Origin of the sequence: Micromonospora sp. NPDC047670 (genome assembly GCF_043204915.1) — a bacterium.
GTDB lineage: Bacteria > Actinomycetota > Actinomycetes > Mycobacteriales > Micromonosporaceae > Micromonospora.
This window is the reverse complement of sequence record NZ_JBIDDA010000001.1, coordinates 819,807-875,812: the sequence shown is the minus strand read 5'-3', so window position 1 is coordinate 875,812 and position 56,006 is coordinate 819,807. Positions and strand designations below refer to the sequence as shown.

The window sequence follows — 56,006 nt, the reverse complement described above, 5'->3', positions numbered from 1 at the left end:
CATGATCAATGCCTGCTCGGGCGGGCGCTTCTCGATCATGTCAGTCCGATTCGCTTGGGTCGATCCGAGTCCGCGCCTGCGCATGTTCGGCGAGCAGGTGGAGCAGGTTGGATCCGTCGACCAACTCCAACGGCTTGCCGGAGGCGGACTCGTATGAGGCAGGTCCGTAGCCGCTGGTGGTGACAAGGATGCCCACGTCAGTCCTATGTGTCGTGAGGAATGGCAGAGCGGACACGATAGCCAGCGCGCGATGACCCCGGCACCCTTCGTAGTCTTGGCCATGCGTCACTTGGTGCTGGTGCGACCCATTTGTGCCACCACGTCGACGCCAATTGTCGGATCCCGGACGAGAGGGCGATCGAGCGCCGCAGTACCTTTCGGCCGCCACGCTCCGCAGCGGGTCCAGCTCCGACGTCCCGCCGCCGAGGGCTGGCCTTTCTGGGCGACCTAACCAGGGGTAATGTCCCGTAGACCTCCGGGGAGGTGGAATCGATGCGTGCTGGGCTGGAGATGCCGCCGGCGGTCGAGGCGGAACGGGTCATCACGGCCGTGCTGGCCGACCTGCGCTCCGGTGTCCACCGCGGCGTGGTGGTCGACTCCCCGCCGGGGGCGGGCAAGTCGACGTTGGTGGTGCGCGCCGCTGTCGAGTTGGCCGCCGCCGGCGAGCCGCTGATCATCATCGCGCAGACCAACGAGCAGGTCGACGACCTCATCGACCGCCTGGCCCGCAAGGCGCCCGAGCTGCGCGTCGGCCGCCTCTCGGCCGCCGACTACAGGCCGTCCGAGCGGGTCAGGGGTCACGAGACGGTCCGGGTCGCCGCGAAGGTCGCCGACCTCGGCGGCCCGGCCGTCATCATCGGTACGGCCGCCAAGTGGGCCACGGTCGCGGACGGCTCCTGGCCGTGGGCGATCGTCGACGAGGCGTACCAGATGCGGTCGGACGCCCTGCTGCGCGTGGCCGGCAGGTTCGAGCGGGCGCTGTTCGTCGGTGATCCCGGCCAGCTCGACCCGTTCTCCACCGTCGAGACGTCGCGCTGGACGGGCCTGACCTGGGACCCGATGCAGTCGGCGGTGGCGGTGCTGCTGCGGCACAACCCGGAGCTGCCGGTGCACCGGCTTCCCGTGTCGTGGCGGCTGCCCGCGTCGGCGGCGCCGGTGGTCGCGGCGGCGTTCTATCCGTTCACCGGGTTCCGCGCCGGCACGTCCGCCTCGGACCGGGCGCTGTCCCTCACCGAGCCCGGGCCGGGGGACGCGCTGGACCGGGTGGTGGACCTGGCGGCGGCCACCGGCTGGGCGCTGCACGAGCTGCCGGCCCGGCACACCCCGCGTACCGATGCGGAGGCCGCCTCGGCGTGCGCGGCGCTGGCGCTGCGCGTGTTGCGGCGCGGCGCGGTCGCCGTCTCCGAGCACGCGCCGGCGGGCGCGCCCGTCACCGCCGACCGGATCGCCGTCGGGGCCGCGCACCGCGACCAGGTCGCGGCGATCCGCGCGCACCTTGGCGAGGCCGGGGCGGGCATCACCGTGGACACCGCCAACCGGCTCCAGGGTCGGGAGTACGACGTGACGATCGTGCTGCACCCGCTGTCCGGACGGCGGGACGCCACCGCGTTCCACCTGGAGTCGGGGCGGCTCTGCGTGCTGACGTCCCGGCACCGGCACGCGTGCATCGTGGTGGCGCGGGCCGGGATCGGCGAACTGCTGGACGCCCACCCGTCGACCGAGATCGTGCACCTCGACGTGCCGGTGAAGTTCCCGGACGGCTGGGAGGCGAACCAGACGATCCTCGCGCTGCTCGCCGGCGACCGGTCCCGGTGACGCCGTCCCGGCCCGCCCGTCACGGCAGGCCGGGACGGAACCGGCGCCCCGGGTGACTAGAAGTCGGCGGCCACGGCCATGTTGAACCTGTCGATGGCCGCCTTCTTCTCCGGCGGGAGCGCCTCGACGTCGATCCGGTCGGTCTCGCTCCTCCCGTCGTGGGTGTCGACACCCTTGATGAGGTGATCGACGATGGAGTTCGCCTCGTCGGTGGTGAAGCCTGCGTCGGTCAGGATGTGCAGCGGAAGGTCACTCATGCCGGCCGCCGGTACCCGTCGTCTCCCGCCCCCACACGCCGTCGGGACCCCTGTCGGACGGATAGGGGTGGGCGCCCCCGCGAGCGTCACCCGCGCTCGCCGCTCGTACGGGGAGGTGCGCTCCGTGGGTCACCGCAGGTTCTCGTTGGCGCGAGCGCTCCAGACCGCCAGCGCGGCTGCCAGGGCGCAGGCGCCGCCGAGCCACAGCACAGCCTCGAGGGCGAGCGAGTCGACGAGGACGCCGCCGACCAGCGCGCCGAAGCCGATCGACAGATTGAACACCGCCACCCACAGGGCGGAAGCCGCCTCCACGGCGTGGGGCGCGGTCTTGATCATCCAGGTCTGCAGGCCGACCGACACGCCGCCGAACGCCAGGCCCCAGGCGATCAACAGTGCGGCCCCGCCCACCGGCCCCCGGCCGAGCACCAGGTAGAGCGGCATCGCGGCAGCCAGGGCCACGGTGATGGCCAGCACGGTCCGGTGCGGACTGCGCGCCAGCGCGGCGCCGGCGACGAAGTTGCCGACCATGCCCGCCAGACCGAATCCGAACAGCAACGGGCCGACGAGTCGTTCGTCGATCCCCGACAGCTGCTGTAGTGCCGGGCTGACGAAGGTGTAGGCCGAGAAGTGGCCGGTCACGATGAGGAACGTCGCGAGGATGCCGACGCGTACGCCGGGGTTGCGGAACTGCTCGGCCAACAGTCGCGGACGGACCGGCTGGGACGCGGCCAACGGCGGCAGTACGGCCAGCAGCGCGAGCAGCGCGAGCAGCGCCAGGGCGCTCAGCGTCGCGAAGGCGAGGCGCCAGCCGGAGAAGTCGCCGAGCAGCGTGCCGAGCGGGACGCCGAAGACGTTCGCGGCGCCGACACCGCCGAAGATGATCGCGGTGGCCCGTGGCACGTTCGCGGGGGCCACGAGCCGGACGGCCAGGCCGCTGGCGACGGCCCAGAAGCCGCCGATCGCCACCCCGACGAGCACCCGGGAGGACACCAGGACGGCGAAGTTCGGCGCCAGGGCCGAGGCCACGTTGGCGAGCGTCATGAGCCCCATCAGGCCGAGCAGGAGCAGCCGCCGGTTCATTCCGCCGACGAGCACCGGCACCAGCGGGGCCGCGACTGCGGCGACCAGGCTGGGCACCGTGACCATCAGCCCGGCCGTCCCTTCGGAGACCGACAGGGTCGATCCCACGGTGGTCAGCAGCCCGATCGGCAGTTGCTCGGCGGTCACCAGCAGGAACGTTCCCAGGGCCACCGCGCTGACCGCCAGCCAGTGGTTCCTCCGTGGGGCCTGTTGGTCGGTCGCCCGAGCGGCCGTCTGTTCTGTGGTCGTCACCGATACCCTCCTCCACTCGTATGGGAGCGATCGTTCCCATACGTCGGTGGACCCTAGTATGGGAACGATCGCTCCACAAGCTTGGTAGAGTGGCGGCCATGGCACGCCCCCGACAGTTCGACGAGCAGGACGCGGTCGTCAGGGCGACCGACCTGTTCTGGCGTCGCGGTTACCACGCCACCTCGGTGCGGGACCTGGGCGCCGAACTCAAGCTCACGCCGAGCAGCCTGTACCGGACGTTCACCGACAAGCACACGCTGTTCCTGCGCACGCTCGACCACTACCGGGCCACCGAGTCCGCCCAGGCCGAGCAGCGGTTGGACGCCGCCGGCCGTCCGGTCCGCCAGGTGCTGCGGGACTGGATGCTGTGGTTGGTCTCCTGCCCCTTGGACGGCGAGGTCGGTCGAGGCTGCTTCGTGGTCAACACGGCGACCGAGCTCGGCACCACCGACGCCCAGGTCCGCCAGCGGACCGAGGCCGCCTTCGAGGTCACCCGGCAGGCGCTGCGGTCACTGCTCGAGGAGGGCCGTCACAGCGGTGAACTGCCCGCCGACCTCGACATCGACGCCGCCGTGGAACTGCTGTTCACCACGGTGCTCGGGCTGCGGGTGCGGGAGCGCGCCGGCCACGACCCGGCACGTCTGGCCACCACGATCGACGTCGTGCTCCAGGCCCTGGGGCGTCAGGCGTAGGTGTCGCCGAACTCGCGTACGCCGTCGACGTCGAGGGTGATCCGGCTGTTGTCGGCCCACTGGCCGGTCGCGGCGCGCCAGCTCGGGTCGTCCCGCTCGTCGATGGCGGTCCAGTCGTGCCGGTGGTGGCGCAGCTGGATCGGGCCGGTCGACGCGCCGGGGGCGAGGATCCCGTCGGTGAAGGTCAGTTCCACCCAGCCGGGGACCGGCGTGCCCGGCAGCGGGTAGCGGGTCGGCGTGGGGGTGGGCGTGCCGCCGGGCGGCGGGGACGGTGGCAGCGGCGGCGGGAAGAACGTCAGGGTGTGCCGGATCCGGTCGCAGCCCAGCGCCGCCCAGTCGCAGTTGGGCACCAGTGAGGTGTTGCCGCCCTCGAAGGTCAGGTGGTAGCGCACCCGCACGGTGGCCAGGTCGAGCGGCTCGCCGCCGGTGTTGGTGACCTGGAGGGCGTGCTGGATCTGGTTGTTCGTCGGCGACCAGTCCTGGTTGAGATAGCTGACCTTCGCCCGCCCGTACGCGGTGCGCACCGGCGTGACGGGGGAGGGGTCGGAGTAGCCGCCGAGGGTGTAGGCGCTGACGACCAGGCGGTACTCGCTGCCCGGAGCCAGGTTCGTCAGCGTCAGGGCGGTGCCGGTGGTGCTGCCGAGGGCCCGGTAGACGTGCGGGCCGAGCTGTGCGCGCACCTCGTACGTGATCGGCTCTCCGCCGGCCGGCTCACCGACTCAGGCCGAGGGCGTCCAGGTGAGGGCGAGGCGGTGCGGCTCGTTGGCGACGACGACGGGGCTGCCGGGGGTGGTGAGCGCCGGGGTGTCGTCCGCCCGGGCGGCGCCGACGGCGAGCAGGCTCAGCAACCCGGCGAGGGCGGCGACGGTGGTGACGCGACGGGCACTCATGGTGAGGATGCTAGAAGGTCAGATCCATGCTTATCAATCGTTAGGTATCGCGTCCCCGTCACGTCCCGGCAGCGGTCAGGTCCGGAATTTACGGGAGGGAAATTGCGGGTGGCAGGGTGCCGGAGGGGCGGCGGCTCTCCGGTCTACCGTTCCCGACACGATGCGCGATCGCTGTCAGGACATTGATAGCGATCAGTCGATCTCGGTTCTTATCCTGACCGGGGCGTCACCGCCGCCCCGGCTCGACCCGCGGCCCGCCGGCCACCCGGCCGGCGGCCCTTCGCTCGTCTCCTGCGCGCCCACATCGCGAGGTGTCGAATGGTCAGTGCAATCCGTTTCCGCGCCGCCCTCGCGGCGGTGCTCGCCTGCGCCCTGGTCGTGGTGACCACGCCGGCATCGGCCTGGGCCGCCGTGCGCGACCGGGCCGCCGCCCGCGAGGAACTGCGGCGCTACCTGGCCGCCCATCCCGGCGGCACGCCGATCAACGACAACGAGATCAGCTACGGCGGCGGCGCGCTCGTCGTCACCCTCCGCGCCCCGGTGGGGACGTACGGCGTGGCCGACTGCCCCCTGGGCTGGTTCTGCTTCTACGAGTGGCCCAACTACGGCTATCCCCGGGGCCGCCTCTCCGACTGCGGCCGGCAGGGCCTCTTCACCTGGCAGTGGCAGTACCGCGTCGAGTCGGCCCACTACAACCTCGGCAGCGGGTCGGTCTCGTTCTACTACTACGGCACCCGCCTGTTCGACGTCGGCGCGGCGAACCGGGTCCGCAGCGACGCGAGCCCCTACCGGAACTGGGCCAACTACGTCGAGCGCCGCTGCGTCTGACCGCGCCGCCGCACCACCACGGCTCCGGCCGCGCTCGGCCCCGGCTCCCGGCCGCGCTCGGTCCCGGCTCCCGGCCGCGCTCGGTCCCGGCTCCCGGCCGCGCTCGGTCCCGGCTCCCGGCCGCGCTCGGCCGCGGCGCGGACCAGCCGGGCCGGGCTCGGACCGGCTCGGACCAGCCCCGGCCGGCAGCTCTGCCCGGGCTCAGTCGCCGCTCCGCAGCTCGGCTCGGGTTCAGCCGCAGCCCGGGCCGGAGAGCGTGTCGGTGTGGCCGCGCCTGAGGAAGAGCTGATGGCCCAGGACGGAGTCGTCGACCACCCTGGTCGTCTCGTGACTGAGCAGCTCGCCGCTGCCGGGGTCGAACAGCAGCGTCTCGCGGCGGCCCTGCCGGTCGTCGGCGCTGAACGCCAGCCCCGGCCGGCCCGCGCGGTCGGGGTAGGCGCCCCGCCGCTCGATGCCGGGCGTGTCGGCGAGGTGGTGCAGCAGCGCCGATCTCTCCGCCGCGTCGAGCGGGTGGTAGCGGTTCAGTCTCGCGATCACCTGGAGGACGCCGGCGGCGTCGCGCTGCTCCGGGGGCAGGGCGCCCAACTGCCGCGCCAGATGGTCGCGCAGGTCGGCCGGGTCGGCCGGCGGGCGCGGTGGCACCTCGGTCAGGTCGCCCTCGCCGTAGCGTACGACCGACGGGTCCGGCGACCGCCGCCCGTCCGTGACCGCGGTGACGGTCCGGCGGCCGGCCAGGCGGGAGTTCCACCACAGCCGCTCCTCGCGGTACGTCCGCAGGTCGTCGGCGCCGGGCCCCACGTCCTCCGGGGACCAGACCCGCAGGCAGACGAAGGCGTACGCCCCGTCGGCGCGCGGCTCCACCAGCCGGGCGACCGACTGCGCCAGGTCGGCCAGCGGCTGCCGCGCGCCCGTGTGCTCCGTGCCGCCGGGCGAGGTCGGCGGATCCTCCCTCGGTGGCGGGGTGGGCGACTCCCGACGGCCGAACACCTGCGGCGCGTGCTGGGTGAGGGTCGGTACGAGCACCCCGCCGAGCACGGCCACCACCCCGAGCAGGACGGTGACCCGCGCCGGCAGCCGGACCGCCGTGCGGGCCGGCGCGGCCGGGAGGTGCTCGCCGCGCGGGGCGGGGCGGGAGCGGGGCACGCGCCGGCCGCCGGGTGCGACGAGGTGACGCGGCGCCGGTCTGCCGCGGAACAGCCGGGGGCCGGCGGCCGGTGCCCGCAGGTGCGGCGCGGCGGCGTTCTCGCCGCCCGGCCGGGAGCGGAACGCCGGCTGGTTACCGCCCGCGTCAGGCCACAGCGGCAGGGCCGGATCCGTGCCGAGCCGGGGCGCCGGGGCGGGTCCGGCGCCGTGCCAGCCCACCGGGCCGTCCACCGTCGGCGGCGCCACGGAGAGCGCCGCGTGCGGCGGCTGCCACGACAGGTCCGCCTGCGTACGGGCCAGCGGGGCGCGACTGTTGGGCTGGCCCGAGCGCTCGTAGCGGGACGGGTGCTCGTTGTCCAGCGCCACGATCGTCGCCGGCTGGCCCGCGTCGGCGTCCTTCGCCGGGGTGACCCCGGCCAGGGGCGGCTCGACCAGCGGGTGGAACTCGCGTCGGTACGCCTCCAGCGCCCACGCCGCCAGCACGAAGCACCACCGCCGCGCCGCGGGTGCCACGTTGTCGTAGGTGCAGCAGGTCAGCGCCTGGCACAGCAGGGAGAGCAGGTACTGCGCCCGCCACTCGGAGACCCAGTTGTCCGTCCGGGCGTACGCGTCGCCCACCTGGCGGCCGGCCTCCACCAACTCGGCGAGCACCGGGGGCAGCCGGCGCGGGCGCCGGCTGGTCGGGAAGATGAGGTGCCGGGTCAGGGCCTCCGCCTGGTCGGGCGGCAGGTCCGCGACGTGCCGCAGCACCGTGGTCAGGACCAGGGTGGCCAGGTCCCGCGTCAGCGGCGCGGCGTCCTCGAAGGTGTTGAGGTCCACCAGGCGGAAGGTGCCGGGCACCAGCCGCTCCTCCGCGTCGCGCAGCACGAGGACGTTGCCGCCGTGCAGGTCCCCGTGGGAGTTGCCGTACAGGTAGTCGAGCTCGTCGGCGCCGAACGGTGACCCGGCCCGCAGCGTCCGGAGCGGATTGGGCAGCACCAGCGCGCCGTCCCACACCAGCCACGGCGTCTCCGGGCCGGGCAGGCCGAGGGCGCGGACCGCGTCGTGGACGTCGTCCAGCGCGTCGAGGGCGGCGAGTTCCCGCCGGACGTACTCGGTGACGGTGGCCGTGGCGGTCTGCCGGCCGCCGCTGTTCCAGTCGTTGAGCACCCGGTCGCACACGGTGCGGATGACGGGGACGATCTCCTCGTCGTCGAGGTCGTGCAGCGTCACCATGTCGTCCGCGCCGTTGGCGACCTCCTGGAACATCAGGAAGCGCCCGTCGGCCAGCGGGTGCGGGGGATATGGCTGGCGGACGAGGTGACGCTCGGCGAAGCCGGGGGAGGACCGCACCGCGCGCTCGTGCCGCCCGGGCTCGCGCCGGGCGGCGACGGCGGCCGGCAGCACCTTGACCAGGAGCTTGCGTCCGGTGAAGCGCCCGGGACCGCCGGGCAGCTTCAGGATGATCGTGAACAGCAGCGCCGGGGTGTATCCGCGGGCGCGGCGGGGCCGGCGGGGGCGGTGCACCATCCCGCCCAGGTGACCGGCCCAGTCCCGCAGCGCCGCCGCGACTGTCGCATCCGGCGCGTAGCTTTCGAGGTCGTCGAGACCGTCGCCCATGTCCGTCGTTGGACCTTCCACGAGGAGTGAAAGAGGGGTGGACGAGCGGGGTGGATCGTCCGAAGGGGTCGGCGCTGGTGAGCGCGGAGGCAAAGCTACCTCAACTTTCGGGCGAACGGGGCACTAGTCGGCGCTCCCCCATGTACTTACCCAAAAGTAACCACTAGATCACCTTCGGCTGCGATTCCGGCACGAACGGTCACATCTAGCGGCCTGGATATAGAATCGGGCACCCGAGTGGGAGGCCGCGATGACGGAGTGCACTGATTCCCTGCTCAAGCGCCAGACCCGACCCGAGATGATGGCCTTGCTGCGGGCGATGTCGGTCTGCCACACCCGGGCCCAGCGGCTGGACAACCTGCGGATGGCGCTCTCGGTCGCCCTCGGCGTCGCCGGTGCGGTGGTGGCCTTCACCGGCGTGTCGGCGACCGCCGTCACCGCGGTCGGCGCGCTCTGGGCGCTCGTCAACGCGGTGGGCCTCGCCTCCTGGTCGCGCGGGCAGATCCGGCGCGCCGCCGTCCTCCAGGAGATGTTCGACGTACGCCTCTTCGGTCTGGAGTGGAACTCCGTGGCCGTGGCCGACGGGCTCAGCGCGGCGGAGGTGAGCCGGCTGGAGCGGGCCTTCCGGGGCGACGAGCAGTACCTCCGCGACTACTACGAGATCCCGCCCCTGCCCCACCCGTACGACGTGCTGGCCTGCCAGCAGCAGAACCTCGGCTGGGGCGCCCGGCTGCGCCGCCGCTACGCGTACGCCGTGCTGGCGGGCGTCGGCGCGTGGACGGCCGCCGGCGTCGTGTTCGGCGTCGCGACCGGGCTGACGGTCTCCGACCTGCTGTCGCGGTGGTTCGTCCCGTCGCTGGGCGCGCTGCTGCTCGGCCTGGAGATCTATCGGGGTCAACGGGACGTCGCCGCCGAGCGCGACCGGGCGATGTCCGTCGTGCAGCGGCACATCGCCACGGCGGTTTCCCGGGACGACCCCGCCGCCACGACCGCCGACTCGCTGGTCCTGGCCCGGCAGGTCCAGGACCTCATCTTCCACAGCAGACAGGGGCAGGCGCGGGTGCCCGACTGGTTCTTCCGGCGGTACCACTCCAGCGACCGCGTCGACTTCCAGGCCGCCATGGCCAGCCTCGCCGAGCTGCTGCACGCCCGGGGTCCGGTCGCGAGAGCCGACTGAAACCGGCCCGCGCCAGCGACTCCGGCGACCGGCCGTCGAAGGGCGGCGTCACCGGCCCGGAGGCCGGTATTCGAGCCGCTCCCGGGTCGCCTCGTCGATCTCCTCCGCCGTCAGGATCGGGGTGACCCGCGTGTCCACCCCGCCCGCCGCCCGGATGTCGATGGCCAGCGCCGCCGCGGTCTTGTGGTCCGGCAGATCGCACACCACGTAGGTGTCGTCCGCGCCGAAACCGAAGTACATCGACTCCATCCGCCCGCCGGCGCCCTCGACCATCTTCCGGACGACCTCGACGCGCCTGCTGCCGCCGTCGGTGTTCAGCCCTCTGATCCCGTCGACCGTGTAGGTCGACTTCAACAGGAACTTCGCCACGCCGTCGTCACCTCCCGCGGACCTGTCGCCCGCGTACCGGGGCTCAGCTCGTCCCCCGCCGTTGGACCCGCTCGCCGCCCTCGACCTTCGCCCGTCCCTGGTCGCGTTCCGATCCCGCCGACCCGGTCGCGGTGCGCAGGTGCCGGGCCTTCGGCGAGTGTTCGACCGGCGAGCCCTGGTGGCCCCGCGCGCCGCTGCCCGGATGTCGGCGGCCGCGCGCCGACTCGCCGCCGGGATCGTGCTTGTTCTCCTTGTGGCTACCCATGCGCCGCGCGTACCCGGTCCGTAAGCGGCTAGTCGTCACCACAGGGCCGGCCCTGTGGACTGCGGGGCTGGCAGGAGACCGGCGTCCTGGGCGGGGCGCGGTGGGCCCCGTGTCGCACCGGCGAGGAGGCCCGACGGCGGAAAGCGGGCAGCCGACCCGCTCCGGGCGGAAAGCCGACCGACGGCACAAGATTCGGATCCGCGCCGCCGTCGATCACCGGCATCCCTGTCGCCCTACCGACAGAACGACGGTTCTTGTGATCAATGTCGATCGACAGCGTGTCGGGCAAAGGCCGTCCAGGAAAGGCGGACCACGACCGAGTCACCGACGCCCGCTGACCAACGCGCCCACCCGCCCGCTGTCCCCGGCTGCCGCCGCGGCGGGTCAGCGGCCGGGCCGGCGGGCGGCCGGCACCGTTCGACGTGCCGTGGAATTTCCGGGTGGCGGGTCGGAGGCGGCGGGATGTCCGACGGTTCCGCTACCGTCGGGGGCGTCATGGAGCCGCGGTTCGGCGAGGTCATCGGGCGGGAGCACCCCGCGGGTCTGCTGCGCGCCGAGGTCGACCGGGCGGCCGCCAGCCACGGCGGCCTCGTCCTGGTCGCCGGCGAACCCGGCATCGGCAAGACCACGCTCGTCACCGCCGCCGCCCGGGAGGCCCGCCAGCGCGGCGCGCTGGTGCTCGGCGCGGCCTGCTGGGACTCCGACAGCGCGCCCGGCTACTGGCCCTGGGTGCAGGTGCTGCGCGGGCTGCGCCGCTCGCCCGACGACTGGGCGGTGGCCCGGGAGGCCGCCGAGCCGGGCCTGGCCGCCCTGCTCGGCGAGACGACCGGCGCGGCGGCCGACCGGAACATCCGCGAGGCGATCCGCGAGGCGATCGGCGGGCCGGCCGGCGGCAGCGGCGACGACCAGGCCGACCGGGAGGAGTTCGACCTCTACGACGCGGTGACCACCGCGCTGGTCGCGGTCTCCCAGCGCCGGCCGGTCATGGTCGTCCTCGACGACCTGCACTGGGCCGACCCCGCCTCCACGCGGCTGCTCCGGTTCGCCGCCCAGCACACCTGGTTCGAACGGCTGCTGCTGGTCGGCACCTACCGCGACGCCGAGGTGGAGGCCGCCGACCACCCGCTGCGCCCGCTGCTGATGCCGCTGGTGGCCAAGGCGACCAGCATCACCCTCACCGGCCTGTCCCGCGACGAGGTGGGCGCGCTGATGGCCCGCACGGCCGGCCGGGAGCCGGACGTCGACCTCGTCGACGAGGTGCACCGGCGCACCGGCGGCAACCCGTTCTTCGTGGAGCAGACCGCCCGGCTGTGGCGCACCGACGGCCAGGTGAGCACGATCGCCCCCGGCGTACGCGAGGCGGTGCGGCGGCGGCTCGCCCAGCTGCCCGCGCCGGTGGTCGAGGCGCTCACCGTGGCCGCCGTGCTGGGCCGCGAGTTCCACCGCCAGGTCCTCGCGGCCGGCGCGGGCGCCCCGGCGGCGCAGGTCGACCGGCTCCTCGACCGCGCGGTGACCGCCCGGCTCGTGCTGGCCCGTGGCGGCGGCCGCTTCGCCTTCGCCCACGACCTGGTCCGGGAGACGCTCTACGACGGGCTCACCGACGACGACCGGCGGTCCCGGCACGCCGCCGTGGTCCGGGCGGTCGACGGGTCGGCCGCGCTCGCCGAGCGACTGATCCCGGCCGACCTGGCCCGGCACGCCCACCTGGCCGGCGACGCGCTCGACCCGGCCCGCGCGACCGAACTGCTGCTCGCCGCCGCGCGGGACGCGAGCGGCCGGCTGGCCGTGGACGAGTCGATCGTCCACTTCCGCCGGGCGCTGGAGGTCGCCGAGGACCCGGCCCGGCGAGTGAAGATCATGGTCGAGCTGGGCCAACTGCTGTACCACTGCGGCGAGAACGGTGAGGCCCAGCGACTCGTCGCCGAGGCCGCCACGCTGGCGCTGACGGTCGACGATCCGGTGGTGCTGGCCCGCGCCGCCCTCACCGTCCACCGTCACCGCCACCAGTCCGGCTCCGCGCGCACCGCCGACGCGGACGGCCTGCTGCGGGAGGCGTACCGGCGGCTGATCGGCGAGCCGGACGCCACCGCCGGGGTCGGCACGCTGGTCACCGACCTGATCACCGCCACCGAGTCGCTCGCCCGGCGCGGCCACGACGACGAGGCGCTCACCTTCAGCCTGTGGGCCCGCCACGACACCACCTGGGGGCTCGGCACGGCCGCCGACCGGGCCGCCATCACCGCCGAGATCCGCGAGGTGGCGCGACGCACCGGCGACCGGGAGACCCAGCTCTGGGCGACCTCGCTGCGCTGGGTGGCGCTGCTGGAACTCGGCGATCCGCGGTACCACGACGAACTCACCACGTTCGTGACCGGAGCCCGCGAGGGCGACGCGCGGCACCGGATCGGCGCGACCGTCGACGACGGCATCATCGCCGGCTTCCGGGGCGACTTCACCCGCGCCGGCGAGCTGCTCGCCGAGCTGGACGAGATGTCGGAGTGGGGTCAGTCCGAGTCAGCCTTCATGGGGCACCACCTGCGCTGGTCGTGGCTGCTGCTGCAGGGCCGGCACGACGAGGCCGACACACTGCTCGACGGGCTGGACCCCGGCGACCATCCCTATCTGCCGGTGGTCCGGGCCATCACCGCGGCCGAGCGCGGCGACGGCGCGACAGCGCTGCGGCTGACCGCCGGGATCGAGGCCGACGGCACCACGTACAGCCAGATGGTGGCACCCCTGTGGCTGCGGCTGCGTGCCCAGGTCGCCGCCGTGACCCGCGACCCCGGCCGCTGCGCCGAGGCGCGGGAGACGCTGCGCCCGCACCGCGGGCAGTGGATGACGGCGTTGTTCGGCTGCGACGTCAGCGGCCCCGTCGACCACTGGCTGGCCGCTGTCGACGCGGCGGAGCGGCGCTGGGACGACGCGGTGGCCGGCTTCGCCGCGGCCCGCGACTCCGCCGACGCGATGGGTGCCCGGCCCTGGTCGGTGCTGGCCCGCGTCGCGCTGGCCGACGCGCTGACCGGGCGCGACCGCCCGGGCGACGTGGCGGCGGCCACCGCGCTGCGCGCCGCCGCCGTCCGGGACGCCGCCGCGCTCGGCATGCGCCAGGTGGCCGCCCGGTCGGTCGGGGCGCCCGCGCCGGTCGACCGGTCGGCGGGACGGCACCCGGCCGCCACGGACGGGCGGCGGCACGGAACCGCCGTGCCGGTCCCGGCCGCCGCACCGGTGCCGGCCGCCGCGCCCGCACCGGTGCCGGCCGCCGCGCCCGCACCGGTGCCGGCCGCCGGGGCCGCGCCGGTGGCGTCGGGGCCGCGGGGGTCGCTCCCGCCCGCCGGGTCCGTCGTCGGGCAGCCGCCGGTCGAGGCGTACGAGTTCCGCCGCGACGGCCCGGTCTGGCAGCTCGGCTACGCCGGCACCGTCGTGCACCTGCCCGACGCCAAGGGTCTGCACGACCTGCACCTGCTGCTGGGCCGGCCCGGCGTCGACGTGCCCGCCGTCGAACTGCTCGACCCGGCCGCCGGCCCGGAACTCGTCGCCGCCCGCCGGATGGGCGGCGACCCGGTCCTCGACGACGAGGCGAAGGCCCGCTACCGGCGCCACCTGGCCCGGCTCGACGCCGAGATCGACCGCGCCGCCGGCCGCGACGACGAGGCGAAGGTGGCCGCCCTCGACGCCGAGCGGGCGGCCCTGCTCGCGGAGCTGCGCGCCGCCGCCGGGCTGGCCGGCCGCAGCCGCCGCCTCGGCGACGAGGCGGAACGCGCCCGCAAGACCGTGACCGCCCGCATCCGCGACGTGCTGCGCAAGCTCGACGACCGGCACCCGGCGCTCGCCGCCCACCTGCGCGACACCGTCTCCACCGGCGGCACCTGCCGCTACCTCCCGACCGAGCCGCCCCCCTGGCGCCTGTGACGACCGCCACCGTCGCTGAGGCGTCGGGGCCCCGACGATGTCCGAGGGTGCGTTACCGGCAGGAGCGCACCCTGCCGGGGTCTCACCGAGGCGTCCATACCGTCCCTGTGCCGGTGTCCGGGGCGGGCATCACCAGGGCAGCGGGCCGTCCTCGCTGAAGAACCCGGCGCTCGGCCCGTCCGCGCCGAGCGTGGCCAGGCGCACCAGCACCGCGGCGCCCTGCGCGGGCGTGAGGTGCCCGGTGTGGTTGTTGATATCGGTGTCGACGTAGCCGGGGGCGGCGGCGTTGACGAGGATGCCGTCCTTCCGCAGTTCGTTGGCGTACTGCACGGTCAGCGAGTTCAGCGCGGTCTTGGAGGGCGTGTACGCGGCCGACGGCAGCAGCGCCGCGAACGGGCCGTCCGGGTCGCTGGTGAGGGTCAACGACGCGGCGTGACTGCTGACGTTGACGACGCGCGGCGCCGGCGACCGCCGGAGCAGCGGGAGCATGGCGTTGGTCACGGCGAGCACCCCGAACACGTTGGTTTCGAACACCGCCCGGACCATGTCCAGGTCGACGGAGCTGGGAACCTGGTCGGTGGCGTCGGCGGGCGAGACCTGCCCGGAGCCGGTGATGCCGGCGTTATTGATCAGCACGTCGAGGTGGCCGAAGCGCTCCTCGACCTGCCGCGCGGCCGCCCGAACGGTGGCCGCGTCGGCGACGTCCAGGGTGATCGCGTGGGCGTCGCCGCCTGCCGCGCGCAGCGCCGCGGCGGCCTCCTCGCCGCGCCGCGGGTCTCTGGCGCCGATCAGGACCGTCATGCCCAGCGCGGCGAGCTGCTCGGCGGCCGCGCGGCCGATCCCCTTGTTCGCCCCGGTGATCAGCGCGACCGTCCGGTGTGTGGTCTGCTCGTTCACAGCCAAGCTCCTCTTCGTGGAGTTGCGTGCCGCACGGATCGTTCGCGCGGCGTCCCTACGGACATGGAGATGGCGGCGCTCCACTTCTTGTGACAGCGCGACGGCGAGACGCACGTCACCGGTCAGGGGTGTCACAGGATGGCGGACACCGGCGTCTGGTGGGTGGCACGGGCGGAAGCGGACAGGCGGGAGCCAGCCATGAGCGAGCAGGGCGAGCGAGCAACGGACGTCAGCGGGTTGCCGGCCGGTGGCGATCCCATGGTGTCGGCTACCGACGCGTTCCTTGCCCACCGCAACCTGCTCTTCACCGTCGCCTACGAGATGCTGGGCTCGGCCGTCGACGCGGAGGACGTCCTGCAGGAGACCTGGTTGCGGTGGGTCGGCGTCGACCTCGACGCCGTGCAGGACCACCGTGCGTACCTGTTCCGAATCACCACCCGCCAGGCGCTCGACCGGTTGCGGACGCTGCGCCGCCGCAGGGAGTACTACGTCGGTCCATGGTTGCCCGAGCCGCTGCTGACCGCGCCCGACGTGGCCGAGGACGTCGAGTTGGCCGACAGCGTCTCGATGGCGATGCTGCTGGTGCTGGAGATCCTCACGCCGACCGAACGGGCGGTGTTCGTGCTGCGCGAGGTTTTCGATCTGGGATATGACGAGATCGCGGCAGCCGTCGACAAGAGCCCTGCCGCGGTCCGCCAGATCGCCCACCGGGCACGGGGACACGTCGCCGCGCGGCGACCTCGCGGGGCGGTTTCGCCGGGCCAGGCCCGAGACGCGCTCGTCGCGTTTCAGCGGGCGATCGAAACCGGCGACCTGCGACACCTGCTCGACATCCTCGCGCCGGACGTCGTCTTCCTGACCGACGGTGGTGGGATCGTGCGGGCCGCGGTGACGCCCGTCGTGGGCGCAGACACGGTGGCCCGACTGCTCGCCGCCGGGTCGGGCAGGATCGCCGACAGGCTGTCGCTGCGGCCGGTACAGGTCAACGGTCACCCGGCGCTCATCCTTCGGCGTGACGGCGAGATCGACACCGTCGTGGCGGTGCGCGTCGACGACGGCCTCGTCACGGGGCTCTACGCCGTGCGTAATCCCGAGAAGCTGTCGCGTGTCGATCGGGAGATCGCCTTGAGCCGCTGAACGTCAGCGCGATTCCAACCGGCGGCAGCGGGTTCGTCGACTGGAGGGCGCCGCTGCCGGTGCGGCTGCGGCTGCCGGACGGGCAGGGTGTCCTCGTCGTCGCCGAGGGCGCGGCGCTGAGCCACCGGGTCGGCGCCGGGCGGTGGCACGATGCCGGGCGCGGCGCTGCTACCCGCCGACGCCACCCCAGGTACGCGTCACCACCGCCGGCGCCACGACCACCACCGTCCGGGTCGACTCCTAACCGGCCAGCGGGATCGGCGGCGGGCACCGCCACATCCGTGGCGGTGCCCGTCGCCGGGCGGATCAGCGGCGGTTGTAGCGGTACATGGTGAGGGTGCCGAAGACGACCACGAACGCGGCGCTCCACGCCAGCGTCCACATCGTGCTCGACGCGTCCGACGCCCCCGACATCACCGCCCGCACCGACGCCACGAGCTGGGTGATCGGGTTGACCTTCACGAACGCCTGCAACCAGCCGGGCATGGTGGCCGGCTCGACGAAGACGTTGCTCAGGAAGGTCAGCGGGAACAGCACCATCATGCTCACCCCCATCACCGACTTCTCGCTGCGCAGCACCAGGCCGAAGAACGTCCAGACCCAGGAGAACGCGAACGAGAAGACCACCAGCAGGCCGATGCCGCCCAGCACCCCGAGCAGCCCGCCGTCGGGGCGGAAGCCCAGCGCCAGCCCGACGCCGAGGATGACCACGGCGGCCAGCACGTAGCGCAGCACGTCGCCGAAGATCATGCCGACCAGCGCGGCGGGCCGCCACACCGGCAGCGTCCGGAACCGGTCGAAGACGCCCTTCTCGATGTCGGTGTTCAGGCCGACCCCGGTGTACATGGTGATCATCACGACGCTGGTCACCATGATCCCCGGCAGGAAGAACTGCAGGTAGTCGCGCGGACTGTCGGCGAGGGCGCCGCCGAACAGGTACGTGAACATCAGCACCATGATGATCGGGAACGCCGTCACGTCGAACAGCTGCTCCGGCACGTGCTTGATCTTCAGCATGGCGCGCCAGCCGAACGTCAGCGACGCCGACAGCGGGCTCGGTCGGGCCGGCCGGGCGCCGGGCGCGAGGACGGTCGACAGCGCCTCCGCCGACGGTACGTAGACCGACGGCGCCGGCCCGGTCGTGGTGGTGGCGTTGCTGCTCATCGGGCTGCCTCCAGCTGCTCGTCCCGCTCGTCGGCGCCGACCGCCGGGTGGTCGGTCAGGGCCAGGAAGACCTCGTCCAGGCTGGGCTGGCCGAGGGAGAAGTTGTCCACGACGATGCCGGCGCGGGCCAGGTCGCCGAGCACCCGGGCGGCCTGCTCGCTGGCGTCGAGCTCGCCGCCCTCGCCGCCGACCCGGGCGGTCAGCGCCACCGGGTCGGGTTCGAGCTGCACCGGCACGTCCAGCGCCGCACGCAGCAGCCGCTCCGCGTCGGGCCGCTGGTGCGCGTCGCGCAGTCGCAGGTGGACGGTGCCGGACCCGACGGACGCCTTCAGCTCGCCCGGGGTGCCCTCCGCGATCACCCGGCCGTGGTCGACCACCGCGATCCGGCCGGCCAGCTGGTCGGCCTCGTCCAGGTACTGCGTGGTCAGCAGCACCGTGGTGCCGTGCGCCACCACCGCCCGGACGATCTCCCACACCTGGTTGCGGCTGCGCGGGTCCAGACCCGTCGTCGGCTCGTCCAGGAACAGCAGGTCCGGGGTGTTGAGGATGCTCGCCGCGATGTCGATGCGCCGCCGCATGCCGCCCGAGTACTTCTTGACCTGCCGCTCGGCCGCGTCGGTCAGCCCGAACGCGGCGAGCAGACCCTCGGCCCGCTCCCGGGCGGCCGGCTTGCGGTGCCCGAGCAGCCGGCCGAGCAGGATCAGGTTCTCCAGCCCGGTCAGGTCCTCGTCCACGGATGCGTACTGGCCGGTGAGGCTGACCCGGGACCGCACGGCGTCGGCCTCGTCCACCACGTCGTGCCCGAACACCCGCGCCCGCCCGCCGTCCGGGCGCAGCAGCGTCGCCAGCACCCGTACCGCCGTGGTCTTGCCGGCCCCGTTGGGGCCGAGCACCCCGTAGACGGTGCCGGCGGGCACCGTGAGGTCCAGGCCGTCCAGCGCCCGGGTGTCCCCGAACGACTTGGCCAGGCCCTCGGCCTCGATGGCCGGGCCGGTGCTGCGTCTATTCATGATCCCTACCCTTTCCTTCGCGAAACTGTCAGGAGACGTACGGGCGCGCGGCGCGGCCGTCGCGCAGTGCCAGGCCCCACCAGCACAACTGGTCGAGCAGGACGCGGGCGGCGCGGCGCAGCTGGTCGGTGGCCAGCGGCGTCGGCTCGCCGCAGAGCAGGTCCACGCCGACGACGTCGCGCATCGTGACGGCGTGCAGGGCGGTGAAGACGGTCCGGAGCTGGTCGACGGCGTGCAGGCCGAACGAACCACAGCCGTACGACACGAAACCGACCGGCTTGGCCTGCCACTCGTCGTACGCGTAGTCGATCGCCTGTTTCAACGACGCGGGGAAGCTGTGGTTGTACTCCGGGGTGACCACGACGAACGCCTCCGCCCGGCCCACCTCTTCGGCGAACGACCGCATCGCCGGGGTCGGCTCCGCCGGATAGCCGGCGGGGAAGTCGTAGTCGGCGAGGTCGACCACCGTCACCGCCAGCCCGTCGTGCCGCTCCGCCCGGTCGACGAACCAGCGGGCGACCCGGTCGCCCGCCCGGCCCTCCCGCGTGCTGCCGATGATCACGGCGAGCCGCAGTGCCTCCATGGTTCCTCCTCCCGGCTGCTCCGGTCCCACCCGACAGGCGCGAGACGGCGCCCGGCGGTCCGCGAGATCCGATCTGGCGGCCCCGCCAGGCGCCGCCGCGCGCGCCGGGGTGTCGGTGGCGGCTGCTTGACTGCACCCGAAGGAAGAGGGGGGACCCGATGACCGACGTGCGCATCGAGCCGTGGCGCGAAGACGACCTCGACCTGCTGCGGCGGCTCAACACGCCGGAGATCCGGGCGCACACCGGCGGCCCGGAGACCGAGGAGCAGGTCGTCGCCCGGCACGGGCGCTATGTGCGCTTCGGCGACACCGGCCAGGGCCGCATGTACGCGGTGACGCTGCCCGACGGGGTCCGGGTGGGCAGCGTCGGGTACTGGGAGCGAGAGTGGCGCGACCAGCGGGTCTACGAGCTGGGCTGGGCAATCCTGCCCGGGTGGCAGGGCCGGGGCCTGGCGACCGCGGCGGTGCGCGCGGCGGTGGCCGTGGCCCGCGCCCGGCGGACCCACCGCTACGCGCACGCCTACCCGTCGGTCCACAACGCCCCGTCCAACGCGGTCTGCCGCAAGGCGGGCTTCACCCTGCTCGGCGAGACGGAGTTCGAGTTCCCGCCCGGGCACCTCATGCGCTCCAACGACTGGCGGATCGACCTGACCGCGTAGGCCGGCAGGCGCGGCCCGCACCGACCGGGCCGGCCACGAGGCCACCGGGCCCGCTACGAGGCCGCCGGGCCGACCAGAGGGCCGCCGGACGGGTGACACACGGCGGCGCCCGGCGGGCCGCGTCGGGATCTTTCGCGGTGATCCTCGATACCGCTCAACCCGGCGCCCCGACCCGTCGTCCTTGGTGGCGACGGAAGGAGAGCCCGTGCGCTGGAGGAAGAGCTTCGAGGGTTTGGACACCCTCGTGGCTGAACGGGGCGAAGCCCTGCTGGCCACGGCGGTGCTGCTGACCGGCAGCCGCGCCGCCGCCGAGGATCTGCTGCAGGCGGCGCTGGAGCGGCTGATGCGGCACTGGAACCGGGTGCGCGGCGACAAGGAGGGATACCTGCGCCGCACGATGTACCACCTCGCGATCGACCAGTGGCGCAGCCGCAAGCGACGGCCGGAGGTGCTGGCCAGCGTGGAGCCGCCGGGCCGCTCCGACGGCACGGACGCCCTGGACCTGCGGCAGGCGCTCGTCCAGGCGGTGGCCACGCTGCCGCCGCGCCAGCGGGCAGTCCTGGTGCTGCGCTACTGGGAGCAGATGAGCGAGGCGGAGGCCGCCGAGACGCTCGGCTGCTCGATCGGCACCGTCAAGTCCACCGCCTCCCGGGGGCTGTCCCGCCTCCGCGAGGTCACGGCTGCCTGGGCGGTCGACGACGCCCCGGCCTGGAAGGGAGCGGGAAGATGAACACCGACATCGAAGACAAGCTGATCGACGGCATGCGGCGGGAGGTCGCGGGCGTCACGCTGACCGCGGACATCCTCGGCGCGGCGAGCCGGCGCCACCACCGCCGGACGGCGCTGCTGCGGGCGACGTACGCCACGGGTGTGCTGGGCCTGGCCGGGGTGACCGCCGTGGTCCTGACGGTCGGCGGGGGCGGGCAGCCGGGGCCGACGACGGCACGGCCCCCGGCCGCCACCGCCACCGCCGAGTCGCCCCGCATGGCGCTGGTCGCCGCGGTGACGGCCAGCGAGAACGTCAGCTACCGGATGCGCCTGACGACCAGCGCCGGGCTGACGTACGAGGGCGCGTTCGACCCGAGGACCGCCACCGGGTACGTCCGTCAGCCGCAGGACGACTCGGTCATGACCGAACTGCTGATCAACGGCACCAGGTACGTCGGCGGCGAACCGCCGCTGGGCCGGCCGCCGGCCGACAAGGCGGGCCCGGGGGAGACGTACGGGCGCTACGGACAGTACCCGGGCAAGCACGACCGGCTGTCCCTCTACTCCGACGGGAACACGGTGCTGGGCGCCACGGCGCCCGACCCGGCGGCGCTGTTCGGGGCGCTGAAGGACGCGAACGCGACCGTCACGCAGCGGCCGGACGGCACGCTGCACTTCGAGTACGCCACGCAGTCCAAGGACGGCTCGACGACCACGTCCGGCGACGTCACGCGTGGCGCCGACGGCCGGGTCGCCAAGGTGGCGCTCACCGGCACCTGGCAGTCGACGGCGAAGGGCCGGCTCGACACCGGCACGTACGCCGCCACGCTCGAACTCTTCGACTACGGCGTCGAGGTGAAGGTGCAGCGCCCGGCCGACGTGGTCATGGCGAAGTAGGTCCATCTCCGGGGAGCGGGCACAGCGGCCGTTCCCCGCTCCGAGGCAGGGCTGTCCGCGACCGGACGGGTCGCGGGCAGCGCTGCCTCCCGTACAGGCAGCAGAGGAGCGACATGCACCTACGACGTTGGCTTGCCGCCCTGGCGGTCGGCGCTGTCACCATTCCCGGGGCGATCGGGGGGCCGGCGGGCGCGGCACCCGGCACGGGGGCTGGGGCCGGTGGCGGCAGACCCGGGATCGGACCACCGGACTCCGGGGGGCAGGCACAGAACTGGATCACGCTGATCACGGGGGATCGGATCCTTCTCGGCGACGGGCCGGCCGGCGAGCGGGTGCTCGCCACGAAGCCGGCCGAGGGCCGCGAGAAGGTGGCGTTCCGCCAGTTCGAGGAGCGGGGCGACCTGATGGTGATCCCGTCCGACGCGGGACCGCTGGTCGCCGCCGGCACCGTCGACCGCAGGCTGTTCAACGTCTCCAGGCTCGTCGAGCTCGGCTACGGTGACCGGACCCGCACGGACATACCCCTGATCGTCACCAGGACGGCCGGATCCCGGACCGCCGCCCTGGACGTGATGGCAGCCGCGGGCGTACCGGCGGGCCGGAACCTGCCGAGCGTGCGGGGCGAGGCGGTCCGCGCGGACAAGGCCGTGGCCGGCCGGCTCTGGTCCGGGCTGCGCGGCCGGCCCGGAGAGCGCGGCCTCGCGACCGGCATCGCCGGGGTCGCCCTGGACGGACCGGTGCGGGCCAGCCTGGAGCACAGCGTGCCGCAGATCGGCGCATCGGCGGCCTGGCAGGCCGGGCACACCGGGCGGGGCGCGACGGTGGCGGTGCTGGACACCGGGATCGACACGACCCATCCCGACCTCGCCGACGCGGTCGTCGGGTCGATGGACTTCACCGCAAGCGAGAGCGGCGTGACGGACCGGGCCGGCCACGGTACGCACGTCGCCGGCATCGTCACCGGCAGCGGCGCGGCCTCGGGCGGCCGGCACACCGGCGTGGCCCCGGATGCCCGGCTGCTCAACGGCAAGGTCCTCGACGACAACGGCGCCGGCTCCGAGTCGGAGGTGCTGGCCGGCATGGAGTGGGCGGTCGCGACGGGCGCCGACGTGGTGAACATGAGCCTCTCCAGCCAGTACCCGGGCGACGGGACCGGGGTGCTGGACGAGGCCGTCAACCGGCTGAGCGCGGAGTCCGACGCGCTCTTCGTGGTCGCCGCCGGCAACTCCGGGCCGCGACAGGGGTCGATCAGCAGTCCCGGCACCGCCGACGCGGCGCTGACCGTCGGGGCGGTCTCCCGGCACGACGAGCTGGCAGAGTCGTCCGGCCGTGGGCCCAGGCCAGGCGACAGCGCGATCAAGCCCGACGTCACCGCGCCGGGCGCGGAGATCATCGCCGCCCGTGCTGCGGGCACGGAACGCGGTACGCCCGTCGACGACCGATACACGGCCATGTCGGGCACGTCGATGGCGGCGCCACACGTCGCGGGCGCGGCGGCGGTCCTGGCCGGGCAGCGGCCGGACCTGACCGGCGAGGACCTCAAGGCCCTCCTGACGGGCACGGCCGTGCCCACGGACGGGCTGACCGTGTACGAGCAGGGTGCGGGGCGGGTGGATGTGTCGCGCGCCGTCCGGCAGGGCGTCCACACCGAGCCGGCGAGCGTGAGCAACGGGATCGCGCGCTGGCCGCACCACGACGACGCGCCGGTCCAGCGGGCTGTCACGTACCGGAACACGACCGACGCCGCCGTGACTCTCGACCTGACGGTAGACGTCCGCGACCCGTCCGGGGCACCCGCGCCCGCCGGGATGTTCGCGGTCGGCCCACCCCGGGTCACCGTGCCGGCGGCGGGCAGCGTCGCCGTGACGCTCGTGACCGACACCTCGGTGTCCGCCCCGGACGGCACCTACAGCGGGTCGCTGGTCGCGACGGGGCCGGACGGGCAGGTCGTCCGCACCCCGGTGGGGGTCGTCCGCGAGGCCGAGAGCTACGACGTCACGATGACGTTTCTGGACCACGACGGCAAGCCGACACCCAGCTACTGGCTCTCGCTCGCCGACGTCGCGGGCCCCGGCTGGCACGCGCCCTACGACCCGTCCGGCAGGGTGGTCGTGCGCCTGCCCCGGGGCGAGTACCAGTTGGGCGCGTCCATACAGACCGCCAGCCGCGGTGAGGAGGGATTCCTCGACACCCTCGTGCACGAACCGGCGCTCACCGTCGCCGGGGACCGGACGCTGACCTTCGACGCCCGGGAGGGCAAGCCCTTCGGCGCGATCGTGGATCGTCCGGCCCGACGGGTGCTGACGTGGGTCGGGTTCGCCCGCCAGGCCGGACCGGGCGGATTCAGCGAAAGCTACTCGGGCTGGGACATGGCGCATCTGCGGGTGCGCCCCTCCGCCACCCGGGCGCCGGCTGACCAGTTCGAGTTCCAGGTCAGGGCGACCCTCGCGGAACCGGACGGCGCCGGGGGGATCCATCCGTACCTCTACCACGTCAGGTGGTCCGCTCACGGGCAGGTGCCGGCCGACCTGACGCCCCGGGTGCGCGACCAGGACCTTGCCGTCGTCCACACGAGCCTGGCCGCGCTCGGCGCGGGCAAGCGGGTGGGCAAGGACAATCCGCTCGTCTCGCTCCCGGCGCCGGCGAGGATCACCGAATACTTCACTCCGGGTGTGCCGTGGTCGGTCGACTGGGGCCAGTACGGGTCGGACGAGCCGGACTGGCCGGAGGCATGGCTCGCCACCGGTACGCCCCGGACCTACCGGCTCGGTCCGCCGGTGGTCGAGCGGTGGTACGTCGGGGTGTTCGGACCCGCGCTCCCGGCGGGCGAGACCTGGGTGGGCCGCAGGGGCGACGCGATCGAGGTGGACGCCCCGCTCTTCGCCGATCAGGCGCCCGACCGCCGCGGCAGCTCCCGCCTCGGCAGCACCCGGATCGGCCTGTGGCGGGACGGTCGGCAGATCGGCGGGTCCGAGGGCGCCTACGGCTACTTCGGCGTCCCGGCCGACCCGGGGACGTACCGGCTCGAAATCGAGTCGACCCGCCCGACGTCCGACCTGTCCACCCGCGTCGACTCGGCATGGACCTTCCGGTCCGAGCGGGCGGGCACCGACGACCCGAAGGCCCCGGCGACGCCGGTCCCCCTGATGGCGGTGCGGTTCGCGCCCGTGTTGAACGACCGCAACCAGGCACCCGCCGGGCGGCTGTTCGACGTGCCCGTCTACGTCCAGCGGCAGGCGGGAGCGGAGTACGGCACCATGACCGACCTCACGGTGCAGGTCTCGTACGACGACGGCGCCACCTGGCGTCGGGTGCCGCTGACGGGGAGCGGCCTGAACCGGACCGCCCACCTGGCGCATCCGGCCCGCCCCGGCTTCGTCTCGCTGCGGACCAGCGCGACCGACTCGGCCGGCAACAGTGTGCGGCAGACCGTCATCCGCGCATACGCGACGCGGTGAGCGGGCGGACCCGCCCGGGTGGTGCGACGGTCGACCACCCGGGCGGGCCCGGCGCCCCGGCCGCCCGGCCGTGCACCGGACATGGCCCGCCAGCGGGTCACCAGGGCAGCACGCCGTAGCCCCCGCCGGCGCGGCCGGTGGCTGGTGCTGCGGAACCAGGACTCGGTGGGCCGGATCTGATCCGGGGGGCCGCCGGCGGGGGGCGGGGCGGCCGCGGCCGCGCCCGCCCCGCGGCGTGTGCTCAGGCGGCCTTCGCCAGGGCGGCGGTCGCCAACGGGGCCACCTTGGCGAGCAGTTCGGTGCCGGCGGCCAGGTCGCCGTCGCCCGCCGAGACGTCCACCTGGAGCACGAAGTTGCCCCGGGTCATGAACAGCGTGCACTGGTGGCGGGTCGCCTCGCCGATCAGCTTCTCACAGAAGGTGATCACGTCCGGCCCGTTCGGCACCGGCGGGGGCGTGGGTCGCACGATCACCGACGTGCGTCCGTCGTTCGGCACCTCGTACCTGTCGCAGCTCTTGAGCACGGACCGCAGTTCGTCGGCGAGCTTGCGGCCGGGCACCTTGAGGTAGCCGACCACGTACTGCCGGATCCACACGGTCTCACCGTCCCAGACCCGTTCCCGGTGGGCGGTGCGCCTGCGGTCCGAGGGCAGGCTGTCCCGGCAGAGGGAGATGAGCTTCCACGCCTCGCTGTTCTCCTCGGTGTGCTCCGCCGTCTCCGGGTGGAACTGCGTGTCCAGCTTCAGCATCGCCGCGGTGACCCGGGTGCGTGTCTCCGCGGTGGAGGTCGGGGCCGGGCGCGGGGGCTGCGCCGTCGGCGGGGCGGCGGTCGGGGCGGCGGACCAGCGGGGTGTGTCGGCGGCGCGGCTGGGAGCGCAGGCGGCCGGCCCGACCAGGGCCAGCACCGACAGGAGGACCAGGGGCGTGCGGCGCATCATCGCGGCGGCGCTGTCCTTTCGTACGGGTGGGAGGGGGTCCATCGGGCCCCCTCCTACCTGCGCCGTTCCGCCGCCCCGCGTTACGCGGGGACGTAGTCGAAGGTGTCCGGATCCGGGCCCTGCCGGCCGGCCTCGCCCCGGTCCAGCCCGGTGATCCGCTCCATCGCCGTGTCGTCCAGCTCGAAGTCGAAGATCCGGAGGTTCTCCTCGATCCGCTGCGGAGTGGTCGACTTCGGGAAGACGATGTCGCCGCGCTGCACGTGCCAGCGCAGCACCACCTGGGCCGGGGTCCGGCCGACCTGCTCGGCGACGTCGACGACGGTCGGGTCGTCGAGCACCTTGCCCTGCGCGATCGGCGACCACGCCTCGGTCAGGATGTTGTGCGCCCGGCCGTAGGCGCGCACCTCCTCGTTGCCGAAGTACGGGTGCACCTCGATCTGGTTGACCGCCGGCGCCACCTCCGACTCGGCGGCCAGCCGCTCCAGGTGCGCCACCTGGAAGTTCGACACCCCGATCGAGCGGGCCCGGCCGTCGTGCTGGAACTCCTCCAGCGCCTTCCACGTGGAGACGAAGTCACCGTCGTACAGGGTGGGCAACGGCCAGTGGATCAGGAACAGGTCGATGTAATCCATCTTCAGCGCGGCCAGCGTCGACTCGAACGCCTTGCGGGCTTCGTCGGGCCGGTGGAAGCCGTTGTTCAGCTTGCTGGTCACGAAGACCTCGTCGCGGCCCAGCCCCGACTCGCGGATCGCGCGGCCCACCTCGGCCTCGTTGCCGTACATCTCGGCGGTGTCGATGTGCCGGTAGCCGACCTCCAGGGCCTTGCGGACCGCCGCGACGGTGTCCTTCGGGTCGATCTGGAACACCCCGAAGCCGAGCTGCGGGATGGTGTTGCCGTCGTTCAGGGAGATGTCGGGGATCACGTTCGCCATCGTGGCTCCTTCGCCGGTCGTTCACGAGGCCGGGTGCGCGGAAGCGCTTCCACGCCCGGCGGGCCGTTACCTGGCGTACCCCTGATCGCCGCCCTCCCAACCGGTGAGCCCGGCCTCAGGTCGGCTCGTCGAAGAGCACGGGCCAGGGCCGGGGCGCCGGCACGGGCGGCGGCGCCGGGGGCGTGGGCCCGTCGGCCAGCACCTCCGCCGCGAGCTGCCCGAACATCGGCGCGGCGGGATGCGCGCCCCGGCGCGGCCACGCCGCCGAGGTGCGTTTGACCAGCGGCGACCCGGCGATCGGCCGCCAGGCGATCCGAGGCTCCCGGCGGGCCGTCGCCGCCGGCTCGACGGCGACCCCGCCGCCAGCCAGCACCAGCCCGAAGAGGAACTCCGGGTTGCGCGCCGGGCGGACCCGCCCCGGCGCGAACCCGTGCCGGCGGCAGACGTCGAGCAGGTGGTCGTGCCAGCCGGGCGCGGTCGCCCGGGGCGCGGTCACCAGGTCCAGGCCGGCCAGCGCCGCGAGGTCCACCTCCCGCGGGCGGGCCAGCGGCGAGGCCCGCGGCAGCAGCACCCCCAGCGGTACGTCGACGGCGGCGCCGAGGCGCAGCCCGTCGTCGGTGACGGGGTGGTGCAGCAGGCCGACGTCCAGCCTGCCCTCGGCCAGCATCCGCTCCTGCTCGCCGCTGGTCAGCTCGTGCAGGTCCACGTCGAGCCCGGGCGCCCGCTCGGCCAGCCGGTCGAGCAGCTCGCGCAGGGTCACCGCGGGCGTCTCCGGCGGGACTCCCGCCCGGAGCACCCCGGACACCCCCTCGCGTACCTGGCGCATCAGGTTGCGCAGCCGGCCCTCCCCGGCGAGCAGCTCCTCGGCCTCGCCGAGCAGCAGCTGACCGGCGGTGGTCAGGCGTACCTGGCGGCGGGACCGGTCGAACAGCTCGACCGCCAGCTCCCGCTCCAGGCGCTGCACCGACTGGCTCAGCGGCGGCTGGGCCATGCCGAGCAGTTCGGCGGCCCGACCGAAGTGCAGCTCGCGGGCGACCACCACGAAGTGCCGCAGGTGCCGGAGCAGGTCCACGGCCGGACCCTACGCCAGCGCCGCGGCGCGGGTGGCGGCTACGGTGCCACGGTGGTGACGGAGCGGATCGGGCAGATCTTCGCGCGGGTCGGGGTCAGCGGCTGCCTGCACGTCGTCGACCTCGACGCGGTCGACGGCGGCCCGGGGGAGCCCGCCGGCCGGCGGGAGGTGGCGGTGCGGGCCGACGAGCAGGTGGTGATCGCCTCGATCTTCAAGATCCTGCTGGTGCTGGAGTTCGCCCGGCAGGTCGTCGCCGGCCAGCTCGACCCGCAGGAGCGGGTGCTCGTCACCGCCGACGACCGGCTCGGCGGGTGGGGGATCGCGGGCTGCGCCGACGACGCCGAGGTGTCGCTGCGGGACCTGGCGTACCTCGCCATGTCCGTCAGCGACAACACCGCCGCCGACCTGCTGCTGCGCCGGGTCGGGGCGGACGTGCTGCCGATGCTCGCCGCCGAGCTGGGGCTGCCGCGTACCCGGATCGTCGGCGGGCCCCGGCAGCTGGTCGAGATGATGCTCGCCGACGTCGGCGCGCGCACGGAGGCCGACTTCGCCCGGATCTTCCCGACCCTGCCGGCCGACCGGGTCCGCGCGATGCGGGTGTTCGACCCGGCGCACACCACGTCGAGCACCGCCCGGGAGATCACCCGGCTGCTCGGCCTGGTCTGGCGGGACGAGGCCGGCCCGCCCGAGGCGTGCGCGATGGTCCGGGGCTGGATGGCCCGGCAGCTCTTCTGGACCCGGCTGGCCGCTGGCTTCCCGCCGGGCGTGCGGGTCGCCGGCAAGACCGGCACCCTGCCCGGCCTGCACCTGGAGGCCGGCGTGGCCGAATACCCCGACGGCGGCCGGTACGCCGTCGCCGTCTTCGCCCGCGCGGCGCAACTCGCCACCCGCCGCATCGACGTCGACCTGGCGATGGGGCAGGCCGCCCACGCCGCCGTCGAGGCGCTGCGCGGCGGCTGATTCCCGGCCCTGACACCCCGGCTCCGGGCTCGTTGAGCTGGTCCGATATCCCGGCGGATATCGACCGATCCGGCCGTGGATCTTGGACCGGGCCCCGGTCGTGCTGGTTGGCTCGGCACCGACCGATCCGCACCACGACGGGGAGAGTTCCGCATGCCCAACCTCGACCGCCGCCGCTTCCTCCGCGACGCCGCCGCCGGCACCGCGCTGGTCTCCGCCGGGGGACTCGCCGGCGCCGCCCTGACCACCCCGGCGCAGGCCGCGCCGCCGGCCACCGCCCCGGTCGCCGCCGTGCCGGCCGGTCGCCGTCGCGGCCCGGTCAGTTTCCGCTGGTGGGGTACGTCGGCCTGGCGCATCGACATCGGCGACCGGACGGTCCTGGTCGACCCCTTCGTCAGCCGGATCGACACCGGGCTGTTCAGGGGCGCCTTCAACCAGGCCGCGAAGCTGGAGGTCCGCACCGACGTGGTGGACGCCCTGGTGGACCGGGCCGAGACTGTGCTCGTCACGCACACCCACTGGGACCACTACATGGACGTCCCGTACATCGCCGGCCGCACCGGCGCCCGGGTCGTCGGCACGCTGACGGCCTACCACCTCGGGCTGGCGTACAAGGTGCCGTCGGGGCAGCTCAGCCCGGTCAAGGGCGGGGAGGTGCTGGACTTCGGGGACTACACCGTGGAGGTCGTCAGCTCGCTGCACAGCCGCAACAAGTCGTACTCGATGGCCTTCCCCGGCGTCCGGGTGAGCCCGCCGCCGAAGCCCGAGACCGTCGCCGACCTGCCCGAGGGCGACACCCTCGCCTACCAGGTGCGGGTGGCCGACGGCCCGTCGGTGTTCTTCATGGGGGCGAGCGACTTCGTCGAGCGGAACCTGACCGGCCTCGCCCCGGACGTGGCCATGGTGGCGCTGCCGAGCACCACCGTCACGGCCGACTACGCCGAGCGGCTGCTCGACGCGCTGGACCGGCCGAAGGTCGTGGTGCCGGTGCACTTCGACAACTTCGAGACCGAGCTGCGCAACCCGGTGCCGGTGGCGGCGACGGACCGGGAGAAGTTGGACGGGCTGATCGCCGCGGTGCGGCGGGTCTCCCCGCGCAGCCGGGTGGTCGTGCCGGAGTACCACACCGCGTACCACTTCTGACCGGTCGGCGCGGGGGGGGGGGGGGGGGGGGGGGGGGGGGGGGGGGGGGGGGGGGGCGGCCCCCCCCCCCCCCCCCCCCCCCGGCTACCGGTCGACGGCCGCCATGAGGACCTGCGTGTCGGCGTCACGGTCGGCGTCCACGACCGTCGTCGCACGGCGGCCGGCAAGGAACCGCGGGGCCCACCAGTTCGCCTCGCCGAGCAGTCGCATGAGCGACGGCAGGACGACCGCGCGGATGACGGTGGCGTCGATCAGGATCGCGGCGGCGAGCCCCACGCCGAGTTGTTTGAACTCGACGATCGACAGGGTGGCGAAGATGGCGAACACGGCGACCATGATGATCGCGGCACTGCTGACCGTGGACGCCGACGAGACGATGCCCTGCTCGATCGCCTGCCGGGTGGGCACGCCCCGCTGGACCGCCTCGCGGATGCGGCTCACGACGAAGACGTGGTAGTCCATGGAGAGCCCGAAGAGGATGACGAACAGCATCAGCGGCAGCCAGGACACGATCGCGCCGTTGGAGGTGAACCCGAGCAGGTCCTCCGCCCAGGTGTGCTGGAAGACCAGCACCAGCAGCCCGTACGAGGCGGCCACGGAGATCGCGTTGAGCAGGATCGAGGTCAGCGCCACCACGACCGAGCGGAACGTGACGAGCATGACCAGGAAGGTCATGGCGAGCACGAACGCGACGACCGCCGGCAGCGCGTCAGCCATGCGGTCGCGGAAGTCGGCGTCGCTGGCGGTACGGCCGGCCACCGCCCACTCCGTGCCCGGGACCGTGCCGACCGTCTGCGGCAGCAACTCGGCACGCAGCCGGTGCAGCGACTGGGCCGCCGCGTGGCTGTCAGTGGTGCCCGCCACCCGGACGGTCGCCAGGAAGACGGTGCCGTCGGCGGACCTGCGCACGGTCGGGGGGCGGTCCTGGGCGAACCGGCTGTCCCCCTTGATCCGCGCGGCGAGATCGGTGATCTCCCGCTCCACCGCCGGCCCGCCCGCGCCGCCGGTGCGGATCGCGACGAGGTGGCTGGTGCCGAGCTCGTTGCCGGGGAACGCCTGGGCCAGGCGGTCGTAGGTGTGCAGGATCGGGATCGAGCGGGGCAGGTCGGTGAGGGTGGGCCGCTTGAGGTTCATCCCCAGCGCCGGGACGGCGACGACGACCAGCACTCCGACGGAGATCACGAACGTCGCCAGCGGCGCGCGCAGCGCCGGCCGCAGGACCGCCGCCCAGAAGCGGCTGCGCTCCGCCCGCTGGATCCGCCGGCCCAGGAAGGGCACGCGCGGCCGGTCCACCCACCGCCCGAGGACGACCAGGATCGCGGGCAGGACGGTGAGGGATCCGATCATGGCTACCCCGACGACCAGGATGGAGCCGGTCGCCATCGAGCTGAACGTGTTGTCGCCGACCAGGAACAGGCTGGCCATGGCGACCATGACGGCCACGCCGGAGACCAGCACGGCGTGCCCCGAGGTGCGGGCCGCGATCTCGACCGCGCTGCGGTGGTCGCGTCCGCGGGCCCGTTCCTCCCGCTCGCGGCGCAGGTAGAACAGCGAGTAGTCGACGCCGACCGCCATGCCGATCAGCAGGATGATGCTGTTGACCATCTCCCCCGCCGGGAAGATGTGCGAGGCGAACTGGGCCAGGCCCATCGCGCCGGCCACGGCCGACAACGCCAGCACGACGGGCACACCGGCGGCGATCAACGCGCCGAAGCTGAACAGCAGGATCACCAGCGCCACCGGCACGCTGATCAGCTCCGCCTTGACGAAGTCCGCCGCCAGCGTCTCGGTCAGCGCCTTGCCCAGGGAACCCGATCCCACCTGTTCCACCCGGAGGTCGGGGTGCCGCTGCTGCGTCTGCGACGTGGCCTCCAGCAGCGGCCCGACCCGCGCGTCGGCGTCGTCCGCCGAACCGGCCATCTCCACCTCGACCAGCACCGCCTGACGGCTGGGGGAGGTGATCGGGTCCGCCACCTTCGCCACGTCGGGCAGGGCGCGCATGCGCGCCGACAGGTCGGTGGCCACGGCCCGCGCACGGTCGAGATCGAGTTCGCCGGCCCGCGCCGTGATCAGGACGCTCTCCGCCGCCGGGGATTCGGGGAAGGCCCCGGCCTGCTCGATGCGGTCCGCACGGGCCAGTTCCCCGTGCAGGCTGTCCTGCGTGGTGGCCTCGACCGTGCCGACCAGGCTGCCACCGGCCACGCTGGCCAGGACGAAAACCAGCCAGGCCGTGATGGCGAGCCAGGGATGGTTGGCGCTCCACCGGCCCATCCGCGTGGTGAAGGGCGTACGGACGGCATGCCGCCGGCGGCGCGCCGGTGCGTGACCCTCGATACCCGGCGTCATCGGCCCTCCCCCGACCGGCGGGGCGTCCCGTACACGTTGCCGCGTGCGGCTCTGACCGACGCGGGGACCCCGGAGTAGCCGTACGGCTCGACGCTTGTGCCCGACCCGTGTGGTTCCGGCGCGTTCGGTGCGGGTTCGTTCTGCGTCTCCGAGCCGCTCCGACGCATCTTGATCAGGCGGGAGACGACGAAGTACCCCACGGCGAGCGCGCAGACCGCGATGACGACCTTCTGGAACGCCCCGACGTACGACTCGACGGAGTGCCAGTGCTCCCCGAGTTGGTAGCCGGCCATGATGAACACGGTGTTCCAGATCAGACTGCCCAACGTGGTGTAGAGCAGGAACGTGGCGATCGGCATGCGTTCCACGCCGGCCGGGATGGAGATGAGGCTGCGGAAGATCGGGATCATACGCCCGAAGAAGACCGTCTTCACCCCGTGCCGGGCGAACCACGCCTCCGTCTTGTCGAGGTCGCTCAGCTTGATCAGCGGCATCCGCGCGACGATCGCGCGGAGCCGGTCCCGTCCGAGCGCGACGCCGACGTAGTACAGCACCACCGCGCCCACCACCGAACCGATCGTGGTCCAGATGATCGCGGCGAACAGGCTCATCTTGCCCTGACTGGCGGTGAAACCGGCCAGCGGCAGAATCACCTCACTCGGAATCGGCGGGAACAGGTTCTCCAACGCGACCGCCAGGCCGGCGCCGGGCGCACCGAGCCGCTCCACGAGGTCGGTCACCAAGCCCACCAGGCCACCCGACGGCGGGTCGGACTCCTGGGTCAACGAGCCAGCGTCCATCGACGCATGCCACAAACTGATCATGCCGACAACGCTATGGACCCGCCTCGGGTCGGACCATGAGGTCGACCGCCGACCTCAGCGGGCCGACCCCAACGGCCGGGTACGGAAAACCACACCCCCATGCGCGCTCAGGGAGTCGCCCACACCTCTCGGCGTGGTCGGTGCCCGGCTGATCACCCCGCCACCGCCGACCGGCCACGTCGGTACCCGTCGCGGGGCGCGGGGCGCGGGGCGCGGGACGCGGGACGCGGGACGCGGGACAGCAGAGCCCGCCGGGCGGCGGCGCGTCCGGGGAGGGCCGTCGGGCGAGGGGGCGGTCAGGCGAGGGGGCGCTGAGGGACGCTCAGGCGAGGGAGGCGCGGAGGGCGGCGTCCTTCTCGGCCACCAGCTGCTCCAGGTCCGCCTGGTAGGCCGACATGCGGTCGAGCAGGGTGCGGTCGGCGGCGGCCAGGATGCGGACGGCGAGCAGCCCGGCGTTGCGGGCGTTGCCGATCGACACCGTGGCCACCGGCACGCCGGCCGGCATCTGCACGATGGAGAGCAGCGAGTCCATCCCGTCGAGGTGCTTCAGCGGCACCGGCACGCCGATCACCGGCAGCGGGGTGACCGAGGCGACCATGCCCGGCAGGGCGGCGGCGCCGCCCGCCCCGGCGATGATGACCTTCAGACCACGGTCGGCGGCGGCCCGGCCGTAGTCGATCATCTTGACCGGGGTGCGGTGCGCCGAGACCACCTCGACCTCGTACGTCACCTCGAACTCGTCCAGCACCTCGGCGGCGGCCTTCATCGTCGGCCAGTCCGAGTCACTGCCCATGATCAAACCGACGGTGCTCACTCCGGTCTGCCTCTCGTTCGCGACTGCGGGGCTCGCAAGCTCACTCCTCGCGCTCACCCCGCCTGCCTCTCGTTCGCGACCACGGGGCTCGCAAGCTCACTCACTGGTGCCCCTCCCGCAGCCAGCGGGCGGCCCGGGCGGCCCGCGTCCGTACGTCGTCCAGGTCCTCGCCGAGCACCGTGACGTGCCCGATCTTGCGGCCGGGTCGCACCTGCTTGCCGTAGAGGTGCACCTTCGCGCCCGGCTCGGCCGCGAAGAGGTGGTGCAGCCGCTCGTCGATCGACATCCCGCCCGGCTCGCCGCCGAGCACGTTCGCCATCACCACGACGGGCGCGGTCAGCGAGGTGTCCCCCATCGGGTAGTCGAGCACCGCTCGCAGGTGCTGCTCGAACTGCGACGTGCGCGCGCCCTCGATGGTCCAGTGGCCGGAGTTGTGCGGCCGCATCGCCAGCTCGTTCACCACGATCCGGCTGCCGCCGGGCGCGGCCGGGTCGGCCACCTCGAACAGCTCCACCGCGAGCAGACCGACCACGCCGAGCGCGGTGGCCAGGTCGATGGCGAGCTGCTGGGCCGCGACCGCCAGCTCCTCGGGCAGGTCCGGCGCGGGCGCGAGCACCTCGACGCAGATGCCGTCGCGCTGCACGGTCTCGACCACCGGGTAGACGGCGACCTGCCCGAACGGCGAGCGGGCCACCTGCACGGCCAGCTCCCGGCGCAGCGGCACCCGCTCCTCGACGATCAGCCGGGTGCCGCCGGCCAGCAGTGTGGCGGCCAGCTCGGCGGCCTGCGCGGCGTCGCCCACCATCCAGACACCCCGGCCGTCGTACCCGCCGCGGGCCGCCTTGAGCACGACGGGCCAGCCGACCTCGTCGCCGAAGGCCACCAGGTCGGCGGGCTCGGCCACGGGTCGCCACGCCGGGTTCGGCGCGCCCAGCTCGCCGAGCCGCTCGCGCATGACCCGCTTGTCCTGAGCGTGCAGCAGCGCGTCGGCCGGTGGGAAGAGCTTCACCCCCTCGGCGGCCAGCGCCCGGATGTGCTCGGTGGGGACGTGCTCGTGGTCGAAGGTGACCACGTCGCAGCCCTTGGCGAAGGTGCGCAGCGCGGCGAGGTCGGTGTAGTCGCCGTACTGGACGTCGGCGGCGACCAGCGCGGCGCCGTCGTCGGGGGCCAGCGCGAGCACGCGCAGCGACTGGCCGAGGGCGATCGCGGACTGGTGGGTCATCCGGGCCAACTGGCCGCCACCCACCATGCCGACAACAGGCAGACCGGTACGGGAATCCATAGCGGCGCCAGCCTATCGGGGCGACCCGCCGCCCGCGCCGCCGGATGGCGCATCGAACACCGGTCGCCCCTGCTGAAAGGATCATGGCATGACGATGCGTACCCTGCTCCGTGGCCTGCCGGTGCTCGCGCACGACATGCCGTCGTTCGATCCGGCCGCGGCCCCGGCCGACCCGCTGGCCCTCTTCGTCGAGTGGATGGCGGGCGCGGTCGACGCCGGCGTCGACGAGCCGCACGCCATGACCGTCTGCACCGTCGACGCCGACGGCATGCCGGACGCCCGGGTGCTGATCCTCAAGGACCTCGACGAGGCCGGCTGGCACTTCGCCACCAGCTCGGCGAGCGCCAAGGGCCGCCAGCTCGCCGCGAACCCCCGGACCGCGCTCAGCTTCCACTGGCGCGAGCAGGGCCGTCAGGTCCGGGTGCGGGGGATCGCCGCCCCCGCGGACCCCGCCGTCTCCCGGGCCGACTTCCTGGCCCGGCCCGAGGGGTCACGGATGGCCGGCCTGGCCGGCCGGCAGAGCGACGTGCTCGCCGACCGCGCCGAGCTGGACCGCGAGCTGGCCCGGGTCCGGGAGCGGCTGGCCGCCGAGCCGGACCTGGTCGCCGGGACGCACACCGTCTACGCGGTCGCGCCGCACAGCGTCGAGTTCTGGCAGGCCGACGCGCAGCGCCGACACGTGCGGCTGCGCTACCGCCGCACGGGCGCGGCCTGGGAACGCGAGCTGCTCTGGCCGTGAGCCTCAGCGCCGGCCGAGCTGGCCGACGAGGTCGTCCACCGTCGTCACCGGGCGCTCGCAGACGAAACCCCGGCAGGCGTACGCGGTGGGCCGCCCGTCGACCATCGGCCGGTCGGCGAGCAGCGGCACGCCGGGCTGGCCCGGCCGGCCCGCCACGATCACCGCGCCGGGTGGGGCGTGCCGGTGCGCCGCCGCGACCAGCGGGTCGCCGGTCGGCTCGTCGGTGACCACCGCGATCTCGTACGGCCCGGAGAGCAGCGCCTCGCCGACGGTCGCCGCGTAGCCGGTGAACCGGGCGTGCCGGCCGACGATCGGCGCCACGGTCGACAGCGCCGCCTCGGCGGCCTCCCGGTAGCGGGTCTCGCCGGTCAGCGCCGCGTACGCGACCAGCGCCGCGACGATCGCCGAGCGCCCGGACGGGGTGGCGTTGTCGGTGGGGTCGGCGGGGCGGGTGACCAGCCGCTCGGCGTCGTCGGCGGTGTCGTAGAAGGCGCCGCCCGGGGCGGCGAACCGCTCCAGCGCGGTGTCGAGCAGTTGGCCGGCCAGCTCCAGCCAGCGCCCCTCCCCGGTGAGCTGGTGCAGCGCGCAGAACGCCTCGGCCACGCAGCCGTGGTCCTCCAGCACCCCGGCCGGCTCGCCGACCACGCCGGCCCGGGAGACCCGGCGCAGCCGCCCGTCGACGATGTGCCGGTCGGCGAGCACCTCGCCGATCCGGACGGCCGCGGCGGCGGTGACCGGGTCGCCGGTGAGCGCGCTGTGCTCGACCAGCGCGGTGACCGCGAGCCCGTTCCAGGAGGCGACCACCTTGTCGTCGCGGGCCGGTTGGGGCCGGGTGTCGCGGACCTCGCGCAGCCGCGCCCGGACCCGCTCCCAGCGGGCGGCCACCTCCGGGGCGGCGTCGTCGACGTCCCGGGCCAGCCGCAGCACGCTGGTGCGGTGCTCGGCGCCCTCGCCCGCGTCCGGGGCGCCGCCCTGCGGCGCGGCGACGGGATGGAGGGCGAAGTTGCCGGTCTCGGTGACCGCGAACAGGTCGGCGGCGAAGCGGCCGTCGTCCTCCCCCAGCGCCTCGACGAGCTGGGTCGGCGTCCAGGCGTAGGTGAGCCCCTCGACGCCCTCGGTGTCCGCGTCCAGGGCGGAGGCGAGGCCGCCCTCGGGCGTGCCCAGGTCGTCGATCATGAAGGCGGCGGTCTCGGCGGCGACCCGCGCGGCCAGGGGGTCGCCGGTCAGCCGCCAGAGCTGGGTGTACGTCCGCAGCAGCAGCGCGTTGTCGTAGAGCATCTTCTCGAAGTGCGGCACGGTCCAGTGCGCGTCGACGGAGTAGCGGGCGAAGCCCCCGGCGAGCTGGTCGTAGATGCCGCCCCGGGCCATCGCCTCGCAGGTGTGCCGGGCGATCTCCAGGCTGCGCTCCGAGCCGGTGCGCTGGTGGTGGCGGAGCAGGAAGAGCAGGTTCATGTGCGGCGGGAACTTGGGCTCGCCGCCGAAGCCGCCGTTCGCGGCGTCGTACTCCCCGGCGAGCTGCTCGGCCGCGGCGTCGAGCAGCGCGGCGTCCAGCGGCGCGGTGGGGCCGCCGACGGCCTGGGCGCCGCCGATCGCCTCGACCACGGCGGCGCCCTGCTTGATCACGGCGTCCCGCTGGTCCCGCCAGGCGGCGGCGACCGACTCGAGCAGCCGGACGAAGTTCGGCCGGGGAAAGTAGGTGCCGCAGAAGAACGGGGTGCCGTCCGGGGTGGCGAAGACGGTCATCGGCCAGCCGCCCTGACCGGTCATCGCCTGGGTCGCGGTCATGTAGACGGCGTCCACGTCGGGACGCTCCTCGCGGTCCACCTTGATCGAGACGAAGTCGTCGTTCATCAGGGCGCCGACCTGCTCGTTCTCGAACGACTCGTGGGCCATGACGTGGCACCAGTGGCAGGCGGCGTAACCCACCGAGATGATCACGGGCACGTCGCGCCGCTTCGCCTCGGCGAACGCCTCGTCGCACCACGGCCACCAGTCGACCGGGTTGTCGGCGTGCTGAAGCAGGTACGGGCTCGTGGCGTCGGCGAGTCGGTTCACCCGACGACCATAACCACCCCGGGGCGCACCCGCCGGACGGTCAGGAGGCGCCGTCGGCGCGGAGGGGGAAGACGTTGGGGCGGGCCTCGTCGAGGAGGGTGCCGAGGACGGCGCCGATCTTGTCGGCCGGCATCGGCTTGAAGAAGTGGTAACCCTGGGCGGCGGTGCAGCCCAGCTCGGCCAGGGCCGAGCGCTGCTCGGCGGTCTCCACGCCCTCGGCGACGACCCGCAGGCCCAGCTCGTGGGCCAGCCCGACGGTGGTCCGCACGATCGCCGCCGCCTCCGGCGAGTCGGCCATCCGGATCACGAAGGAGCGGTCCACCTTGAGCTCGTCGACCGCGATCCGGGTGAGGAAGGTCAGCGAGGAGAAACCGGTGCCGAAGTCGTCCACCGCGAGCTGCACGCCCATCGACCGCAGCGTGCTGAGCACCTCGTCGATGACCTCCAGCTCGCTCATCACGACGGTCTCGGTGATCTCCAGGACCAGCCGGTCCGGCGGCACCTCGTGCCGCCGCAGCGCCTCGGCGATCTCGGCGGGCAGGCGGGGGTCGAGCAGGCTGCGCGCCGAGAGGTTGACCGAGATCGGCACGTCGAGCCCGTCCCGGGCCCAGCCGGCGGCGACGGCGAGCGCCTTGTCCAGCACGTAGCGGGTGAAGGCGCCGAGCTGCTCGCTGTTCTCCACCGGCCGGATGAAGTCGTGCGGGCCCAGCCAGCCCCGGCGCGGGTGCCGCCAGCGGATCAGCGCCTCGACCCCGGTCGGCGCGCCGGTGGCCAGGTCGACCGCCGGCTGCAACGCCAGCACCAGCTGGTCGTCCGCCTTGAGCGCCTCGCGCAACTCCGCCAGCAGGGCCAGCTGGTCGGTGCTCGCGGCGTCCCTGGTCGAGTCGTACGCGGCGACGCTGCCGCCGCCCTCCTTGGCCTGGTACATCGCGATGTCGGCCCGGCGCAGCAGCTCGGTCAGGTCGGCGGTGCCGGCGTCGGCGACCACCACCCCGACGGAGACCTCGACGGACATCCGGACCCCCGCCACCTCGGTCGGCGCGGCGAGCCGCTCGGCGATCTCGCGGGCCTGCCGCAGCGCGTACGCCATCGGGGCGGTCCGGTCGCCGAGCACCGGGACCGACGTCAGCAGCAGCGCGAACTCGTCGCCGCCGAGCCGCGCGAGCAGGTCGCCGGGACGGACGAGGGTGCCCAGCCGGTTGGCGGTCAACCGCAGCAACTGGTCGCCGGCGGCGTGCCCGAGGGTGTCGTTGACCTCCTTGAACTGGTTGATGTCGAGCAGCAGCAGCGCCACCGGGTGGTCGTGGGCGAGCTGCCGCAGCGCCTGGTCGCCCTTGCTGAGCATGGCCGAGCGGTTCACCAGCCCGGTGAGCTGGTCGTGCACCGCCTCGTACGACGAACGGGCGGTGACCAGCCGCAGCTCCCGGTGGGTGGCGGCGTCGTGCAGGGCGGCGGCGAGAGCGTCGCCGAACGCGGCCACCGCGTCGCGCTCCCGCGCGGTCGGCGGCGCCGAGCGCGGGAAGCGGATCCGCAGCTCACCCACCCGGGCGGCGCCCACGGTGAGGCCGCGGACCAGCTCGTGCTCCTCGGGGTCGGTCCGTCCGGGGGGCGCGACCTCCCGGTCGACCAGGTGGCCGCCCGGGTCGCCCCGGTAGCGCCGCCACCGACCGTCGCCCCGGGCAACGTCGACGTGGACGAGTTCCGCGTTGAACAGCGTCAGCGCGCCGGTCACCGCCGCGGTGGCGACCCCCCGCTCGTCGAGCTGGTTGAGCGCGGCGGTGGCCTCGGCGAAGGCCCGCCAGGTGCGCCGCTCCTGGTCGGCGCGGAGCCGGTGCCGGTAGGTCTGCTGGAGCAGCCAGAGCGGCGGCGGGAGCAGCAGCAGCCACCGCGCGTCGAGTTCCAGCAGCGCCACCACGACCAGCCCGACGGCGACGTTGCCGACGAACATCAGCAGCTTGCCGCGGAGCGCGGCGAGCAGCGGCGGGGCGATCGGAATCCCGTGCCGCAGCGCCAGGGTGGCCCCGCCCAGCCAGGCGGTGGCGAGCAGGTAGGCGACCGACCCCGCGACCACGGCCAGGGCGAGCCCCGGCGTCGGCGCGGCCAGCAGCGGCCGGCCGAGCGCGGTGGTGACCGAGACGGCCAGCGCGGTGGCGGCGGTCAGCGAGGCCGTGATCCGGACGACCTCCAGCACCGGCCGGCGGTCGCCCAGCAGCGACATCGCCGACCAGGCGAGCCCGGCGCCGAGCAGCGCGGCGGAGGGCAGCCAGCCGGCGGGCGCGAGGTAGAGACAGATGATCAGCGCGGCCTCGCCCCAGGTGATGCTCACCATCCCGGCGGCGGTGCGGAACCGCAGCCGGGCGAGCTGGGCGACGGCGAACACGACGACGGCGACGCCGAACCGGGCCGGCCCGCCGAGCGGATCGTCGGTGGGCAGGCGCGTCGGCAGCGTCCACCCCACCGCGGCTGCGACCAGGGCGGTCAGCGCGACGGCGGCGGTGAGCAGGAGCAGCCGCGGCGGGGTGCCGCGGTCTTCGAGCCGGTCGGGCGACTCGCCGGCCCTGCCGGAGGTCACCGATCCCCTCCGCCCGAGGGCCGGTCGCAGGTACGCCGGGCGGCCGCTGCTGTGGTGGTCATCGGCGCCCCCTCCCGCGCACGGCTCGGGAACTCTTGGTCCCCCCGGCGGAAGGCTAAGGCAAACCCGGTGACCGCAACAGGGGGCGACGACCCGGTTCGACGTGAATCATGCGTGGACTAGCCGTTGCGGCGCTGCTGACGCCCGTTGGGAGCGTCGGCGGATGAATCCTGCGGCCCGGTCCCGTCTGTCGGATCGACGACTGCCGCGTCGGCCCGGTGCGGGTCGACGGCCGACCCCTGCGCGGGGAACCGGTCGGGCAGCCGCCGCAGCCGGGCGTTCATGTTGCGGATCAACAGGATGGTGGCGGTCGCCAGGATCAGGATGAGGAAGAGGCCCATCGGCCCGGCCAGGCCACCCGAGCGGGTGTCCCCGAAGTTGTTCTGGGCGAGCACCTGTGCAGCGGTCAGCATGGCGTTCCTCCGGTGTGCGGTTGGTGACCAGGGTAGCCCGCAGCCGGATCAGCGGGCATGGACCGTCTCGCGCACCCCGGCGAAGAGGTCGGACTCGGGCAGCGGGCTGTCGACCAGCGAGCGGACGAGCTCGAAATCCTCCGTGGGCCACGCGCGCCGCTGCACCTCCATCGGCACGTGGAACCAGAAGCCGTCCGGGTCAATCTGGGTGGCGTGGGCGCGCAGGGCGTCGTCGCGGACCGGGAAGTAGTCGGCGCACTCCACCCGGGTGGTGATCCGGGGGCCCTTGTCGGGCCGGTCGTCCCAGCGCTTGAGCCAGTCCTCGTAGGGCGACTCCAGGCCGGCGGCGAGCATCGCCTCGTGCAGCGCCATGATCTTGCCCTTGGAGAAGCCGATGTCGTAGTAGAGCTTGAGCGGCTGCCACGGCTCGCCCAGCTCCGGGTAGCGCTCCGGGTCGCCGGCGGCGTCGAAGGCGGCCACGCTGATCTTGTGGGTCATGATGTGGTCGGGGTGCGGGTAGCCGCCCTCCTCGTCGTACGTGGTGACGACGTGCGGGCGGAACTGTCGCATCAGCCGCACCAGCGGGCCGGCCGCCACCTCGACGTCCTGCAGCGCGAAGCAGCCCTCCGGCAGCGGCGGCAGCGGGTCGCCCTCGGGCAGGCCGGAGTCGACGAAGCCGAGCCACGCCTGCTCGACGCCGAGGATGGCCCGCGCGGCGTCCATCTCGCCGCGGCGGATCTCGGCGATGTTGGCCCACACGTCCGGCCGGTCCATCTTGGGGTTCAACACGCTGCCGCGCTCGCCGCCGGTGCACGTGACCACCAGGACGTCCACGCCCTCGGCCACGTACTTCGCGGTGGTCGCGGCACCCTTGCTCGACTCGTCGTCAGGGTGCGCGTGAACGGCCATCAGTCGCAGTCGCTCTGCCAACGTCGGCGCTCCTCGTCTCTGCCGCCGGGCGGACCCCCCGCGGGACCGCCCGGCTGACCTGCCGGAATCCTCCCCCCGCGCCGGAACCTGGCGGTGCCGACGTGTCATTCTTGACGACGGGACGGGCTGGGAAGATGGAACTCTGCCATTCTTGCCGATGCCGCCGACAACAACGCCAGGAGATACCCGCCGGTGACCGAGACGCACGCCACACTCACCCCTGGCGCGCCGGCCTTCCCGCCCGGCCGGTACGGCCGCCGCCGGGAGCCCGGCCGCCGCCGACCGCTGCTGGCGGCGCTGCTGGTGATCGCCCTCGTCGCGGTCCTGAGCCTGGTCACGGTCCGGCTCTACCGGCAGTACGGCGACCCGAACTACGACGCCCAGGTGATCACCTACACCGGGATAACCGACAGCCAGGTGCTGGTCGACTTCCGGGTCACCGTGCCCGACGGCGGCTCCGCGGTCTGCCTGCTGCGCGCCCGGGACCGCGACGGCGCCGAGGTGGCGAGGGAAGAGGTCACGGTGACCGCCCGCCCGGGCCAGCGGCAGGTGACCGCGCAACACCGGCTGGTCACCAGCGCCCGCCCCTTCATCGGCGAGGTGGTGCGCTGCCGGCCCCCGGCCTGAGCAGCCACGACGCGGGCCGGACGCGCCGGCACGACGGGCCGGCGGCGCCGAACCGGGCACCGCCGGTGATCGTCGACACCCCCGTGTCGTACCGCACTGGTAACTTGGAGTTTCACCTGTCAGCCAGCACGCACATCTGAGGAGATCGCCTGTGTCCACTGGCAACGAGGCGCCCGCCACCTGGCTGTCCCAGGACGCATACGACCGGCTCCAGGCCGAGCTCGACGAGCTGATCGCCAACCGGCCGGTCATCGCCGCCGAGATCAACGCCCGGCGCGAGGAGGGCGACCTGCGGGAGAACGGTGGCTACCACGCCGCCCGCGAGGAGCAGGGCAAGGCGGAGGGGCGCATCCTCTACCTGAAGGAGTTGCTCCGCACCGCGCAGGTCGGCGAGGCGCCGACCGCCGACGTGGTGTCCCCCGGCATGGTCGTCACGATCTACTTCGACGACGACAAGGACGACACCGAGACGTTCCTGCTCGGCTCCCGGGAGATCGCGTCGACGACCGAGCTGACGGTCTACAGCCCCGAGTCGGCGCTGGGCAAGGCCATCCTGGGTGGTCGGGCCGGCCAGACCTGCACCTACACGGCCCCCAGCGGCGCCGACATCAAGGTGACCGTGGTCAGCTTCGAGCCGTTCTCCGGCTGATCCGCACCGCCCGGGCCGAGCCCGGCGCGACGATCCGCGCGACCCCGCTGAGGCGTGGCACCCACCGGTGTCACGCCTCAGCCGCGAAGACCACCTGGTAGCCGCTGGCCCGCAACGCGCTGATCAGCGTGTCGGAGTGCTCGACGCCGCGCGTCTCCACCGACAGCGCCACCTCCACCTCGCCCAGGCGCAGGTGCGGGTTGGCCCGCTGGTGCTCCACGTCCACCACGTTCGCCCGGTGCTCGGCGATCTCGCTGAGCAGCGAGGCGAGCTGGCCCGGACGGTCCGAGCAGCGCACGGTCACCCGCAGGTAGCGCCCGGCCGCGGCGAGGCCGTGCTCGATCACCCGGAGCATCAGCAGCGGGTCGATGTTGCCGCCGGAGAGCACCGCCACGACCGGCGGCTCCACCTCGACCGCGCCCGCCAGCAACGCGGCCACACCCACCGCGCCGGCCGGCTCCACCACCTGTTTGCCGCGCTCCAGCAACATCAGCAGCGCCCGGGAGATGTCCTCCTCGGAGACCGTGACGATCTCGTCGACCAGCTTGCGGACGTGGGTGAAGGTCAGCTCCCCCGGCCGGCCGACGGCGATGCCGTCCGCGATCGTGCTGAACGACGGGAGGCGTACCGGCTCGCCAGCCACCAGGCTGGGCGGAAAGGCGGCCGCGCTCGCCGCCTGCACGCCGACGATCCGCACGTCCGGCCGCAGCGCCTTGGCGGCCACCGCCATGCCGGAGACCAGGCCACCGCCGCCCACCCCGGTGATGATCGTCTTGACCTCGGGGCACTGTTCGAGGATCTCCAGGGCCACCGTGCCCTGCCCGGCGATCACGTCCCGGTGGTCGAAGGGGTGGATGAGCGTCGCCCCGGTCCGCTCGGCGAAGGTCTGCGCCGCGACCAGGGACTCGTCGACCGTGTTGCCGACCAGTTCGACCGCCGCGCCGTACCCCTTGGTGGCGGCGACCTTCGGCAGCGGCGCGTTCACCGGCATGAAGACGGTGGCGTGCGTGCCGACGAGGCCGGCGGCGAGCGCCACCCCCTGGGCGTGGTTGCCGGCGCTCGCCGCGACCACACCGTTGGCCCGTTCCGCCGCCGACAGCCGGGAGATCCGCACGTACGCGCCGCGCACCTTGTACGAGCCGGCGCGCTGCAGGTTCTCGCACTTGAGCCACGTCGGCCCGCCCAGCGCCGCGCTGAGCGGGCGGGAGGGCTCCAGCGGGGTGGTCCGGGTGACGCCCGCGAGCAGTTCCCGCGCGGCCCGTACGTCGGCGAGACCGACCAGTTCCGTCATGCCCTGATCGTGCCACCCGCCGCCCTCGCCGACGCGCCCACGCCCGCGTGTCAGACGGCGGCGGGAATGCGGGGGTAGCCGGGGGCGTGGCGGGACCAGGGGGCCTGCATCTCGAACTGGCCGGCGACGCCGAGCAGCAGCAGCTCGCTGCCGGGCGGGCCGATCAGCTGCACGCCGACCGGCAGCCCGTCCGGGCGGCGGCCGACCGGCACCACCAGGGCGGGCAGGCCGGCGATGTTCCACGGCGCGGCGAACGGGGCGTACCGGATGCTGGCCAGCATGTTGGCCCGCCAGGACCGGCCGGACCAGCCCTCGGCCGCCGGTGGCACGGTGGCCAGGGCCGGGGTGAGCAGCAGGTCGATCGAGTGGTCGGCGAAGAAGCCGATCGAGCGTTCGCGCCAGGCGGCCCGGTCGGTCTCCCGGACGTACCCGCGCCGCTGCGCCCATTCGCCGAGGGCGACGTGCCGGCGGCTGCGCCGCTGGAGGCCGCGCCGGTCCAGCCCGGCGGCGCGGACGTCGGCGGCCGCCGCGGCGAACCACGTGGCGATGCCCTGCAGGCCCAGCGCCGTCGGATAGACCGGGTCGGCCGGCACGGTGTCGTGGCCGGCGCCGGCCAGCAGCCGGCCCGCGGCGGCGACCGCGTCGCGGTTGGGCTGGTCGGGGTGCACGCCCCGCACCGGCGAGCGGAGCGAGACGCCAACCCGCAGCCGCTGCGGCGGGACCAGCTTCTCCGGGCGGCGGCCGGCCAGCACCGAGAAGCCGACGGCCGCGTCGGCGACCGTGCTGGTGAGCGTGCCGTGCTCGGTGAGGCCGAACCAGTCGTCCGCGCCGAGCTGGCACGGAATCACCCCCCGGCCCGGCTTGAGCCCGAGCAGGCCGCAGCAGGCCGCCGGGATGCGGATCGAGCCGAGGCCGTCGGTGCCGTGGGCGATCGGCACCAGCCCGGCGGCGACCGCGGCGGCCGCGCCACCGGAGGAGCCGCCCGGGGTGCGCCCGGTGTCCCAGGGGTTGCGGGTGACGGCGCTCTCGTCGTCGGTGATGCCCCACAGGCCGAGCTCGGGCATCCGGGTCACCCCGAGGATCACCGCGCCGGCGCCGCGCAACCGGCGGACCACCTCGTGGTCGGCCTCCGCCACCGGCGTACGCGCGGCGGCCGACCCGTTCCAGGTGGGCAGGCCGGCGACGGCGGTGTTCTCCTTGACCGCCACCGGCACCCCGGCCAGCGGCAGGTTGGCCAGGTCCTCCTGCTCGTCGACCTTCTCCGCCTCGGTGATCGCCTCCCCGCCGCGTACCGCGCGGAACGCGGCGAGTTCGGCGTCGACCCGGGCGATGTGGTCCAGGTGGTCCGCGACGACCTGGGTGGCCGTGACGTCGCCCCGGCGTACGCCCCGGGCGATCTGCTTGGCGGTCGCCCCCACCCAGGTCGGCATGATGTCCTGCACGGCCACCCTCCCTCACCAGCGGTCAGCCCAGCGCCTGCTCCAGATCGGCGAGCAGGTCGTCGACCGTCTCGATGCCGACAGACAGTCGCACGAGATCGCCGGGAACTTCAAGCGGCGAGCCGGCGGCACTTGCGTGTGTCATCCGGCCCGGGTGCTCGATCAGGGATTCCACGCCGCCGAGCGACTCGGCGAGCACGAACAGCTTGGCCCGGTTGCAGATCTCGACGGCGTGCTCCTCACCGCCGGCCGCACGGAAGGAGATCATCCCGCCGAACCGGCGCATCTGCTTGGCGGCCACCTCGTGGCCGGGGTGCGAGGGCAGGCCCGGATAGATGACCTGGCCGACCTTGGCGTGCCCGTCCAGGTAGGCCGCGATCCGCTCGGCGTTGTCGCAGTGCCGGTCCATGCGTACGCCGAGGGTCTTGATCCCGCGCAGGGTGAGCCACGCGTCGAAGGGGCCGTTGATCGCGCCCATCGCGTTCTGGTGGTAGCGCAGTTCCTCGCCGAGCCCGGCGTCGGCCGTGACGAGCGCGCCGCCGACCACGTCGGAGTGACCGCCGACGTACTTGGTGGTGGAGTGCACCACCACGTCCGCGCCGTGCGCGATCGGCTGCTGCAGGTACGGCGAGGCGAAGGTGTTGTCGACCACCAGCAGGGCGCCCGCGTCGTGCGCGACGGCGGCAAGCGCGGCGATGTCGGCGATGCCGAGCAGCGGGTTGGTGGGCGTCTCCACCCAGACGATCTTCGTGGTGCCGGGGCGGATCGCGGCCCGGATCGCGTCCGTGTCGGAGACCTTCGCCGGGGTGAAGTCCAGCCTCCAGCGCTCGGCGACCCGGGCGAAGAGCCGGTACGTGCCGCCGTACGCGTCGTCGGGGATCACCACGTGGTCGCCCGGCTTGCAGACGGTGCGCAGCAGGGTGTCCTCGGCGGCCAGGCCGCTGGCGAAGGCGAGCCCGACGGACCCGCCCTCCAGCGCGGCGAGGCACTCCTGGAGCGCGTCGCGGGTCGGGTTGCCGGAGCGGCTGTACTCGTAGCCCAGCCGGGGCGCGCCGACGGCGTCCTGGGCGTAGGTGCTGGTCTGGTAGATCGGTGGGATCACCGCGCCCGTGCGGGCCTCCGGGTCCTGACCGGCGTGGATGGCGAGCGTCTCGAAGCCGTGACTCATGCCGGTGAGGCTAGCCGCCCGGGGGACGGGGGGCGGCACAACCCGCGCCCCGCGACGGACGCGGCGGCGCCGCGCGCCACGGTGCGGCCGCGCGCCGCGCGCGCCACGGTGCGGCCGGCGCTCGCGGTCGCGGTTACCCTGCCCGGATGAGCGGGTGCGTGTTCTGCGGGATCGTGGCCGGCGAGGTGCCGGCGTTCCGGGTGGCCGACGAGCCGGACGGGACGGCGTTCCTGGACACCCGGCCGGTCTTCAGGGGGCACGTGCTGGTGGTGCCGCGCACGCACCTGGTCACCCTGGCGGAGCTGCCGGCCGACCTGCTGACCGGCTACTTCGGCCTGGTGCGGCGGCTGGCGGTCGCGGTGGAGACCGGCCTGGGGGCCGGCGGGACGTTCGTGGCGATGAACAACAAGGTGTCCCAGTCCGTCCCGCACCTGCACACCCACGTGGTGCCCCGGACGAAGGGCGACGGGCTGCGCGGCTTCTTCTGGCCCCGCACCCGCTACGCCGACGACGCGGAGGCGCAGGAGTACGCCGCCCGGATCACCGCCGCACTCTGACGGGGCGGTCCAGCGGGTCGGGAGAACCCCGTCGGCGCCGTGGGGAGCGACCGGGGCCACGGACCGACCTGACGCCCGCGGACTCCCGCCCGGACATCGCGCCCGCCTGAGTGCGGACGGGGCGGGTAAGGAAGGCGGGTCCGGCGGTGTTGCACGCTGGGAGAGGTACGAGAGGAGTCCCACCGTGTTCCTGCGCCGCATGAAGGCCGAGTTGCCCACCCCCGACCAGGCCCTGCCCGGTCGCCTCATCGCGATGCCCATCGCGGACCGGCACGAGGTGCTGGGCACCCCGCTCAAGGGCCCGTTCCCGGAGGGCTCCCAGGTGGCCGTGTTCGGCATGGGCTGCTTCTGGGGCGCCGAGCGGCTGTTCTGGACCCTGCCCGGCGTGATCACCACGTCCGCCGGCTACGCGGGCGGCATCACGCCGAACCCGACGTACGAGGAGGTGTGCTCGGGCATGACGGGGCACGCCGAGGTGGTCCAGGTGGTCTACGACCCCATCAGGATCAGCTACGAGGACCTGCTCAAGGTCTTCTGGGAGAACCACGACCCGACCCAGGGCATGCGCCAGGGCAACGACGTCGGCACCCAGTACCGGTCGACGATCTACGCGACCACCGACGAGCAGCTCGCCACCGCGCGGGCGTCCCGGGACGCGTTCGCGCCGATCGTGGCGCGCGCCGGCAAGGGCGAGATCACCACGGAGATCGACCGGCTGGGCGAGTACTACTTCGCCGAGGACTACCACCAGCAGTACCTGGCGCCGACGAAGAACCCGAACGGGTACTGCAACCACGGCCCGAACGGGCTGAGCTGCCCGGTGGGCATCGCCCGCACCGCCGGCTGAGCCGGCACGCACCCGCGAACGGGCCTGCGGTGTTTGTCACACCGCGGGCCCGTTTCCGATTCGGGCACCGGGCGGGGCCAGGCCGGAAACGCCCCCGCCACCGCCCGCCGGGCGGGCGAGGTCGGGCATTTTAGCAACCGCACACCCTTGCCGGCATCAGCTCAACGGGCGGACCCGGTCGACCTCTGGCAGCATTGCCTCGCATGTGCGGACTTGCGGGAGAGTTCCGCCGTGACGGCTCGCGCGCCGACGTGTCGGCGGTGGAGCGCATGGCGGCCACGATGAGCGACCGGGGGCCCGACGACAGCGGCGTCTGGGCCCAGGGCCCGACGGCCCTCGGACACCGACGCCTGAAGATCATCGACCTCTCCGCCGCGAGCGGCCAGCCCCTGGTCGACCCCGGCGCGGGACTGACCGGCGTGTTCAACGGGTGCATCTACAACTACCGGGAACTGCGCGCGGAACTCCAGGCGAAGGGGCATCGCTTCTTCTCCACCGGCGACAGCGAGGTCGTGCTCAAGGCGTACGCCGAGTGGGGGCTCGACTTCGTCGACCACCTGGTCGGCATGTTCGCCGTGGCGATCAGCGAGCGGGACACCGGCCGGCTGGTGCTGGCCCGGGACCGGCTCGGCATCAAGCCGCTCTACGTGGCCGAGACGCCGGGCGTGGTGCGCTTCGCCAGCACCCTGCCCGCGCTGCTGGCCGGAGGCGGGATCGACACCGGCATCGACCCGGTCGCGCTGGCGCACTACCTGAGTTTCCACAGCATCGTGCCGCCGCCGCGCACCATCCTGCGCGGCGTCGCCAAGCTGCCCCCGGCGACCGTACGGATCTACGAGCCGGACGGCCGCACCTTTGAGCGGACCTACTGGGACCCGGCCTTCACCCGCTCCGCCGAGCGGGCCGGCTGGTCCGAGCGGGACTGGCAGGACGCCCTGCTGGAGTCGCTCACCACCGCCGTACGCCGGCGGATGGTCGCCGACGTGCCGGTCGGTGTGCTGCTCTCCGGCGGGCTCGACTCCAGCCTCGTGGTCGCGCTGCTCGCCGGCGAGGGCCAGCGCGGGCTGTCCACCTTCTCCATCGGCTTCGACGCGGTCGGCGGCCGGGAGGGCGACGAGTTCCGCTACTCCGACCTGGTCGCGAAGACGTTCGACACCGACCACCACCAGATCCGGGTGGCCGCCGCCGACCTGGTGCCGCCGCTGGAGGCGGCCGTCGCCGCCATGTCCGAGCCGATGGTCAGCCACGACTGCGTCGCGTTCTACCTGCTCAGCGAGGTGGTCGCGCAACACGTCAAGGTGGTGCAGTCCGGCCAGGGCGCGGACGAGATCCTCGGCGGCTACCACTGGTACCCGCCGCTCGCCGAGGTCGGCCGGGACGGGGCGCTCGACACGTACGCCCGGGCCTTCTTCGACCGGGACGCGGCCGGGCTGGCCCGGGTGCTCAACCCGGCCTGGCTGGCCGACGGCGACCCGGCGCGGGAGTTCGTGGCCGCGCACCTCGGCCGGGCCGGCGCGGAGACCGCGGTCGACGCCGGGCTGCGGATCGACACCCAGGTCATGCTGACCGACGACCCGGTCAAGCGGGTGGACAACATGACCATGGCGCACGGGCTGGAGGCCCGCGTGCCGTTCCTCGACCACGAGTTCGTCGAGCTGGCCGCGAGCTGCCCGCCGGAGTTGAAGCTGGCGCAGGGCGGCAAGGGGGTGCTCAAGGAGATCGGCCGTCGGGTGCTTCCGCACGAGGTCATCGACCGGCCGAAGGGCTACTTCCCGGTCCCGGGCCTCACCCACCTGGAGGGCAAGCTCCTCGACCGGGTACGCGACGCGCTCTCCGCGCCGGAGGCCCGCCGCCGGGACCTGTTCCGCGCCGACTACGTCGACGCGCTGCTCGCCGACCCGAACGCCGAACTGACCCCGCTGAACGGAAACAAGCTGTGGCAACTCGGACTCCTGGAAATGTGGCTCCAGAGCCACGGAATCGACTGACCGTGACCGACACCATGGCCACCGGCTCCGCCCGGACCAGCCGGTTCCGCGACCCCCGCCGGCGGGAGCCCGTCGGGCCCGGCGGCGACCCCATGGCCCCGGGCACGCCGGAGCCCCCCACCCGCGAGGGCGACACCGACGTGGTGCTGGACTGCGGCTGGGGCCGGCTCGTCTTCGGGCAGACCTTCACCGACCAGGCCGCCGTCGCCGCCGTGCTGCGCTCCGAGGCCGCCGGCTCCCGGGACATCTGCATCTATCTGCGCGACCCGCACGTCCTGGTCTCCCGGCTGCCCGACGAGCTGTTCATCGACCCATCGCTGACCTACCGGCTGCCGCTCGACGGCGACCGGCCGGCCGACGACGACGTGCCGGGGCTGACGATCCGCCCGCTGCGGGACCCGGCCGACGCGGACGCGGTGAACCGGATCTACGCCCGCAACGGCATGGTCACCGCCCCGGTCGACGTGCTCGTGGCCAACGCCCGCACCGAGCGCTTCCTGCACCTCGTGGCCGAGGACGCGACCGGCGAGGTGGTCGGCACCATCACCGGCGTGGACCACGTCGCGGTCTTCGACGACCCGGAGAACGGGGCCAGCCTGTGGTGCCTCACCGTCGACTTCAACACCGCCCCGCCCGGCACCGGGCAGGCCCTGATCACGGCGCTGGCCGCCCGGCTGGTCGCGCGCGGCCGGGCGTACGTGGACCTGTCCGTGCTCGCCGAGAACGCCGGGGCGATCCGGCTCTACGAGCGGCTCGGCTTCTACCGGACGTCGACGCTCTGCGTGAAGCGGAAGAACCCGATCAACGAGCGGCTCTTCCTGCCCGCCACGCCCGAGGGGTACGACCAGCTCAACCCGTACGCGAAGATCGTCGCCGACGAGGCGATGCGGCGCGGCATCCGGGTGGAGGTCACCGACCCGGCCTGGGGTGAGCTGCGGCTGAGCAACGGCGGGCGGACGATCCTGACCCGCGAGTCGCTGTCGGAGCTGACCTCGGCGGTGGCCATGAGCCGCTGCGACGACAAGCGGGTGACCCGCCGGATCCTCGCCGAGGCGGGGCTGTCGGTGCCGCGCGGGCGCACGGCCACCGGCGACGACGGCGACGCCGCCTTCCTCGCGGAGGTGGGCCGGGTGGTGGTCAAGCCGGCACGGGGCGAGCAGGGCAACGGCATCACGGTGGGCGTACGGACCCCCGAGGCGCTGGCCACCGCCGTCGAACTGGCCGCCCGGTTCTGCCCCGACGTGCTGATCGAGGAGATGCGCGCCGGCGAGGACCTGCGGGTGGTGGTCATCGACCACGAGGTGGTGGCCGCCGCGGTCCGCCGCCCCGCCTCGATCACCGGCGACGGGGTGCACGACATCGCCGAGCTGATCGAGCGGCAGAGCCGCCGCCGGGCCGCCGCCACCGGCGGCGAGTCCACGATCCCGCTCGACGACATGACCCGGGACGTCATCGCCGAGGCCGGCCACGAGCTGCACGACGTGCTGCCCGAGGGGCAGGTGCTGGCCGTACGCAAGACCGCCAACCTGCACACCGGCGGCACCATCCACGACGTCACCGGCGAGCTGCACCCCGCCGTCGCGGAGGCGTGCGTGACGGCGAGCCGCGCGCTCGACATCCCGGTCACCGGGCTGGACCTGCTGGTGCCCGCCCCGGACGGGCCCGAGCACGTCTTCATCGAGGCCAACGAGCGGCCCGGCCTGGCCAACCACGAGCCGCAGCCGACCGCCGAACGCTTCGTCGACCTGCTCTTCCCCGGCACCCGCGCGCCGCAGCGGCTCTGGTCCCCGGTCGGCCCGGGAGGCGCCGCGTGAGCCCGAGGTTGCTGGAGATCGACCTGGACTACCTGCACCAGGTGCTGGTGGAGCTGCTGGAGATCCCGAGCCCGTCGGGGCGCACCGACCACGTGCAGCAGTACGTCGGCGAGCGGCTCTCCGCGCTCGGCATCGGCTCCACGCTGACCCGGCGCGGCGCGCTGAGCGCCTGCCTGCCCGGCCCCCGCCAGACCGGGGCCGACCGGGCCATCGTGGTGCACACCGACACCATCGGCGGCATGGTCAAGCGGCTGAAGGAGAACGGCCGGCTGGAGCTGAAGCCCATCGGCACGCACAGCGCCCGGTTCGCCGAGGGCGCGCACGTGCGGATCTTCACCGACGACCTCGACCGGGTGATCACCGGCCAGGTGCTCCCCCTCAAGGCCAGCGGCCACCGCTACAACGAGGCCGTCGACTCCCAGGGCATCGGCTGGGAGCAGGTCGAGGTGCGCGTCGACGAGCCGGTCGACGACATCGCCGGCCTGCGGGCGCTCGGCGTCGACGCCGGCGACTTCGTCGCGTTCCTGCCGAACCCGACGGTCACCCCCAGCGGGTACGTCAAGTCCCGGCACCTCGACGACAAGGCGGGCGTGGCGGCGGTGCTGACCGCGTTCAAGGCGATGGTCGACGCCGGCGTACGCCCGGCGGTCACCGCACACCTGCTGGTCACCGTGACGGAGGAAATCGGGCACGGGGCCTCGCACGGGCTGGACCCGGACGTCGCCGAGATCGTTTCGGTGGACGCGGCGGTGGTCGCTCCTGGCCAGCAGTCCCGGGAGGACGCGGCCACCCTGGCGATGGGCGACGGCGTGGGGCCGTTCGACTACCACCTGACCCGCAACCTGGCCTCGATCGCCGCCGAGCACGGGGTGCGCCTGGTCCGGGACGTCTTCGACTACTACCGCTCGGACGTGGCGGCGGCGGTGGAGGCCGGGGCGCACGCCCGGGTGGCGCTGCTCGGTTTCGGCGTGGACGCCACCCACGGGCACGAGCGCACCCACCTCGACGGGCTGCGCCAGCTCACCCAACTGCTCTGCCTCTACCTCCAGAGCGACCTGGTCTTTCCCGAGTGGGACGCCGAACCGGAGGGCGACCTGGCCGACTTCCCGTCGCTGGCGGTGCAGCCGGCCAGCGAGGAGGGCCCCCGCGAGGGCCCGATCGGCGTCGCCGAGACCTCCTGACCACCGCGCCGGCCCGGTCGGGACCGCCGGACTATTCCCGCCCGCTCTGTGATCGAAATCCGTTGCCGGCGGCGTGAGGGCTCGATAGCGTGGCCGTACACGGGAAAGGAGGTGGTCCAGACTTGTATAGCAATCGGACTCGTGAGGTGGCTGTCCGCTAGCCGCTGTCCTCGACAGTAAACCGTCCGCCGCGAGGCGGGCACAGGCACCATCGTCGAGACCGTGTGGCAGCGGTGCGGCGAATCCACGACAGCCACCCGACCCCCGGGGTGCCGGCCCAGTCCAGCCGGCCCGCGCGCGAGCGCGGAAGCCCCGGGGGTCGACCCTTTTCCGCCTCGTGCCGGGCGAGCAGCCGGAGGTCACCGTGTCGATGCGCGAGCTGGTGGTGCTCGGGACGGCCAGCCAGGCGCCGACCCGGCAGCGCAACCACAACGGGTACGTGCTGCGCTGGGACGACGAGGTGATCCTCTTCGACCCGGGCGAGGGCAGCCAGCGGCAGCTCCTGCACACCACGGTCACCGCCACCGACCTGACCCGCGTCTGCGTCACCCACTTCCACGGCGACCACTGCCTCGGCCTGCCCGGCACCATCCAGCGGCTCTCGCTAGACCGGGTGCCGCACCCGGTGGCGGTGCACTTCCCGGCCGGCGGCGCCGAATACTTCGCCCGGCTGCGGCACGCCAGCTCCTTCCACGAGACCGCCGAGCTGCGCGTCGAGCCGATCGAGGCCGACGGGCAGCGCATCGCCCTGGGCGTCGGCACGCTGGAGGCCCGCCGGCTGAAGCACCCGATCGAGACGTACGGCTACCGGCTCGTCGAGCCGGACGGCTGCCGGATGCTGCCGGAGAAGCTGGCCGCGTACGGCATCGCCGGGCCGGCCGTCGGGGAGCTGATCCGGGTCGGCCACCTCGACCTGGACGGACGCCGCGTCACCCGCGAGGAGGTGAGCGTGCCCCGGCCGGGGCAGCGGTTCGCCTTCGTCATGGACACCGGCCTCTGCGACGGGGTGTACGCCCTCGCCGAGCACGCCGACCTGCTGGTCATCGAGTCGACGTTCCTCGACTCGGAGGCCGCGCTCGCCGCCGAGGTCGGTCACCTCACGGCGGGCCAGGCCGCGCGGGTGGCGGCCGAGTCGGGCGTACGCCGGCTCGTGCTCACCCACTTCTCCCAGCGGTACGCCGACGCGAGCCGCTTCGCCGAGGAGGCCCGGGCGCACTTCGACGGCGACCTGGTGATCGCCGAGGACCTGACGACCGTGCAGGTGCCGCCCCGGCGGGTAGCCTCGGCCGGGTGACGGTCACCCTCCGCCCCGCCACCGAGGCCGACCTGATGCCGGTCGGCGCCCTGCACCAGCGGTCGCGGGTCGCGGCGTACGCGTCGTTCCTGCCGCCCGAGGCGCTGGCCGAGCCGGGGCCGGAGGCGATGGGACGCTACTGGGCCGAGCGGTGGGGCTGGGAACGCGACGACCACCGGATGACCGTCGCCGAGCGCGACGGCCGGCTGGTCGGCTTCAGCTATCTGGGGCCCGACGACGAGGGCGACCCGGCGACGGGCCTGCTCAACGCCATCCACCTCGACCCGGCCGAACGCGGCCGGGGCACCGGCCGCGCCCTGATGGTCGACGCGCTGGCCGCCATGCGTGCGCGCGGCTGGTCCCGGGCGGCGCTCTGGGTGCTGGCGGCCAACGATCACGCCCGGCGCTTCTACGAGCACGGCGGCTGGGCCCCGACCGGCGTCTCCCGCGACGAGCACGTCGGCCCTGCGGTCGTGGCCCAGCTCCGCTACGCCCGACGGCTCTGACCGCCGGCGTGCCGCACGTGGCGGGCGCGGCGGCGCTGCTCGCGCAGGCCCGTCCGCGTCGACACCGACGTTCAGCGGGGCACGGGAAGGCCGAGCTTCTGCCACAACTCCGCCAACCCGCGGGTGCGTTTCTCGTCGCGCGGGTCCTCGACGAAGCTGTGGAGCACGAGTACGAGCCTGCGGCCACGCTCGTACCGTTCGTCGCTCCAGGTCTTCAGGCGCTCCAGCCCCGCGTGCACCGGCCCGAATTCCGCGGGGGCGGGGAACAGATGGAAGCCGACATCGACGAGCGCGGGACGGCTGACCTCCGTGCGGTCGAGGACGGCCTCGAAGGGCTCCCGCACGACGACGCCCGTGCTGACGCCACTGTTCTCCACCTGATGACAGACGACGTCCAGCCACGGCTCGCCCGCGACCAGCTCACCCCGCCAGCGCCATGGCCGCGTGCCCGGACACGGCGGTGCGTCCCGATCCGGCGATCGCGGTCAGCAGTGCCCGCGCCTGCGGCACGTCACCCGCCCGGTACGCCGCCAGCGCGTGCTCGACCTCGGCCGGCACCGGGCTCAGCGGATCGGGGGGAAGCGGAAGGGCCCATCCCTCGGGGTCCAGCAGGGGCTGGTCGCTCATGTCACCGCTCTCCGTGCGAAGGTTCGCGTCTTCCGTGCAAAGGTTCGCGCGAGTGTGTCACGAGCGTCCGACACCGATCACGAACGAAGGAAGGGCCCCCTGTCGCCGGGGGCCCTTCCTTCACCACACCGTCAGCGGGCGCCTAGGTGC

51 protein-coding genes and 2 pseudogenes (2 of these 53 cut by a window edge) are annotated in these 56,006 nt (G+C 73.9%); 22 read left to right on the top strand and 31 right to left on the bottom strand.

The genetic code is table 11. The features are described from left to right. Together ACGF7U_RS04200 and ACGF7U_RS04195 are read right to left on the bottom strand one after the other, a co-directional pair. Nucleotides 1-39, bottom strand: partial view of a DUF4433 domain-containing protein gene (locus ACGF7U_RS04200; RefSeq protein WP_393102697.1) — the start only. Its footprint begins 648 nt before the window's first position; the window shows 39 of its 687 coding nt (coding positions 1-39); it begins with the start codon at nt 37-39; the stop codon falls past the left edge of the window. 1 nt (nt 40) lies between these two features. After that, on the bottom strand, nt 41-235 hold the full coding sequence (locus ACGF7U_RS04195) for a restriction endonuclease (RefSeq protein ID WP_393102695.1): 195 nt from the start codon (nt 233-235) through the stop codon (nt 41-43). Between the two features lie 257 nt (nt 236-492). Between ACGF7U_RS04195 and ACGF7U_RS04190 the strand changes: the two genes are divergently transcribed. Further along, nucleotides 493-1,815 (top strand): AAA domain-containing protein, encoded by a 1,323-nt coding sequence (locus ACGF7U_RS04190; RefSeq protein ID WP_393102693.1) that lies wholly within the window; start codon nt 493-495, stop codon nt 1,813-1,815. A gap of 56 nt (nt 1,816-1,871) precedes the next feature. Here the strand turns inward: ACGF7U_RS04190 and ACGF7U_RS04185 are convergent, their stop codons facing one another. Beyond that, on the bottom strand, nt 1,872-2,072 hold the full coding sequence (locus ACGF7U_RS04185; RefSeq protein WP_393102691.1) for a hypothetical protein: 201 nt from the start codon (nt 2,070-2,072) through the stop codon (nt 1,872-1,874). Nucleotides 2,073-2,201: 129 nt separating this feature from the next. After that, on the bottom strand, nt 2,202-3,404 hold the full coding sequence (locus ACGF7U_RS04180) for an MFS transporter (protein ID WP_393102689.1): 1,203 nt from the start codon (nt 3,402-3,404) through the stop codon (nt 2,202-2,204). A gap of 98 nt (nt 3,405-3,502) precedes the next feature. Between ACGF7U_RS04180 and ACGF7U_RS04175 the strand changes: the two genes are divergently transcribed. Further along, nucleotides 3,503-4,096, top strand: coding sequence for a TetR/AcrR family transcriptional regulator (locus tag ACGF7U_RS04175; protein WP_393102687.1), 594 nt, complete (start codon nt 3,503-3,505; stop codon nt 4,094-4,096). On the opposite strand, the gene ACGF7U_RS04170 is transcribed toward ACGF7U_RS04175, so the two are convergent. Further along, nucleotides 4,087-4,776, bottom strand: coding sequence for a cellulose binding domain-containing protein (locus ACGF7U_RS04170; RefSeq protein ID WP_393102685.1), 690 nt, complete (start codon nt 4,774-4,776; stop codon nt 4,087-4,089). The genes ACGF7U_RS04175 and ACGF7U_RS04170 overlap by 10 nt on opposite strands. A 39-nt stretch (nt 4,777-4,815) precedes the next feature. Next, nucleotides 4,816-4,986 (bottom strand): hypothetical protein, encoded by a 171-nt coding sequence (locus tag ACGF7U_RS04165; RefSeq protein ID WP_393102683.1) that lies wholly within the window; start codon nt 4,984-4,986, stop codon nt 4,816-4,818. A 318-nt stretch (nt 4,987-5,304) separates the two neighbouring features. Between ACGF7U_RS04165 and ACGF7U_RS04160 the strand changes: the two genes are divergently transcribed. Beyond that, nucleotides 5,305-5,814 carry a peptidase inhibitor family I36 protein gene (locus ACGF7U_RS04160; protein WP_393102681.1) on the top strand — a complete coding sequence of 170 codons (510 nt, stop codon included), beginning with the start codon at nt 5,305-5,307 and terminating at the stop codon, nt 5,812-5,814. A gap of 231 nt (nt 5,815-6,045) precedes the next feature. Here ACGF7U_RS04160 and ACGF7U_RS04155 read toward each other — a convergent pair whose 3' ends face one another. Continuing rightward, nucleotides 6,046-8,556 (bottom strand): hypothetical protein, encoded by a 2,511-nt coding sequence (locus ACGF7U_RS04155; RefSeq protein ID WP_393102679.1) that lies wholly within the window; start codon nt 8,554-8,556, stop codon nt 6,046-6,048. 250 nt (nt 8,557-8,806) lie between these two features. On the opposite strand from ACGF7U_RS04155, the gene ACGF7U_RS04150 reads away from it, so the two are divergent. Continuing rightward, nucleotides 8,807-9,733, top strand: a complete 927-nt coding sequence (locus ACGF7U_RS04150) for an S-4TM family putative pore-forming effector (protein WP_393102677.1) — start codon at nt 8,807-8,809, stop codon at nt 9,731-9,733. A gap of 48 nt (nt 9,734-9,781) precedes the next feature. Here ACGF7U_RS04150 and ACGF7U_RS04145 read toward each other — a convergent pair whose 3' ends face one another. Beyond that, nucleotides 9,782-10,102 (bottom strand): GYD domain-containing protein, encoded by a 321-nt coding sequence (locus ACGF7U_RS04145; RefSeq protein WP_393102675.1) that lies wholly within the window; start codon nt 10,100-10,102, stop codon nt 9,782-9,784. 43 nt (nt 10,103-10,145) lie between these two features. Continuing rightward, nucleotides 10,146-10,367 (bottom strand): hypothetical protein, encoded by a 222-nt coding sequence (locus ACGF7U_RS04140; RefSeq protein ID WP_393102673.1) that lies wholly within the window; start codon nt 10,365-10,367, stop codon nt 10,146-10,148. Nucleotides 10,368-10,862: 495 nt separating this feature from the next. Here ACGF7U_RS04140 and ACGF7U_RS04135 point away from each other — a divergent pair, with 495 nt between their 5' ends. Then, on the top strand, nt 10,863-14,276 hold the full coding sequence (locus ACGF7U_RS04135; protein WP_393102672.1) for an ATP-binding protein: 3,414 nt from the start codon (nt 10,863-10,865) through the stop codon (nt 14,274-14,276). A 129-nt stretch (nt 14,277-14,405) separates the two neighbouring features. On the opposite strand, the gene ACGF7U_RS04130 is transcribed toward ACGF7U_RS04135, so the two are convergent. Continuing rightward, entirely contained in the window at nt 14,406-15,173 is a 768-nt protein-coding gene (locus tag ACGF7U_RS04130; RefSeq protein ID WP_393102670.1) for an SDR family NAD(P)-dependent oxidoreductase, read from the bottom strand. Between the two features lie 258 nt (nt 15,174-15,431). Here ACGF7U_RS04130 and ACGF7U_RS04125 point away from each other — a divergent pair, with 258 nt between their 5' ends. Continuing rightward, entirely contained in the window at nt 15,432-16,310 is an 879-nt protein-coding gene (locus ACGF7U_RS04125; RefSeq protein ID WP_393102948.1) for an RNA polymerase sigma-70 factor, read from the top strand. A 306-nt stretch (nt 16,311-16,616) separates the two neighbouring features. Here ACGF7U_RS04125 and ACGF7U_RS04120 read toward each other — a convergent pair whose 3' ends face one another. The 3 genes from ACGF7U_RS04120 to ACGF7U_RS04110 are packed head-to-tail and all read right to left on the bottom strand — an operon-like array spanning nt 16,617 to nt 19,067. Then, nucleotides 16,617-17,474, bottom strand: a complete 858-nt coding sequence (locus ACGF7U_RS04120) for an ABC transporter permease (RefSeq protein ID WP_393102668.1) — start codon at nt 17,472-17,474, stop codon at nt 16,617-16,619. Beyond that, nucleotides 17,471-18,484: an ATP-binding cassette domain-containing protein gene (locus ACGF7U_RS04115; RefSeq protein WP_393102666.1), complete on the bottom strand. Its 1,014-nt coding sequence runs from the start codon at nt 18,482-18,484 to the stop codon at nt 17,471-17,473. Before ACGF7U_RS04115 ends, ACGF7U_RS04120 begins: the two co-directional genes overlap by 4 nt. 28 nt (nt 18,485-18,512) lie before the next feature. After that, nucleotides 18,513-19,067: an NADPH-dependent FMN reductase gene (locus ACGF7U_RS04110; protein ID WP_393102664.1), complete on the bottom strand. Its 555-nt coding sequence runs from the start codon at nt 19,065-19,067 to the stop codon at nt 18,513-18,515. A 158-nt stretch (nt 19,068-19,225) separates the two neighbouring features. Here ACGF7U_RS04110 and ACGF7U_RS04105 point away from each other — a divergent pair, with 158 nt between their 5' ends. The 4 genes from ACGF7U_RS04105 (at nt 19,226) to ACGF7U_RS04090 (ending at nt 24,789) form a co-directional block, all read left to right on the top strand. Next, nucleotides 19,226-19,726: a GNAT family N-acetyltransferase gene (locus ACGF7U_RS04105; protein ID WP_393102662.1), complete on the top strand. Its 501-nt coding sequence runs from the start codon at nt 19,226-19,228 to the stop codon at nt 19,724-19,726. A gap of 205 nt (nt 19,727-19,931) precedes the next feature. Continuing rightward, nucleotides 19,932-20,456, top strand: a complete 525-nt coding sequence (locus ACGF7U_RS04100; RefSeq protein ID WP_393102660.1) for a SigE family RNA polymerase sigma factor — start codon at nt 19,932-19,934, stop codon at nt 20,454-20,456. After that, nucleotides 20,453-21,331: a hypothetical protein gene (locus tag ACGF7U_RS04095; protein ID WP_393102658.1), complete on the top strand. Its 879-nt coding sequence runs from the start codon at nt 20,453-20,455 to the stop codon at nt 21,329-21,331. The genes ACGF7U_RS04100 and ACGF7U_RS04095 overlap by 4 nt, the downstream gene beginning before the upstream one ends. Before the next feature lie 113 nt (nt 21,332-21,444). Beyond that, complete coding sequence (locus ACGF7U_RS04090; protein ID WP_393102656.1) at nt 21,445-24,789, top strand: S8 family serine peptidase; 3,345 nt, start codon at nt 21,445-21,447, stop codon at nt 24,787-24,789. Nucleotides 24,790-25,030: 241 nt separating this feature from the next. On the opposite strand, the gene ACGF7U_RS04085 is transcribed toward ACGF7U_RS04090, so the two are convergent. The 3 genes from ACGF7U_RS04085 to ACGF7U_RS04075 all read right to left on the bottom strand — a co-directional run bounded on the left by ACGF7U_RS04085 (nt 25,031) and on the right by ACGF7U_RS04075 (nt 27,730). Then, nucleotides 25,031-25,768, bottom strand: coding sequence for a hypothetical protein (locus ACGF7U_RS04085; protein ID WP_393102654.1), 738 nt, complete (start codon nt 25,766-25,768; stop codon nt 25,031-25,033). Nucleotides 25,769-25,806: 38 nt separating this feature from the next. Further along, nucleotides 25,807-26,658 carry an aldo/keto reductase gene (locus tag ACGF7U_RS04080; RefSeq protein WP_393102652.1) on the bottom strand — a complete coding sequence of 284 codons (852 nt, stop codon included), beginning with the start codon at nt 26,656-26,658 and terminating at the stop codon, nt 25,807-25,809. Between the two features lie 115 nt (nt 26,659-26,773). Next, nucleotides 26,774-27,730 carry a LysR family transcriptional regulator gene (locus tag ACGF7U_RS04075; protein ID WP_393102650.1) on the bottom strand — a complete coding sequence of 319 codons (957 nt, stop codon included), beginning with the start codon at nt 27,728-27,730 and terminating at the stop codon, nt 26,774-26,776. Nucleotides 27,731-27,781: 51 nt separating this feature from the next. Here ACGF7U_RS04075 and ACGF7U_RS04070 point away from each other — a divergent pair, with 51 nt between their 5' ends. Both ACGF7U_RS04070 and ACGF7U_RS04065 read left to right on the top strand, forming a co-directional pair. Continuing rightward, entirely contained in the window at nt 27,782-28,690 is a 909-nt protein-coding gene (locus ACGF7U_RS04070) for a serine hydrolase (RefSeq protein ID WP_393102648.1), read from the top strand. A 153-nt stretch (nt 28,691-28,843) separates the two neighbouring features. Next, a complete protein-coding gene (locus ACGF7U_RS04065; protein ID WP_393102646.1) occupies nt 28,844-29,833 on the top strand; it encodes an MBL fold metallo-hydrolase in 990 nt (329 codons plus the stop codon). An 84-nt stretch (nt 29,834-29,917) separates the two neighbouring features. On the opposite strand, the gene ACGF7U_RS04060 is transcribed toward ACGF7U_RS04065, so the two are convergent. From ACGF7U_RS04060 to ACGF7U_RS04045, 4 genes are all read right to left on the bottom strand, one after another. Next, a complete protein-coding gene (locus ACGF7U_RS04060) occupies nt 29,918-32,179 on the bottom strand; it encodes an MMPL family transporter (RefSeq protein ID WP_393102644.1) in 2,262 nt (753 codons plus the stop codon). Continuing rightward, complete coding sequence (locus tag ACGF7U_RS04055) at nt 32,176-33,003, bottom strand: DedA family protein (protein WP_393102642.1); 828 nt, start codon at nt 33,001-33,003, stop codon at nt 32,176-32,178. Before ACGF7U_RS04055 ends, ACGF7U_RS04060 begins: the two co-directional genes overlap by 4 nt. A 322-nt stretch (nt 33,004-33,325) precedes the next feature. Continuing rightward, nucleotides 33,326-33,817, bottom strand: coding sequence for a 5-(carboxyamino)imidazole ribonucleotide mutase (gene purE / locus ACGF7U_RS04050; RefSeq protein WP_393102640.1), 492 nt, complete (start codon nt 33,815-33,817; stop codon nt 33,326-33,328). A 100-nt stretch (nt 33,818-33,917) separates the two neighbouring features. Next, complete coding sequence (locus tag ACGF7U_RS04045; protein WP_393102638.1) at nt 33,918-35,099, bottom strand: 5-(carboxyamino)imidazole ribonucleotide synthase; 1,182 nt, start codon at nt 35,097-35,099, stop codon at nt 33,918-33,920. Between the two features lie 88 nt (nt 35,100-35,187). Between ACGF7U_RS04045 and ACGF7U_RS04040 the strand changes: the two genes are divergently transcribed. Then, entirely contained in the window at nt 35,188-35,838 is a 651-nt protein-coding gene (locus tag ACGF7U_RS04040) for a pyridoxal 5'-phosphate synthase (protein WP_393102636.1), read from the top strand. Nucleotides 35,839-35,841: 3 nt separating this feature from the next. On the opposite strand, the pseudogene ACGF7U_RS04035 reads toward ACGF7U_RS04040, so the two are convergent. The 5 genes and pseudogenes from ACGF7U_RS04035 to mca all read right to left on the bottom strand — a co-directional run. Continuing rightward, nucleotides 35,842-36,546: pseudogene (locus ACGF7U_RS04035) on the bottom strand (hypothetical protein); the annotation flags it as partial. Nucleotides 36,547-36,597: 51 nt separating this feature from the next. Next, a pseudogene (locus ACGF7U_RS04030) lies at nt 36,598-37,893 on the bottom strand (thioredoxin domain-containing protein); the annotation flags it as partial. 40 nt (nt 37,894-37,933) lie between these two features. After that, on the bottom strand, nt 37,934-40,402 hold the full coding sequence (locus ACGF7U_RS04025) for a putative bifunctional diguanylate cyclase/phosphodiesterase (protein ID WP_393102946.1): 2,469 nt from the start codon (nt 40,400-40,402) through the stop codon (nt 37,934-37,936). A 242-nt stretch (nt 40,403-40,644) separates the two neighbouring features. Next, nucleotides 40,645-40,938, bottom strand: a complete 294-nt coding sequence (locus ACGF7U_RS04020) for a hypothetical protein (protein ID WP_393102634.1) — start codon at nt 40,936-40,938, stop codon at nt 40,645-40,647. A gap of 48 nt (nt 40,939-40,986) precedes the next feature. Further along, the gene (gene mca, locus ACGF7U_RS04015) at nt 40,987-41,868 is read right to left on the bottom strand and encodes a mycothiol conjugate amidase Mca (RefSeq protein WP_393102632.1); all 882 of its coding nucleotides are present in this window, start codon (nt 41,866-41,868) and stop codon (nt 40,987-40,989) included. Nucleotides 41,869-42,060: 192 nt separating this feature from the next. Between mca and ACGF7U_RS04010 the strand changes: the two genes are divergently transcribed. After that, nucleotides 42,061-42,495, top strand: a complete 435-nt coding sequence (locus tag ACGF7U_RS04010; protein WP_393102630.1) for a DUF4307 domain-containing protein — start codon at nt 42,061-42,063, stop codon at nt 42,493-42,495. A 151-nt stretch (nt 42,496-42,646) separates the two neighbouring features. After that, on the top strand, nt 42,647-43,144 hold the full coding sequence (greA, locus tag ACGF7U_RS04005) for a transcription elongation factor GreA (RefSeq protein WP_091097597.1): 498 nt from the start codon (nt 42,647-42,649) through the stop codon (nt 43,142-43,144). Nucleotides 43,145-43,214: 70 nt separating this feature from the next. On the opposite strand, the gene ilvA is transcribed toward greA, so the two are convergent. The 3 genes from ilvA to ACGF7U_RS03990 are packed head-to-tail and all read right to left on the bottom strand — an operon-like array spanning nt 43,215 to nt 47,042. Continuing rightward, entirely contained in the window at nt 43,215-44,435 is a 1,221-nt protein-coding gene (ilvA, locus tag ACGF7U_RS04000; protein WP_393102628.1) for a threonine ammonia-lyase, read from the bottom strand. A 50-nt stretch (nt 44,436-44,485) separates the two neighbouring features. Further along, nucleotides 44,486-45,883: an amidase gene (locus tag ACGF7U_RS03995; RefSeq protein WP_393102626.1), complete on the bottom strand. Its 1,398-nt coding sequence runs from the start codon at nt 45,881-45,883 to the stop codon at nt 44,486-44,488. Between the two features lie 16 nt (nt 45,884-45,899). Further along, nucleotides 45,900-47,042, bottom strand: a complete 1,143-nt coding sequence (locus ACGF7U_RS03990) for a cystathionine gamma-synthase (RefSeq protein ID WP_393102624.1) — start codon at nt 47,040-47,042, stop codon at nt 45,900-45,902. Between the two features lie 146 nt (nt 47,043-47,188). Here ACGF7U_RS03990 and ACGF7U_RS03985 point away from each other — a divergent pair, with 146 nt between their 5' ends. The 7 genes from ACGF7U_RS03985 (at nt 47,189) to ACGF7U_RS03955 (ending at nt 55,229) form a co-directional block, all read left to right on the top strand. Continuing rightward, nucleotides 47,189-47,599: an HIT family protein gene (locus ACGF7U_RS03985; RefSeq protein WP_393102622.1), complete on the top strand. Its 411-nt coding sequence runs from the start codon at nt 47,189-47,191 to the stop codon at nt 47,597-47,599. Nucleotides 47,600-47,783: 184 nt separating this feature from the next. Next, on the top strand, nt 47,784-48,446 hold the full coding sequence (gene msrA, locus ACGF7U_RS03980) for a peptide-methionine (S)-S-oxide reductase MsrA (RefSeq protein ID WP_393102620.1): 663 nt from the start codon (nt 47,784-47,786) through the stop codon (nt 48,444-48,446). 203 nt (nt 48,447-48,649) lie between these two features. Next, on the top strand, nt 48,650-50,434 hold the full coding sequence (locus ACGF7U_RS03975; RefSeq protein ID WP_393102618.1) for an N-acetylglutaminylglutamine amidotransferase: 1,785 nt from the start codon (nt 48,650-48,652) through the stop codon (nt 50,432-50,434). Between the two features lie 14 nt (nt 50,435-50,448). After that, a complete protein-coding gene (gene ngg / locus ACGF7U_RS03970; protein WP_393102944.1) occupies nt 50,449-52,248 on the top strand; it encodes an N-acetylglutaminylglutamine synthetase in 1,800 nt (599 codons plus the stop codon). After that, complete coding sequence (locus ACGF7U_RS03965) at nt 52,245-53,429, top strand: osmoprotectant NAGGN system M42 family peptidase (protein ID WP_393102616.1); 1,185 nt, start codon at nt 52,245-52,247, stop codon at nt 53,427-53,429. Before ngg ends, ACGF7U_RS03965 begins: the two co-directional genes overlap by 4 nt. Nucleotides 53,430-53,793: 364 nt before the next feature. Continuing rightward, complete coding sequence (locus ACGF7U_RS03960) at nt 53,794-54,723, top strand: ribonuclease Z (RefSeq protein WP_393102942.1); 930 nt, start codon at nt 53,794-53,796, stop codon at nt 54,721-54,723. Next, nucleotides 54,720-55,229, top strand: coding sequence for a GNAT family N-acetyltransferase (locus tag ACGF7U_RS03955; RefSeq protein WP_393102614.1), 510 nt, complete (start codon nt 54,720-54,722; stop codon nt 55,227-55,229). Before ACGF7U_RS03960 ends, ACGF7U_RS03955 begins: the two co-directional genes overlap by 4 nt. A 71-nt stretch (nt 55,230-55,300) precedes the next feature. Here ACGF7U_RS03955 and ACGF7U_RS03950 read toward each other — a convergent pair whose 3' ends face one another. The 3 genes from ACGF7U_RS03950 to ACGF7U_RS03940 form a co-directional block, all read right to left on the bottom strand. Further along, nucleotides 55,301-55,606 carry a hypothetical protein gene (locus ACGF7U_RS03950; protein WP_393102612.1) on the bottom strand — a complete coding sequence of 102 codons (306 nt, stop codon included), beginning with the start codon at nt 55,604-55,606 and terminating at the stop codon, nt 55,301-55,303. Nucleotides 55,607-55,649: 43 nt separating this feature from the next. Further along, nucleotides 55,650-55,856 (bottom strand): hypothetical protein, encoded by a 207-nt coding sequence (locus ACGF7U_RS03945; RefSeq protein ID WP_393102610.1) that lies wholly within the window; start codon nt 55,854-55,856, stop codon nt 55,650-55,652. A gap of 131 nt (nt 55,857-55,987) precedes the next feature. Further along, a protein-coding gene (locus ACGF7U_RS03940) for a cystathionine beta-synthase (RefSeq protein WP_393102608.1) crosses the window boundary here: on the bottom strand, nt 55,988-56,006 show its final stretch. Its footprint extends 1,352 nt past the window's final position; only the last 19 of its 1,371 coding nucleotides appear in the window; its start codon lies beyond the right edge, outside the window; it ends in the stop codon at nt 55,988-55,990.

What these genes read in the sequence shown, in the direction of transcription:
- ACGF7U_RS04115 (WP_393102666.1), bottom strand. Translation starts at nt 18,484, where the DNA reads ATGAATAGACGCAGCACCGGCCCGGCCATCGAGGCCGAGGGCCTGGCC.
- ACGF7U_RS04090 (WP_393102656.1), top strand. Translation starts at nt 21,445, where the DNA reads ATGCACCTACGACGTTGGCTTGCCGCCCTGGCGGTCGGCGCTGTCACC.
- ACGF7U_RS04175 (WP_393102687.1), top strand. Translation starts at nt 3,503, where the DNA reads ATGGCACGCCCCCGACAGTTCGACGAGCAGGACGCGGTCGTCAGGGCG.
- ACGF7U_RS04160 (WP_393102681.1), top strand. Translation starts at nt 5,305, where the DNA reads ATGGTCAGTGCAATCCGTTTCCGCGCCGCCCTCGCGGCGGTGCTCGCC.
- ACGF7U_RS04060 (WP_393102644.1), bottom strand. Translation starts at nt 32,179, where the DNA reads ATGACGCCGGGTATCGAGGGTCACGCACCGGCGCGCCGCCGGCGGCAT.
- ACGF7U_RS04085 (WP_393102654.1), bottom strand. Translation starts at nt 25,768, where the DNA reads ATGGACCCCCTCCCACCCGTACGAAAGGACAGCGCCGCCGCGATGATG.
- ACGF7U_RS03945 (WP_393102610.1), bottom strand. Translation starts at nt 55,856, where the DNA reads ATGAGCGACCAGCCCCTGCTGGACCCCGAGGGATGGGCCCTTCCGCTT.
- ACGF7U_RS04155 (WP_393102679.1), bottom strand. Translation starts at nt 8,556, where the DNA reads ATGGGCGACGGTCTCGACGACCTCGAAAGCTACGCGCCGGATGCGACA.
- ACGF7U_RS04040 (WP_393102636.1), top strand. Translation starts at nt 35,188, where the DNA reads ATGACGATGCGTACCCTGCTCCGTGGCCTGCCGGTGCTCGCGCACGAC.
- ACGF7U_RS04125 (WP_393102948.1), top strand. Translation starts at nt 15,432, where the DNA reads ATGGTGTCGGCTACCGACGCGTTCCTTGCCCACCGCAACCTGCTCTTC.
- ACGF7U_RS04045 (WP_393102638.1), bottom strand. Translation starts at nt 35,099, where the DNA reads ATGGATTCCCGTACCGGTCTGCCTGTTGTCGGCATGGTGGGTGGCGGC.
- ACGF7U_RS04135 (WP_393102672.1), top strand. Translation starts at nt 10,863, where the DNA reads ATGGAGCCGCGGTTCGGCGAGGTCATCGGGCGGGAGCACCCCGCGGGT.
- ACGF7U_RS04020 (WP_393102634.1), bottom strand. Translation starts at nt 40,938, where the DNA reads ATGCTGACCGCTGCACAGGTGCTCGCCCAGAACAACTTCGGGGACACC.
- ACGF7U_RS03975 (WP_393102618.1), top strand. Translation starts at nt 48,650, where the DNA reads ATGTGCGGACTTGCGGGAGAGTTCCGCCGTGACGGCTCGCGCGCCGAC.
- ACGF7U_RS04055 (WP_393102642.1), bottom strand. Translation starts at nt 33,003, where the DNA reads ATGATCAGTTTGTGGCATGCGTCGATGGACGCTGGCTCGTTGACCCAG.
- ngg (WP_393102944.1), top strand. Translation starts at nt 50,449, where the DNA reads ATGGCCACCGGCTCCGCCCGGACCAGCCGGTTCCGCGACCCCCGCCGG.
- ACGF7U_RS04110 (WP_393102664.1), bottom strand. Translation starts at nt 19,067, where the DNA reads ATGGAGGCACTGCGGCTCGCCGTGATCATCGGCAGCACGCGGGAGGGC.
- ACGF7U_RS04140 (WP_393102673.1), bottom strand. Translation starts at nt 10,367, where the DNA reads ATGGGTAGCCACAAGGAGAACAAGCACGATCCCGGCGGCGAGTCGGCG.
- ACGF7U_RS04185 (WP_393102691.1), bottom strand. Translation starts at nt 2,072, where the DNA reads ATGAGTGACCTTCCGCTGCACATCCTGACCGACGCAGGCTTCACCACC.
- ACGF7U_RS04065 (WP_393102646.1), top strand. Translation starts at nt 28,844, where the DNA reads ATGCCCAACCTCGACCGCCGCCGCTTCCTCCGCGACGCCGCCGCCGGC.
- ACGF7U_RS04105 (WP_393102662.1), top strand. Translation starts at nt 19,226, where the DNA reads ATGACCGACGTGCGCATCGAGCCGTGGCGCGAAGACGACCTCGACCTG.
- ACGF7U_RS04120 (WP_393102668.1), bottom strand. Translation starts at nt 17,474, where the DNA reads ATGAGCAGCAACGCCACCACCACGACCGGGCCGGCGCCGTCGGTCTAC.
- ilvA (WP_393102628.1), bottom strand. Translation starts at nt 44,435, where the DNA reads ATGACGGAACTGGTCGGTCTCGCCGACGTACGGGCCGCGCGGGAACTG.
- ACGF7U_RS04165 (WP_393102683.1), bottom strand. Translation starts at nt 4,986, where the DNA reads ATGAGTGCCCGTCGCGTCACCACCGTCGCCGCCCTCGCCGGGTTGCTG.
- ACGF7U_RS04095 (WP_393102658.1), top strand. Translation starts at nt 20,453, where the DNA reads ATGAACACCGACATCGAAGACAAGCTGATCGACGGCATGCGGCGGGAG.
- ACGF7U_RS04150 (WP_393102677.1), top strand. Translation starts at nt 8,807, where the DNA reads ATGACGGAGTGCACTGATTCCCTGCTCAAGCGCCAGACCCGACCCGAG.
- ACGF7U_RS03990 (WP_393102624.1), bottom strand. Translation starts at nt 47,042, where the DNA reads ATGAGTCACGGCTTCGAGACGCTCGCCATCCACGCCGGTCAGGACCCG.
- ACGF7U_RS04080 (WP_393102652.1), bottom strand. Translation starts at nt 26,658, where the DNA reads ATGGCGAACGTGATCCCCGACATCTCCCTGAACGACGGCAACACCATC.
- ACGF7U_RS04190 (WP_393102693.1), top strand. Translation starts at nt 493, where the DNA reads ATGCGTGCTGGGCTGGAGATGCCGCCGGCGGTCGAGGCGGAACGGGTC.
- ACGF7U_RS03985 (WP_393102622.1), top strand. Translation starts at nt 47,189, where the DNA reads ATGAGCGGGTGCGTGTTCTGCGGGATCGTGGCCGGCGAGGTGCCGGCG.